The following is a 57,671-nucleotide window of genomic DNA, read 5'->3' on the forward strand; positions in this document are numbered from 1 at the left end:
TAGACTTGCAGTGTCAGAAGCAATTCTAAAATCACAAGCTAAGCTTAATTCAGTACCTCCACCAAGAGCGATTCCATTTATTGCGGCAATAACTGGTTGTGGTAATTGTTCAACCATCTCCATAGTAGAACGAATCATACCCACAGCATGGCGAACTTGTTCTTCATTCATGCTGGCACGCTCTTTTAAATCAGCACCAGCGCAAAACGCTTTTTCGCCAGCCCCTGTTAAAATAACAACGCGCGTATTTGATTCTTCGTTTATTTGAGTTAATATAGTTTGTAATTCTTCTAACAATGCCAAAGATAATGAGTTTGCTTGTCTTTCACGATTTAACGAAATCTTTACAACGTGCGGTGTAACATAGTCAACGGAAATATTTTGTAATTGTAGCATCTTCTCACCTACTTATCGTTTTATGTTGAAGCGCTCTATACACATGACTCGGTAATTGGATATTTAACTTGCTTTGAATAAATTGACTAGCTCTCAATAACTTTTCTTCGTCTATATTTGTTTGGACACCTAACTTATGGAGCATATGTACTAAGTCATCAGTAGCAACATTACCCGATGCTCCTGGTGCATAAGGGCATCCTCCAAGTCCACCACAAGAACTATCAAACGTTGTAATACCATGTTCTAAAGACTTGACTACATTTGCCAGTGCCATTCCATACGTATTATGAAAATGCATCGCAAACTGCGAAGCATCATACTTCTTTAATAAATGTTCTAATACTTGCTCTACTTGTAACGGATTCGCTACACCAATCGTGTCACCAAGAGAGATTTCATAAATGCCGTATGAAAATAGTTGATTACATATTTCGTCAACTGCCAGAGCACTTATATCTCCTTCATAAGGACATCCAAATACAGTAGAAACATAGCCCCTTACCTTTTTTCCTTTGAATGTTGCCTGTTTTGTTATATCTTCAATTACAGCTAATGCTTCTTTAATTGATTTATTAATATTACTTTTATTATGAGATTCACTTGCTGATAAAAAAACATTCACCTCATCTACATTTTGCAAAAAAGCTCGTTCCAAACCATTTTGATTTGGAACAAGCGCTGCATATGTAACATTTGGATCCCTTTTTAGCTCAGAAAATACATCACTTGCATCTGCTAATGCAGGAACCCATTTAGGGTGAACGAATGAGGAAACTTCAACGTACGACAATCCCGCTTCTGTAAGTAGTTGAATCCATTTTACTTTATCTTTTGTGCCAACAATCTTTTTTTCATTCTGTAAGCCATCACGTGGCCCAACTTCTTTAATGACAGCAAAATTAGGTAGTTTCAATTCGCTTCCCCCTATATCTCCCTATTCAATTTCTAGTAATACATCTCCTTCATTTACAAAATCGCCTTCTTGTACGTTAATTTTCATAACAGTTCCGGCTTCTTCTGAAACGATTGGAATTTCCATTTTCATAGATTCCAAAATGACGACATCCTGCTCTTCCTCTACTGTGTCCCCTACTCCTACAACAATCTTCCAAACATTTCCTGCCATCGATGCATATACTTTCGTCATCATTTTTTCCCCCTTAATATTCATAAATCTTATTTTTTAACAAGTTGTTTCGTTACAAAACCTGTTGTATAAATACCACTTTTGAACACATCGTCTTCCAATACTTGTAGTAGCATTGGTGTATTCGTTTTAATACCTTCTACTTTTAACTCTTGCAGCGCAGCCTGTAATTTTGAAATCGCTTCTTCACGAGTTTCACCATGAGCGATTACTTTCGCAATCATTGGATCATAGAAAGGTGTAATCGTTACTTGATTCTCCAAGAAGTGATCAATACGTACATTTGTCGGTAACGTTAAATCTGTAATTTTCCCAGGTGAGGGGAAGAAAGTTTTCGGATCTTCTGCATAAATACGAGCCTCGATGGCATGACCACTACGTTTTACATCATCTTGTGTAAATGATAGCTTCTCACCATATGCGATAAGTAGTTGTTGTTCAACTAGGTCTAACCCAGTAATTTCTTCTGTAACTGGATGTTCTACTTGTAATCTCGTATTCATTTCTAAGAAATAAAAGTTCTTTTGATCATCTACAAGAAACTCAACTGTACCAGCATTTGTATAACCAAGAGCTTTAGCAGCTTGTACAGCGACTTCTCCCATAGCTTTTCGTGTACCTTCATCTAAAAATGGTGACGGCGCTTCTTCAATCACTTTTTGATTTCGGCGCTGCACTGAACATTCGCGTTCCCATAAATACACTGTATTACCATGTGTATCTGCTAAAAGTTGAATTTCAATATGATGTGCATCTGCTATATAGCGCTCTAAATACATTTCTCCGTTACCAAAGAAATTTTGCGCTCTTGTTTTATTACTTTCAAATGCTTTGGTGAGCGTTTGCTCAGTTTCCATCAACTGCATTCCAATGCCTCCGCCGCCCGCGGATGCCTTAAGCATTAATGGATAACCAATTTGTTTTGCAATTTCAATTGCTTCTTCAGCAGTTTCTATATTTGTAGTAATGCCTGGAACTACTGGTACGTCTGCTGCTTGCATTGCTATACGTGATTCAATTTTACTTCCCATCTTAGTAATGATTTCTTCTGAAGGACCGATAAATACGATTCCTTCTTCTTTACAGCGAATCGGAAAAGATGGATTCTCTGATAATAATCCGTACCCTGGATGGATTGCTTCAGCATTTGTCTTCTTAGCTATTTCAATAATTTTTTCAAGGTTTAAATAGCTTTCTTGGACACGTGGACCGCCTACTAAGTAAGCTTCATTTGCCAATTTTACATGAAGGGCATTTTCATCAGCCTCAGAATAAATAGCAACAGTGCGAATGCCAAGTTTTTGACAAGTTTTCATAATACGAACTGCGATTTCCCCGCGATTAGCAATTAATATTTTTTGAAACATAGTGACTCCTCCTTTTTATCTACATCCTAAATGTCTTGCAATTACGAGACGTTGAATTTCAGAAGTTCCTTCACCAATTTCTAAAAGTTTTGCATCACGAATATATCGTTCAACTTCATATTCACGCATATAGCCATATCCACCATGAATTTGTACTGCATGATTCGCAATACGACTAGCTGCTTCAGATGCAAATAATTTTGCCATAGCCGCTTCTTTACCGAAAGGTTTATCGTTATCTTTTAACCAAGCTGCTTTATGTACTAAATTACGAGCTAATTCCACTTCAGTCGCCATATCAGCCAATTTAAATTGAATCGCTTGGAAATTAGAAATCGTTTTTCCAAATTGTTGACGTTCTTTCGCATATTGCAATGCACGTTCAAATGCAGATTGTGCAATACCTACTGCTAATGCTGCGATTGAAATACGTCCTCCATCAAGTGTATATAAGAATTGTTTAAATCCTTTATTTACATCACCAAGAATATTTTCTTTCGGTACACGTACACCATCAAGTACGATTTCACAAGTGTTAGAAGCACGAACACCCATCTTATCGTAAGGGCTTGAAATCGTTAACCCTTCACTAGTAGTCGGTACGATAAATGCAGAAATACGTTTCTTACCATTGTCTTCAAAACCGTTGATAGCGGTTACAATAATTGTATTTGCATACTCTGCATTTGTGATCCAACACTTTTCGCCACTAATTACATATTCATCGCCATCTAAAATAGCTTTCGTTTGTGTGCCCCCTGCATCAGATCCAGCGTTCGGCTCTGTTAATCCGAAGGCACCTAATGTTTTACCTGACGCCATTGGAACTAAATACTTTTGTTTTTGTTCTTCTGTACCGAAATAATAAATTGGAGAAGCACCTAATGAAATTGTTGCAGCATAGCTTAAACCAGTACCACCACAAGCACGACCAATTTCTTCAACTGCTAACGCGTACGATAATGTATCGCCACCTGAACCTCCATACTCTTCTGGGAATGGGATGCCTAATAATCCTAGTTCGCCCATTTTTTGAAATGTTTCATATGGAAACTCTGCAGTTTTGTCATAATACACAGCTTTCGGTGCGATTTCCTTTTCAGCAAAGTCACGTACCATTTCTTTAATCATTTGTTTTTCGCGAGTTAGAGTAAATTCCATTCCGCTACACACCCCTTATCGAATATTGAGTTTCGACAGCGTGCGAGTTTCTACTACAAACATTACTTCTTAAAAGACACGAATATTAGTTAGATAATTGCTATAATTCTGTCATAACTTAATTTTAAAACAGATTCTGTACCAATGCACAAAAAAATTCCTACATTGTTCTACAACAACATAGGAGGTTTTGTGTCGAATTATGTAATTTATTGTTTAATAATCTCTACCTTTTCCCGAATCAGAAATTTCTACTAAAGCTTCAGGGTATGGTTCGAAATATGTTTGTCTTAATAAATACTTTTCATCAAATCTAATGGCCCATGTTTTTAAAATTACAAGTAAACTACTAAGTGGGGTTTTCTTTTCAGAATACTTCTGTAACAGCTCTAAAAAATGAGCTTTTTCTTGTTTTTTTAGCTTTGTTTTAAAATATCCGAAAATGTGCTCACATACATTTACATTCGATGTATAGCGGGGCGTACTCATGAATAATTCATATAAAGTCTTCTCATAATTGTCAAATACAACTTCAATTGTTTCATTTTTTTGATTTGCAATAATACGCCCTAATTCTTTTTGTTTTACCTGATTATATGCCATAAATAAATACTTATAATCTGATTGAAACGCTACGAGTTCTTTTATGTTTTTAGTATGTTTAATCATTTTGTAATGTGCGATTGTAAACAATCTTGTAAAGAAATGCTCTCTAATAATAAAATTCGACAATCTACCTTCTTCTTCAATTGGAAGATGCGAAAATTTTTTTATTACTGCTCCGCCAAATAATCCAGTTCCTTTTCCTTTTACTGGTCCTTTTTCAAAACCAGAATAGATTTTCACATCACGAGTTCCGCAACTTGGCGAACGATTCTTCAAAATAAAACCGTCAACTTCAGGTAATGTTTGTAAAAATGCATTTGAAAATTGCACCATTTTTTCAGTTACATCTTCTCGTATTGACGGTTGTACAAGCCTATTCGCACCATTTTTTTCTACAATACGTATCGTTTCACGAGGAGTCCCTAAACCAATTTCTACTTCAGGACATACAGGTATAAATGTAACAAATGGCTGCAAGTTTCGAATTGTTATATCTGGAACCATCTCTCCATTGTAACGACAGGCATCAAATTCTAAACATTTACTTACAACAATTATCGGTTTAGCAAATTGTCGCATCACATTACCTCCGTGGCGTTAGTCCATACAATATAAATTGAATCGTATTTTCAATTTCCACTTCATCGTCCCATTTCTCTTCTGGCAATAATAAAAACCTCGTTAAGAGTAACCCTAGTACAGCTGATAAAGTAAGACGTAATACGGAAGATGGTGGAAGTTCAATAATTTCCCCTTCTTCTTGAAACTTTGCAATCAGCTTTTTAAAATGTACAAGCAGTTCTGTTTCTATTAATTGTTGTATTTCACTTTTTAGTTCCGGCTGAAATGGTACTTCTTGAATTAATATTTTTATCATTGGAAAGTGCTTTTTAGCAAATTCAAATCTATTTTGAATTATTACTCTTAAAAGCACTTCATACGATTCATACTCTGTTTTAAATATTTCTTTTGCAAAGGCTTGTACGAAAAATGGTGCAGCAAACTTTGTTAAGGTCGGCATCACGACTGCAAACAATAAATCTTTTTTCGTTTTATAGTAGCGGAAGATTGTTCCTTCCGCTACACCAGCTCGCTTTGCAATTTCACTCGTTGAAGTTGAGGCGTACCCTTTTTCTCCAAACATATCAACAGCTGCCTCTAATATACGCATTTGACGTTCATTACGTTTATCAGTATTCGTTGCGGCAACTAATTCTTCCAGCCAATCCTTCTTCATTTATTGTGCTCCTTTTTATCATCATTATATTTTGCGATGTTTCTTTAACGCAAATACATTTCCTACTGCAAATAATAGTGAAAAAAGTAGTAATACAGTAAGATCTAAAGCAATTTCTGCAAACCCTTGATTCCGAATCATTACTTGTCTCATAGCGTCAGCACCATATGTGAGTGGAAATAATTTACCTAACATTTGTAACCATGTATTCATGGATTCCATTGGAAACAACCCAGAAAAGAAAACTTGTGGTACAATAACAAGCGGTATAAACTGAATCATTTGAAATTCATTATTTGCGTATGCCGATAAAAATGTGCCTAATGTTAGTGCAGTTAAAGAAAGCATACATGTTATAAGTAGCGTTAGCCATATTGAGCCAGCTACATATAAATCTAAAATATAAACTGAAAAACTTACAATTATAATAGATTGTATAAATGCAAAGATTCCAAAACCAATAATATATCCTACAACTATTTCCCATCTTCTCACTGGTGTGGACAATAATCTCTCTAATGTACCACTTAAACGTTCTCTTACAAAAGATACTCCGGACAATATAAATACAAAGAAAAATGTAAAGAAACCAATTAATACGGGACCAAGCCCATCAAACATCGTAATGTCTTTAGAGCCATGTAAATAATCCACTTCAGGCTTCATCATTGATACATTATTCTTCTCTGTACTCTTTTGCAATACTTGAAGTACCGCACGGTTTTTTGATGAATCACTGCCTTCTAATAGAAGATTCATTTTTCCATTTTCTAAATGAATTACTGCATCTACCTTTTGCTTTTCTAACTCCGAAATGGCTTTGTCTTTACTATATTCATAAATTGATGCTTCTTGATTTTTCATTGCTTTTACTATAGGAGCAGGCACATCGACTACAGCAATATGCGGTATATAGTCTTTTTGTGTAAATACTAGCGACAATAACCAAAGTAATAACATTGGTGCCCCAAACATCATTGCTAAAGAACGCTTATCTCGAAAAAATTGACGAATGATACGGATAACTACACCATTAACTCTCATGATTCAATCACTCCTTCTAACATAAAGACATCTTCAATTCGTCCGGATGACGTTTGTTTTTTCAATTCCTCTGGTGTGCCAATCGCAACTAAATTTCCTTCTCTAATTAGCCCTAGACGTTCGCAAAACTCAGCTTCATCCATAATGTGCGTTGTTACAATAATAGTAGTGCCTTTCTTTTTAAGATCATAAAACTTCTCCCAAATCGATTTTCGAAGAAGAGGATCTATCCCAACTGTTGGCTCATCTAAAATTAATATTTCCGGTTCATGAAGGAGTGCTATCGCTAATGATAAACGTTTTTTCATTCCACCTGAAAAGTGCTGTACTTGCTTTTTCATATGCTCTGATAATTGTACAAGTTCAAAAACTTCTTCAATTCTCTCTTTCTTACGCTTACCTTTTAACCCATACATCGTTGCAATAAAATCTGCATTTTCATATGCTGATAGTTCTTCGTATAATGCATCAGCCTGAGCCATATAACCAATTCTTTTCATTTCATTTAGATTAGGCATGTTTGTATTAAAAACAATTACATCCCCTGTAGTTGACTCATTAATACCTGCAATCATTTTAATGAGTGTTGTTTTCCCTGACCCGGAAGGTCCAACCAATCCAAAAATTTCTGCTTTTTCTATTTGCAACGAAAGGTTATGCAAAACTTCTTTTTTTCCAAATTTTTTTGATACATCTCGTAAAATAATTGAAGATTGTTGCACTAAAAATCCCCCTTTTCTTTAAAATGAGTGAGTACTCACTTTTATTTTACTCTCGAATTATTATATGTCAAACTTTACAGATAAATATTTTTTCTGTTATTTACTAAAACAATGAAACAGAGTCGACATTAGAATATTTTTTCTTAAAGTCGACTCTGTTTCATTGTAAATTATTCGATTTTTGTTATGTTTTTAAATTTAAATACCTTCTAATTCTAGCAATATCTAAAGAATATTCGATAACTATTTGCTGTATTGGTAATATAACCGTTTCCGGATATAAATGTGCATATTGTAACGTTTCTGCATACTTTTCCAACCGTTGTTCTAAATACTTTACAATTTGCTCAGGATGACTTACTAATAAAGACGTACTATAATAATGAATTTGCTCCTCAATCGCCGTATATTCTTCAATTTCAAATTCTTTATGCATTTGGACACCCCTTTATATTTTTAATATCGCTTAATAATAACTATTTTAACTCGACTAATTTTTAAGTTTTTTGATTATTTACACTATAACAAACTCAATAGGTCAAATTTTGTTACTTTATGTAACGTTGAAAAATTTTAACAAAATTGTAATGGAAACTTGTACTGAAGAAAAACTTCCTTTAAATTATTCCCCTGAACAAAAAAGCCGTACAGATTAATTTAACTGCACGACTACAATCTCAGGTCTATTAAAAACTCTTTGCGGAATGATACTATTGCCTAATCCTCTACTAACTATCATAGACGTATTTTGTTGTTCATATAAACCCGCTGTATATTTAGGCAGTATTCCTTGATTAGGAGCAACTAATCCCCCGATAAAAGGTAACCGAACTTGTCCCCCATGTGCATGACCCGATAAAACTAAATCTACTTGCTCATCAGCATACTCTTCTAGAAATTCAGGCCTATGAGATAATAATACCTTATATCCATCTGGTTGCGCTTTATCCTTTGCTTTTACAGTTTCATCTTTTATAATACTTCCTTCGTCACGGTTTCCATTAGTAAAATCAGGATCATCAATACCTAGTAAGTATATTTCTTGCTCACCTTTTTGAATACTTACATGCTCATTTCTTAAAACAGTAACATGGTATTTCTTCAATTCTTTCTCTAAACTGTTATATTTTCCCGACCACTTTTCATGATTTCCTGTCACAAAATATATAGGATACTCTTTTACAAGTTCTCGTATTACTTGCAGACTAATTTCTGCATCGTACGATTTACTATCTATTAAATCACCAGTAATAACAATGATGTCAGGATTCGAATTTTTCACTTTTTTGATTAATACGTCCTGATTATCACCAAATTTTTTATTATGTAAATCTGAAATTTGTAGTATTTTATATCCTTTAAAAGAAGAGGGAATTTTACTAGAGGTTATTTTAACCTCACTTATACTTATTAAATTGTTTTGTAAATATAAAAAGATACTAATGCCTACTAATATACCAATAATTAATATGATTCTTTTAGTCTTCTTGTTCATATTTCCTCCTAAAATCTTGATCAGTACTACAGTTCACAATAAATATTACGTGCCCTTCGCATTCAGAATAACTGAAATTTTTTAATTGATTTGTAGTATTTATTATAGTTTTATACGCCACTTATAAAATTTTTCAATCGCATGCGTGTATGATGTCATGCTCATTTTTCAGTGATTTTATAGCAGTTCACTGGAATTCCTTCATAATATTAACATTTATCTTACTTAGTTTGATAACTATATCATGATAATTCCTATAGTTTTTGATAAAAATATTGTGTACTTTTCTCGAATTATATACGACATTTGATTACAAATATATTATTACCACTACGATTTTAATTTGTTTAAAACGTACAAAGAGAGAATTGAAACACTAAATTGCCTTATGAAAAGGTATTACTACACCATTTGTTAGAAAATTGAAAAAACATGTGTAGATAGCTATCATTGTAAGTGCATATATAATTAACTTTAATTTTCTGACATAATTTCACATAATTCTTAAACTAGTTTTTTGCGTGCATTATGAAATAAAATATTGCACCATGTCAGTCTTTTAAAAATTATATATCATAACTTTAAGGGAGGAAGAAAACTATGAAGATGAAAAGAAAAATCATGATGACGACAGCACTTGCAGCTACATTAGCTACAGGTGCACTACCGACTACATCGGTGTTTGCTGCAGAAAAAGAGGCTCCTATCCAACAAAAAGAGGCACAAATGAGTATTCAACCATTTGCACAAAATAATTTGGAAACAGCGGTTAAGGCTGCCTTAAATGGTCCAGAAGTTAAAAAAATTAAAGTATTTGAGCATGAATTTAATGTAAAACCAATTGAAGTAGTAAATTTAGGTGGCGGTAAAACATACGTTAAGGGACAAATTTCTCATCATTTAAGTTTTCGTCCAGATGATCAATTTTATTATGAGTTTACAGTGCAAGATGGAAAGGTAATAGATAAGCCTGTATTTAATATTGATAGAGGTGGTTGGACACCTTTTGCCGCTCCACTTTTATCAATTCTTGCTGCGTATAATGGGATTCCAGTTAATCCAAATGATTTAAATGCACTTGGTCAACAGATTGGAAAAGTGATAGATGGAAGCTGGGAACATGCAGCCCAATCTATCGCAACTGTAGTTAGTTTAAGTTTTAATGAGTAGAATTTCTTAATTTTTGTTAGCCTAACAGAGTCCCATTTTTCATAAGTAACCTTGTTATAAAAAATTCTGAAACAGCTATAAATAGATTTTTACCACTCAGTCACATTATCTTGATTTGTTAACCACCTTATCATTCATTATATGTCACAAAATAGAAGTCTTTTTTAAGACTTCTGTTTTGTTTGTATACAGTACAGCGGAAAGTTTGTTTTTTACCTATCTATGCTTCAATTCTTTAAGAATCCGTTTGACTATTAGATACAATTTATTACAACAAACTATTAAAATCTCAAGTAACTTACCACCCCTATTTTATATTTTTTTCAAACACAAATATTCATTACTTTAAGAATAAAAACAATAGATATAGTTAAAAATCACTTTATTTTATTATATCTATCGTTTAAAAGTCAGGAGAGATAAAATGCACAAAATAAAAATGAGAATGTTATTAAAAATTAGTATCTTCACTTGTTTTATACTAGCAAATTTAAGTACACCATCTACTATTTTTGCTGATAGTCATCCCGGTTATTCCTATGAATCCAATATAGGCTATCAAAATCCAGCTTGGATGTCGAAAGTAGCAGATTCAATAAAATTAAGTGAATTATCTATTCCAGGGACTCACGGTACAATGGCTTTACATGGAGCAAGTTTTCTTGATGAAAATTTGACAAGAAATCAAACTATGAGTCTACCCCAACAATTAAATTCTGGAATTCGATATGTAGATATGCGTGTTAAACGTGTAAAAGATTCTTTTGCAATGTACCATGGTATTGCAAATCAAAAAGCAGTGTTTGAAGATGTATTAAAAGAGGCAATTCAATTTTTAAAAGATTATCCGACAGAAACAATTTTAATGCGCTTAAAAGAAGAAACCACTCCTGAAAGTGGATCTCTATCATTTGAGGAGATATTTTTAAAATATAAAAACGTTAATGTTTCATATTTTTGGGATCCTAATTCCGTACCAACTTCAGATAGAAACAACCCTACTTTAGGAGATATCCGGGGTGAAATTGTAATCTTACAAAACTTTACATCCTCTCAATTGTACGGTATTGATTACGAAAGTTTGAATATACAAGATAAATTTGAAATTGGAAGCGGTCCAGACGAAATATATGGAAAATGGAATGCGGTAAAAACCCATCTGCAAAATGCAAATACTAACTTTAATAATGGAAAAATATATCTCAACCATTTTAGCGGTACAGGTGGTGCAGCCGCATTTTTAAATAATGTATATCCTTGGTTTGTTGCAAGTGGAAAAGAGAACAGAAATACTGATAGTAGTCCTAAGTTGATTCAAACGAATTTCACTAATGCGTGGAGTGATTTCCCCCGCGATAGAAATGGACAAGTATATTATGGTGGTATGAATACACTTGGGACCGAACTCTTGCAACAAGGTGGAATTAAACATTCTGGTATCATCGCAGCTGATTTTCCTGGGCCAGGTTTAATTGATAGTATCATTAAATTAAATGGTATACATTCGAATGAAAAAGAAATATTAATTTCGCAGATTTCATCCGAATCTAGTCCTTTATCCGGACAAAAAAACCGATCCAGTCAAAACTTTAAAATTGATAGTTTACCTGTAGGTACTAAGGAATTAAAATGGGTTATTGAACCTTCAGAAAAAGATTATCCTTCTTCTATTTCTTTCAATGTAATGATTGACGTTTCCCTAGGTACAGATTCTACTCTTTGGAAAAATATTTCACATGAATCTAGGACTGAAGCTTACACAAATACTAAATATTATATTGCAAGTCCAATTGGTGCCACTAACAAATTTACAGTGAAAATATACGCTATTACAAATTAAAAAAATAAAGAATCCCAATGGAATTCCTTTTTGATGGAATACCATTGGGGTTCTTTTTTGATTTCATTTCGTAAACATTAAGATGGTGATTAAATTTACTCACATATCATTTAAACCATTAGATAATCCATATTTGGAACGACCCTTAATTTTCAAAAAGAAATCCCAAAATGTTAACTACCTTTTCCAGCTTATCATTTATTCAAAACTGGCTTCCAAAGTGATAGGGCAAAAATCCAATTTGAGTCGCCGTTCCCTTGATAATCTTGAACCGCTTCATACACTTTTCCCTCATGTACTACTCTATCACCTTTAGTATATGCCTTTCTTGCATCCCATTTTTCATATGTGGAATCCCCTGACTTTGTTGTTACATTCAAAACATCACTTCTACTAGATTCTTTTCCAGCTAAATCAACCGCCGTCACTACATACTTATACGATGTATTAGCCTTCAAATCTTTATCCATAAAGGATGTATTATCAGCTGCCCCAATTTTATTCATAACCCCAGCGCTTTCTCTATATACAATATAATGGTCAACACCTACATTATCTTCAGACGGACTCCACATCAAATCAACAGTTGTCGCTGTTGTACCCATACTATGTAATCCTTTTGGTTGAGTCGGAGCCTCTTTATCTGGAATTTCATTTGTTGTCTTAGCCTTTAGTTTTTCACTTTCTTTTGATATGTTTCCAGCAGCGTCTAATGCCTTTATTGTATAGGTATATTCCGTATTTGCTTTTAGTTTTTTATCAGTAAAAGTTGTACCTGGTACCGTACCAATTACTTCTCCACTACGTAACACTTGATATTCTTTTACGCCTATATTATCAGTAGAGGCCTTCCATGTTAGTTCAACACTATTGGCAGAAACTTTAGACGCATTTAATCCCGTTGGTTGACTTGGAGCTACTGTGTCGGGAGTTTCATTATTTACTAAATTTACATCAATTACGTTATAAAACGCATTTGACGTATCTGCTACATCCCATACAGCTAAAATAACATGATAACCATTGCGATCATTTGGTACATTAATTGTATGTGTTAAATTATTTGATGCTGCCGAACCGTCATGGTTCACAGTTCCAATTGGTTCTAATTCAGCACGTGTTAATGGTTTATTAGGATCCCATCCCTTTTTTGTAATGTAATAATGCCATTTACTTGTAGAATGTGCCGCTGTGTATTTCCATGTAAATGTATTTGCTCCCCCCTTTATTGTGTTTTTGAACCAGCGATTTGATGTTTGTTGGTCAAGAATCCCTCCAAACAATCCTCCTGCCGAAGCAATTTTCCCATCAATCGGTCCACTATCTGGGAATCCTTTAGGTGCTTCTAGACTTTGAGGTTCGTACATTACATTTCCACAATTTAAATTTAATGCTCCATAATTCTGACTACATAAAGCAGCACGACTACTCGGCTTTTCAACAAACCCATGTGCATATGCACTTTGAGGAATCATTGTAATTGCCGTCACCCCTGCAGCTAAAACACAAGCACCAATTCCTTTTTTACTTTTTCTTAATCTTTCTAACTTAGATGTTAATTTCAAATTCATACTTGTCCCCCCAATATATTGTTTACGCTAATATAATAGCAATATAGGGATAAACGAACAAATCACCTACTAATATATTAATAGTTCAATAACATAAACACATTTAGTTTATTTATTAACCTGATATGGGGCTAAATTAAGCAAATTAATTCTATTTTGTAACATTATGTAGTAAAGAGTTTATAAAAAACCAATAAAGATTCACAAAAAATCCAAATATCGATTACTTAATTTTTTACAACCACACCCCACACGATAACTACATTATTAAGCAGGTTTCATGATTTATTACATTCTCTCACCACCTGATAAAATCAGATCAAAAACATATCTCTGCATATTATCAATTAGTTTAACCACATCTGGATTTTTATCGTTGCTCAGCGACCAATTGATTGACACCATTGCGTTTGCTGTATACAACTGAGCTACAAAGTCAATCGGCACACTTACTTCAACCTGCTTCTCTTTCAAATAGGAATAGCAGGCATTATATAAAATGGATTCTAATTCTAAACGTAAATCCGCTGAGGGAACACGTACATGGAGTAAAGTTGCAACCTCTTTTTTTCGCGCTGAGATCTTATCGGTTATCATATTAATAGCTTGAGCCACATTTCCATTCTCTATTAATGCGAAACGAAATTCAATTTCTTCCTTGAACCAGCAGACATAATTTTGCACTAATTTTTCCAAAAGATCATATTTATCTGCAAAATGGCTGTAAAATGTGGACTTACTCACCAAAGCATGTATGCAAATATCTTTAGTTGTAATTCGACCAAACTCTTTTTCGTTCAAGAGGGTAATAAGTGTATTAGAAATATTTTTCTTCGTTTTATAAACGCGAACATCCTCTCCCATTATTAATCAATCTCCTTCCCAAAGTTGCTTATCGAACCGTTTATATCCTTATGGTTCGATTTCGTACTTCTTATCCTTTCCTGCTTGTTGTTTCTTTAATATACTTCTCTTATCCTTACCTTGTAGTCAAATATAAGGAGGGATTTTATGTTTAAACAGTATGTAAACAACGAACAGTTCAATTTGCAAATTAATCGTTTTTTCAACGATTTCTATCAAGACGATGAGCGGGCAAATCAGGATTTGCAAGCCATCATCCCAAGACTTACAGACACGGACAGCTGGTATAACACTTGGATAGAATATGCAGCAATGCGGGAGCACCAGAAAGACTTCGATCTGGCTTCGGTTTATTATCAGGCTGCCGAGTTTTATATGGAATCATCCGATCCAAAAAAAGAAAAAGTGTACCAAAAATACCGTGAAACTTTTTATAAGGGCTTTCATGACTTTGAGTATGAAACCTATCAAATTCCTTATGAAGATTCCTATCTTCCTGCAATCAAATTCATGACACCAGGCGCATGTAATACACTACTTTTCTTTGGAGGCTACGATTCCTACATGGAGGAAATGATGAAGATGATGAACTACCTCATAGGAATCAATTATAATATTATAGTTTTTGATGGACCTGGACAAGGAACAGCACTGAAAAACGGCTTGAAATTTATCCACAACTGGGAGAAGCCCGTTTCCACAGTCATTGACTATTTCAAACTTGACCGTGTTAGTATTCTCGGAGCTTCTTGGGGCGGCTACTTGGCAATGCGTGCCGCCGCTTTTGAAAAACGAATCGACAAAGTCATCGCCTTTAATATTTTTTATAGTGGCCTTGATGCACTCAAGATGCGCATGCCGGATAATATCTGGAATAAATTGACCACGCTTCTGGCTACTAATGAAGCTGACAAAATTAATACCCTGTTTAAACAAATGATGGCCACCAGCATCGACCTGAACTGGAAAGTTAAAAAGGGTATGGAAAATACAGGTGAAAAAACGCCATTTAACTTACTTAAAAACTTTGAAAAACATACGATGGCAGGAATCGGTCAGTTTATAAATCAAGAAGTATTGCTACTGGCTGGTGAAGACGATCAGTACGTTCCAATTAGCCGATTACCGCAAATCGAATCGGAGCTATGTAATGCAGCCTCCATCACTTCTGTAGTTTTCACTAAGAAAACTGGTGGTGAACAACATTGTCAGGCTGGTCATCGTCACTTAGCTTTTGATGAAATTAAAAGATTTTTGCGACATAAATTATATTGAGAAATATGAAGCATTTTAGCACTTTCAAAATTTTTCTTTTACTAGCACATTAGAACATGGTGACACTCTTGCCCTTCTTATAGTGTTCATGGTGACCATCGTGTCACTCCTCAAAAAGACTGATATTATTTTCATAAAAGAAATCCCCCACGTATTTGTGGGGGATTATTCTGCGTTTTACTTATAATGAAATGTATGAAGTTTTGTTTATTTACAAACCTAAGATTCCAACAATCTGACTCGCCTTTAGATTAGTAATATAATAGTACATCTCTAAACCCTTTTTTTCAGCCTTTAGCACCTTACCCCTCATTTTCGATAAATGTTGGGAAACAGTGGATTGTGGAATTTTTAAAAGCTTCGTCAATTGTGTAACATTACATTTTTATACTGAATTAACTCGTTTATAATTTGCAATCGAATTGGATGTGCCATTATTTTTAACATATCTACATCCTCTTCAGTTATTACACTCTTTTTCATTTCATTTTTATACATTGTCATAAGAAATTCTCCTTTATTATCCGTGCATTTCCGCACGTCTTTTAATTAGAAGTATATTCTAAAATTATTACGGTTTAATATTCTTATTTTTTGGTATATTGAAGTTTATATTTTTAAAATAATATAATTCCAGAAACGCCTTACACTCATATTGTACAATTCCAATATGCGATTCATATGAACTTAATATACGGTTTAAATGAATCTTATATAATGAATCTCACTTCACTATGGAGACACTGTTGAAACTTTACTTCAATAACTCTGTAGGAAACTTATAAACAACTAAAAAAGGACACACCTATAGCATATGTATGCGTAGGTGTGTCCTTTTCTAAGATAAATTTTAGAGTATTAACTTCTTTTTATCCTATCGTATAAGATAACTATTTAAATTTCAAAATATATAGTATAGAATAGGAACATTCGCTATATTTATGTATGAAAGGATTTTTGGAAATGGACTTGTTGCAAATCAAGAAAATGGAAAATTTAATTTGGACTATTGAACATAGTAGTGACCTCTCAAAAAGGTTTTACATAATAAAATTTTTTGATAGAGAAAATACAATTAAGCCAATTGAAACATTAGAATTTGGAAATAGAAATATCGACAAATTTGAATGGGTGTTTATTAATATATTTCCAAGGGTAGTAACAACTTATGTCCCTTCCACTGGAAGGAAACCTGATGAATCATTAATAGATACAACTAGAGAAAACAGTAAAGAATCACTTATTTTACAAGGAATACGAACCTACACAAAGTTTTGGTCATGTTAACCCCCACCCTTCTACAGCAGCAAATATAATTTTGCATAAAATGTGGGTTTTTGAGTTAAGGTGAATTCTATATGTAAATTCTTCTGAGAGTTTCATTCACATTGTATTGTTCGTTATTTGAAGAACAAGGAGTTTTTTATAATATACGATATATCAATTTTTAAAATGTATGCTTATACTTATTTTTTTAGGCATTTTATTCTCTTAAGAGCATCCACGCAAATACATGCTCTTAAGAAAATAAAAGTAGTACGCATGAGATTGAATGAATATTAAATAAAACACTTTGGATCTGGAACTTACCTTACACTTTGTTTTATATATATAAAAGAAGAGTAGAATATCCTTTTTTATTTTTATATTTTCCTACTAACACTTCAAACAATCTATCAGGACGTTAAGTAGTGAATAGTTCAATTTAAGGGGATTGTTTTAGTCTCTACTAATTTAGCAGAAAATTCAGTTTTATATTTAACCTTTCTAAATTCTAGATGATTAAATCCTTGATTAGCGCCTCATCGGTTGAATCAAAAAGGGTATGCACTTTAATACACCTAGTCCAACAAACGTAAATATTACTCCTACCAAATCTAACAAAAAAATTTGAGTAGCCCCCTATTTATTGCACTAATTATAACTAGAGCTAGCCCTTTCCTTTTCTTTAAATTCCTACTTTAACTAGACCATACGGACGTTAAGTGATATGGTTCCATTTTATAATGGGGGAAATTTTCACCTTTTCTAAACAACTTATTATATTATTTTTATCTAATAAGGCACAGAAACAAATTAAAAAACTTTAGTGCTCCTGAGAAAATCTCTTGAGGAAAAACGTTTTTAGAGTGAAACGTTTTTCAGGGTACTTTTATACTGACTCTTTTCCTTAAAATGTTTCTGTACCTAATATTTAAATTAACTTATGTCAAAATATTTCGCAATACAAGTGCTAAATGCTACATGGATATATAGAACATGACACTTTTTATCACCATACCCCATCAAATACTTATATTAAATATAGAAAAGTCACCTTACTATTATTAAATTTGTTAAATTAAATAATGAAAATGGAGAATACTAACTTTATAATTGTCACAATTTAATATATATATCTACTCTTTTATTACTCGTAAAAATCATTTGATAATTCCTTCAATATTAATTTATGAAATGCAGAGACCATCTAAAGCAACAATTTTCTTACATTAGATTGTTTTTCTATCTAATTTATTTTGTCGAAAAAAGTCGATATTTTCATATTTTTTTCATTTAATTATTGTACATTTGCACATTTAATGTTAGGATTATGCCTATTCAAATTAGATCCTATTGATTCCTCTTTAAGATTTCTTTATTTTATTTGTGAAAATTAGTTACTTTCTAGTAAATTCCCGGCAATAATACAGCAAACTACACTAATAATAATTCTAAAATTATATTTTCACCTCGTAAATTCATAAAAAGGAATTTAAGTCAAACTATATTTTCTATCTGTGTATATTCATTCTTTATTCAAACATGATTAATTATAAGTTCTAACTCGTTAATCAAATTTAAATAACAATTTTGATTCTAAAATAAGTTCAAAATCAAAATAAATATATTGTTATTTCAAAATAATGTTGTAAACTATCTTTAGAATGGAAAGATTTATGTAACAGCATGTTAAGGGGTTACAGGGGGAATAAAAATGAGAAATTTTTTCGATGACAGGTATAAAAATATTGAATTAAAAAGGAGACTATTAAATATAATCAGTGAAATTAGTGAATTAAAAGGAAAATTAGCTGCTTATCAGGAACAAAATCCTGATATATTTACTAGCTTAGAAAAAACCATACCACTTCATTACATAAAAAACTTTACTACTACCTATGAAGATATAAAAGTCCCTAATAAAAGATTAAAAGAACTTATTTTAGATGATATAGTACCTCAAAATATTTCGGAAGATGCTATCTTTTGTTTTTATCAAACACTTACTTTTGTACATAAGAATTCCTGTGATTTATTAATCAATCCAGAGACTATACAGGAATTACATTTTCAATTAATACATTACATTACCTCTGACAGTGCCAAATGGCGCGAAAAACCGTTTACTATTCCAGGTATTCCTGAAAACGGAATGCACTTAAATAGTTACCGCATTCTTCCACATGAGCTTATTCCACAAGTAATGGAACAATTATGTGATCAATATAACTCATTAAATTCTAGTAAGGGCCATCATTCACTTTTATTAATAGCTCGTTTTATATTTAATTTTTATTGCATAGTCCCTTTTAATCAAGGAAACGGCAGATTGGCACTTATGTTAATTCAATTGCTATTAATTAAGAGTGGAAATACATTTGTAAAATATGTATGTCTGGATAAATACATTAAGAAAAACAAATCTGAATATTACAATTCGTTTTATAAATCTTCGGTAAATTGGTACTGCGAGGAACATAATAGTAGCTTTTGGTTAAAAACGTTTTTAACTATTATATTAGAGGCGTACAAAGATCTTCATAATACAGTTCTAGATTCTATATGTAAGCATACTAAAGTGGAGAGAATTCAGGATTTTATACTTAAACAAAAACAACCCTTTACTAAGGAGTGCATTCGTAACACATATCCAGACATAGCAGAGAGTACAATCAGTAAGGCTTTAAATTCCTTGCAATTGTTTGGCCATATTAAGCTAGTGACAAAAGGAAGAAATGCTAGTTGGATTAAAGTTTAACTATATTTGTAAAACACTTACAGTTCAAAAAAGAAAATTATAACTTTATCATTTAAATTCATACCTTTGGACTCTTATTCATTGAATTTCACTTTAATATATTAAGCTATTATTACTAATTTAGTTATTTCTAATTCCTACAAAACATTTTATAGGAATATTTGTCGAAAAAAGTCGCATTTTAATATTTTTTCTTTATTTTCTGGTTGTAAACGTTTTATTTTCATGTTACCATCTTAATCAAACAATAGATGGTAATAAAAATGAAAATATTTCTTTCCCTTAGAAACATATAAACGTACGGTCATATCAAGAAAATAAGGCCAAAGAAATATTTGATACCTATCCAAATTACCAATAGGAATTTTGCCGCATTAACTTTCTGTTATTTCAGAATAAAACTTCACATTTTGTCCCTAAACAAAATTTGTTAGCGTGCAAAATTCAAATACACTAAAACACCCAAATAAATGAAATGTCCTTTTTTATTGAGCATTGAGGTATGAAAAAATAATTCTTCCTACAAAATTCAGCTGAGTAACATAAGGACATCTAAATTACTACCTTTATCGCCATCTATTGTTGATAACATATTTACCAACTATTAAAAAGAACCTATCAAGGGTTCTTTTTTATTATAATCATTCAAATTTCACTTCTATCTTGATACTTAGATTTCTAAACAAATTACATCTACTTTTTTACTCTCAATTATTGAATTTATAATATAGTACTTCAATTTTAGTTATTCTTGATCTCAATCCGTTTAAATTAGTGAATAAAATTCAAACATATAAAAATAATAACTACAACTAATCGTTATATATTAAAGAGGTGTCAATTTTGTCCTTAAATGAAAAGACCCTAGAAACAAAGACAGATAAAACCATTGAAAAAATCCAAACAAGTAACTTAAAAGAACTTAAAAATACATTAGATAACATCTTTGATATTAGTGCAGATTTGATTGAACATCCTTTGCAATTAAAAACAAACACGAATATTTTACTATATTATTTTGAAGGCCTTACAGATGGTGTTGCATTAAAAGGAAATGTTGTTACACCATTATTACAAGAAGTGAATGAAGACAGTCAAATATTTAATTCTAATATTATTGCTACTCATACCAAAATAGTATATACGTGGAATGAAATTAAAGAAGGATTACTTGAGGGACAATGTGTACTGTTTATGGAAGGAGAAAAGAGGTCCCTTCTAATAAATACAAAAGGCTGGGCAGAAAGAGCGATTCAAGAACCCATTTCAGAAGTTACTATTAAAGGCTCACATGATGGGTTTATTGAGAATGCCACAAAAAACATAGGCTTAATTCGTCGATATATTCCTTCTACTGAATTGAAAATTAAAAAATTGACAATTGGAGAACGCGCCACTTCTTTAGTCTATTTAATTTACTTAGGGGATGTAGCAAACGAAGATGTGGTCCAAGAAATAGAAACCAGAATCTGTAAAATTAAAACGGATGCGGTATTGAGCATTGGAGAACTATCTAATTTTACAAAGGATCAAAATTGGACTCCTTTTCCACAGGCTTATTTAAGTGAACGCCCAGATGCCATTTCTAATCATATACTTGATGGAAAAGTAGCAGTGTTAATTGATAGATCTCCTGGTGCGATGATTGTCCCAATGAATTTAATTGGATTTTTTCAGACTCCAGATGATTATAATATTCATTGGCTCATTGCATCATTTTTTCGCTTATTACGATTTGCAGGATTTATTATAGCTATTTTTTTACCCGCAATTTATATTGCTATAGTCTCTTTTCATTTTGAAGTCATTCCTTTAGATTTATACACTTCTATTGCAACGTCAAGAGTCAAAGTCCCTTTCTCCCCCTTACTGGAAGCTTTTATAATGGAAATCACACTGGAAATGCTACGTGAAGCTGGTATTCGCTTACCACAACCAATTGGACAAACAATTGGAATTGTTGGAGGGATTGTAATTGGGCAGGCGGCTGTTCAAGCTGGTCTTGTGAGTAACGTTATGGTTATTATCGTATCTATTACCGCCATTGCATCATTTATTGTTTCTAATTATGACTTATCAAGTTGTATTCGGCTTATTCGTTTTCCAATGATGTTATTGGCCTATTTTTATGGGATTGTAGGTATTGTTAGTGGATTAATGCTCTTATTTGCTCATTTTGTTTCATTAACTTCCTATGGTTCACCATATGGATTGCCAATTGCACCATTTCGTCTCCAAGAGTTAAAAGATTCTTTTGTAAGATTTCCTATTTCCATGATCACCACCCGCTCGAGTACAGGACAGCCGAAACAAAGAAAGAAAAAAGAAGGTGGTTCGCATGGGAAATCTTAAATTCCAAAACATAACTTTATTTGAATTTATTATTTTCATCCATTCACTGCAACTAGCATCAGGAATGTTAATTATGCCAAGCCCTCTTGCCACTACCGCTGGTACAGACGGATGGATTTCTATCATTTCGGGATGGATAATTACTTCTATAATTGGCATATTTATTATATTAATGTTACAAAAAAATCCTAACAAAAGCTTCTCACAGATTTTAAAAACATACTTTGGTAAATGGCTTGGGACAATTTTTCTTCTTTTATATGCCTTTTATCTATTTTTTGCTGGTTTTAATACTTTATTAAAGGCAACTGATATTGTAAAAGTGTGGATATTCCCTTCCACTCCTACTTATCAAATCGCCATATTATTACTATTGCCTTTTATCATTTTAGCCCTGAGTGGGTTAAGGGCTCTTACTAGTTATTCTATGCTTGTTTTCTTCTTCACTACTTGGATGCCACTATTTCTTCTTTTTTCATTAAAAAGTAACTACAATCCTTTACATCTACTACCTATTTTTAAAGATGGCATATACCCTATTGTAAAGGCAACAAAAGAAACCATTACTCCTTATGCAGGCTTAGAAATTGCATATTTTATTTATCCGTTCTTACAAAAAAAACAAAAAGCCATAAAAGGAATACTAATAGCGAATACTGGAACCATGTTTTTCTATATATATGTGACTATTCTTTCTTATATATACTTTAGTCCGGAGGGGATAAAAGACGTAATTTGGCCAGTATTTCATCTGTTAAAAGGGGTTCGTTTTTCTTTCGTAGAACGATTAGAAATTATATATATCGCTTACTATTTGATTGTATTTTCCACTACAATATATCCGTATTTATTTTTCAGTTTCGAATCTGTGACCATTTTATTTCAAAAAACCGTTCACAATTGGGTGCTAGTTGGTTTTATGCTATTAATAGTCGGCTTATTCGTTTTTCTAAATCCCGATGTGGATCAATATTTATTTATATATTCTCTTATGGATATCTTAAATATCATTTTCTTTATTCTATTACCAATCTTCTTTTTCGCTTACAGCATTCTTTTTACTTGGTTTACTAGGAGGAAACAGCTTTGATTCGAAAATGGATATGGATTGTAATCTGTTGTGTATGTTTAATTGGTTGTAGTCAGAGAATTCCTCTTGAGAAGGTTTCATTAATCCTGTTAATCGCCTTAGATAGAACTTCTAATGGAGACGTAAAGGTGGGCACAAGCATACCACTCTTTCATCATAAACAGCAAAAAAGTACTATAGAGCATTGGACGCAGGCATCAACTGTATATAATGGATTCAGTAAGATAGATACGAAGTTAACGGGTTATATGACAGCCTCAAAAGCCGAAATCATTTTAATTGGAAAAAAATTAGCACAAGAAGCAAATTGGATGCAGGAGCTTGATTCTTCTTACCGTGATCCTTACGCTACCATTAATGCTAAAGTAGTACTTGTTGATGGACCTGTAGAAGAAATTTTCACAATTAATAAGCCCGATAAACCATCACTACCATCTTATATAAGTAGTGTAATTGAATCCTCCATTCAAAATAATCAATCCGTTTCTTCCACTATTCAACAATTAATGAGAGAAAAAAATGAAGAAGGAATGACACAAGCTGTTCCAGTTATCAAAAAAACAAAAAATGAAATTGACACGATAGGAATTGCACTTTTAGATCGACAAGGAAAATTTTTAACTCGTATCCCTAAAAAAGATGTTAAATTCTTCAATCTTATAAATAAGCCCAAAAATAAAGGTCGGATGATACTACACCTTGCGCTGCCTCCTAAAAAATCCAATAAAAAACCAAACACTTCTATCTTGGTACAGAATGCGACAAGGAAGGTAGATGTTAATTTTCAAAACGGAAAGTTTGTATTTAATTTCGATATAAACGCTAATGTAGCCTTAGTAGAAAAAACCAATGTGAATTTGCTTAAGGAGCATTATGATAATAAAAAAAACATAAATAATTTAGAAAGCGCTATCCAAAAAGAAATTAATAAGAAATTACAAAACATGTTGGATGAAATACAGCAGAATAAAATTGATCCAATCGGATTATCCCTATATGCTAGAGCTTTTCAATATAAAGAGTGGAAAAAACTAAAAGGAAATTGGTTGCAAGCGTTAGCAGAGGCTAAAATAAATGTAAAGACACACGTCAAAATAAAAGATACTGGGACCATTAGAAATTAGACTAGCCTATTCTTGTATTTGATAGCATTTCTCAGTAAAATTTTCCCTCCTCAATAATTATTATGTAAAAGATGCTAACTCAAAGAAAAATTTTTCAGTTCTTTTAAAAGGGCAACAATTCAACTGCGGTAATCGAGTACATGTTTCTGACTTAAGGAACTGAAGAACTTATAACTCTGGTGCAATTGATATGCCAGATTCCATTCCAATTGCAACTCCATGACATAACATCAAAGCCGAAATTCCACTCATGTTTTTTCATTTATATGGCAAACTATATTTAAGCTGTTTCAACTAGCGGCTTCACTCTTCTGGTAATGGGAAAGCAATTTATTATAATTGATTGCCTAACTCATTCAACCCACTGGCACCGGTAGGCAACAAAAATTGTTGTCTGCCATTTTCATGTATACTTTTTCTGATTTCATTTCAAACCATATAGAATTAGTGTTTTGTACTGATTTTTAAAAGAACAGAAATTTACTTTTTAAAAAATAAAAAGGATAAGGTCCTGTCTACTTTGGTATAGGAGTTTTTCTTTTCACATATACTATTTTTGAACCTGTTTACCAATACGTGCCCTATTGGTGCCTTGAATTCCTCCTAAGCACCTTTGTTATTTGGATTTACACAGATTTGAAGTTAAGAATAATAAGCATGCTTTCTTATTATTCTTAGTTTTTATCCAGAATAAATTCCTCCTAAAAAGGGCGGCAGATACGACTGCATGCCCTTTTTATTTACATCTCTGTTCTTTATCCAATAAAGCAATTGAAAACTAAAAATGCAATATTTCATATTTTTCCAGTCCAGATTATGTTAAAGTTTATTATGTTATTTATTTCATAGTCGAATTACGGTTTCATATCTAATTCAGCTATATGTGAGCTATATACCAAAAGAAAAGACACCCGAAAGGTGTCTTTTCTTCTTTTAATCTAAAAAAACATTTTTCTTTTTCAGAAAGATCCAATATATCCCTCTTATCTAAACCCCTTATTTAAAGGAAATTGGATTACGGTACTCAAGAGTTTTCATCTATATCAACATATTAACATTTAAATTCCAAATCAATTTTCTAGCAATATATTTGTTTTCTTAAAGATCTTTAATCTTGTTCTTAAATTTGTCAAAATCCTCATATAGATATACAAAAAATATATGCTATTATGATTTTAAGAAACTATGCGTTCCCTTAACCCTGTATTCGGCCCTGTATTTTTACAGGGTCTTTGTTTATTTTATTTACTTTTATTTTACTTATAAGAGTTAGTACACACCCAATTTCAATTAAAATCGTTTAAATGTTAGTTAGATTTTGAAATAATATATCTATAAGCTTTTTTAACACATGAAATCTAATATTAGACATATATAACCAACTTGGGGCTATTATTAGATTTCTAAATGTATACTGCACTAAACGCTCATTAACACTATACACATAGCGTTAACTATATTAATTGAATATTAGTAATAGTAAGTATAAATATTATCAATTTACTATATATTATTACATTTATGTAAAAATATATGTATGTTAAGCTTTTTCAAAATCTTTCCCCTAATAAAGATTTGAAGTAGCATTTCATGGTTCTCCTTACTGTTAATATGCCTTGAAAAAGAACCCTATAGGGTTCTTTTTCTTCTCATTACATCCTCAGCAAGTCTTTATTTAACATACAAACAGGACTACCAATTACTTGCAGCCCTGTTTGCACGTTAATATACACTTATATTAAGTCCTTACCACTTTATTTTTCTGGGAATTAATACTAACTAAACATGTCATTATCACTTAGATGTATAACACTTCAAAATTTAGAAGTATACAATAACAAATCTTTCCCAGCTTCCAGCTACATAACGTTTAATTCCCTTTTGATTTATAACAAACAGCTTCAGACTTTAGCGTGTTATTTGTGCTAATTCGTTTTTTGGGAAAGAATCCTACAATTAATAATGCCAACATCCATGCCAGTATGAGCATTATATTTATTCTATTGCTTGCACTTAAACTTAAAGTGCTCCACATGTAGGTGCGACAAAACAAGTACAGAGCAATACTAAAAAGTATAAGTGTTCTAACTCCAACTCTAATGTAAGTTTTTTTCTCGTGTTTCAAAATAAAAATTCTTTTTCCCTTGTTCAATCTAATTACAAATAGCATTAAGTATATCCCAAGCGTTGCTCCAATAACAACGGATATAATTGTGTTGATTTTTCTTTCCTCTTTGAAGGAGAAGTAACTTTCAGGGAACTTCCCAGTTTCGTGTTTTATCCATTCGTGGTAAATATCCTGTCTTAAGTCTTTACCATTTTCACCATTCGTGAGAATGACCAATCCATCCTTTGTATTCGGAATATAGCCATAAAAGGAATGCCATCCCCGATTATCACCCGAATGATACATCATTTTCCATTGATTAGATAACTTACTCTCAAATATCCCTAAACCATTCTCGCCTAATATTGGTTTTTGCATTTCCTCCACACGTTCACCTTTAATGACACCATATCCCTTACCTTTATGATCGTTGTTGTCCATACTTGCAAGTATGAAAGTCATCAAATCCGTAACATTTGTTTTGAGACCTGCGGCAGCCTGTTCGGTATAATGATAATTTGGGATTTCTTGGCCGAAGTATCCGTACGCCTTCGAAAGATTTAAGTTATCCGGGGTTTGTCGGAATGAGCTAGATTTCATTCCTAATGGTTTCATAATTTCTTCCTCCATATAACGTTCGAATGGCATTCCTGTCACCTCTTCAATAACAAGCTGCAAAATCGTATAGCCAATCCCGGAGTATATCGCTTCTGAACCCGGCTTCTTAATTATTTCAACCGAATCACTATTCCACCCTTTCCCAGACAGTGATTCTTCAATAGAATTAAGCGGTTCCCCAGGTACCACTCCTAAATACCCTTTATGTGTGGGTAATCCTGCCGTATGGCTTAATAACCTTCTTATCGTGACTTCATTATTATCAAACTTCGAATTTGGTAATTTCCATTTATTTAGATGCTCTCCAACCGGATCATCTAATGATAGAAGCCCTTCGTCTACAAGATGTAGAATTCCCCAAGCAGTAAGACTTTTGGACACTGAACCCGCCTGAAATACAGTATTATCATTCAATTCTTCCCCCTTCTTTTTATCTGCATAACCATAATTTAGTGTATAAGCAATACGCCCATTGTGTACAACTCCTATTGCAACCCCTGGTACATCATAGTCCTCCTGCCATTTAGGTACTTGCTCATCCATCTTTTTCTTAAAGTTTTCTATGCTCCTATCAGCTAATATTTTCGATTGTGCCCTTACTACTTTCGTGGAAGTCAATTCACTCATAATGAATATGAAAATAAATATGCATACAACATTTTTAAAAAACCTAGATGTTCTTTTACTTTTTTTCATCCATCTCAACCTCTTTTTTTCAGAATATTCTATTCGTTATACAGATTATCTTATTCAAACATCCAATTCTATCGATTTTAATTACATAACCTTACAAGTTTGTAATAAAAATCAACTCCATGCATTTCTCAGGCTATTCACTTTCCAACATCAGTAGATAATAGTATTTATTCTTGTGGGACATTACGACCATAAAAAAGAGCACCCCGTGTCAGTTCGCTTTTTCTAAGAAGATATTCTATCTGTATCCACTCGATAGCTAATTGAAATAAAACATTCAAAAAACCATTAACTATCTCTCAGTAGCTTGAATGAATGGGAAACAGTTAATAATGTGAGTTTTTTACAAGTTACATTAAAAAATATAGCTGTTGATGAAAACAAGAGTATATATAATAGAGAGAGTATTTTCATTTCACTTTTATATAAATAAAAGCCAAATAGCCGTTCATAATGAACGACTATTTAGCATCTTACTAATAATTTGAATGTTCTTCATGTTAATCTATTTTGTTTAATCCCGTAGAAGTAACTTGATAGGTTCTTTTTTTACCTATATATTCTTGTTTATTATTCTCAAGGTTAATAAGTGTAGCGCGTGTCTTTTCCTTTACCGCTTCCCCTTCTATATGGGTAAACTCAATGTAATCTCCCACTTTTACGGGCACAGCTTGGCTTTCAGCAGTTTGTTGTCTATTTCCCACTATTTCCTTATTGTACACAACACTACCGGATGAATTCTGTACTTTAATACTTGCATACGTATTATTAAAATAAGAATGTGGTACACCTGCTTCTAAATTCACCTGCATTTTCTCTGTTGCCCTATTATAATCTACTTTTGCGATTTCTCTATCACTATATCCCTTTAAAGACCAACCAAATTGATTTCCGTCTAAAACCGTTGTTTCTGGCATTTTTTCTACTTTCTTCATGCCTTCTTTTGTAACTTCATACATTGCTTTTTTTCCAAAGATTTCTTGTTTATCGTTGTCTACATTTGTGAAAGTAGCTCTATGCACACCTTCTAAATGTGTTAACTCAATATAATCTCCTACGTTAACTGGAACTTTTTGCAATTCAGCATTTTGTTGTTTGTTTCCATAAATGTCTTTCTTGTATACTACTTTCCCTGATGCATTTTGTACTTTAATACTCGCATATGTTTCATTAAAATAATGATGTGGTACGCCTGTTTTTAAGTCAACTTGCATTTCTTCTGTCGACTTATTGAAATTGATTTTAGCAAACTCGAAATCACTAATTCCTTTTAGTGACCATGCAAATTGATTTCCGTCTAAAATTGTTGCTTCTGGCATTTTTTCTACTTTCTTCAAGCCTTCTTTTGTGACTTCATACATTGCTTTTTTTCCAAAGCTTTCTTGTTTACTGTTGTCTACATTTGTGAAAGTAGCTCTATGCACACCTTCTAGATGTGTTAACTCAATATAATCTCCTACTTTGACTGGAACTTTTTGCGATTCAGCATTTTGTTGCTTGTTTCCATAAATGTCTTTATTGTATACTACTTTTCCTGATGCATTTTGCACTTTAATACTCGCATATGTTTCATTAAAATAATGATGCGGTACGCCTGCTTTTAAGTCAATATGCACTTCTTCTGTCGACTTATTGAAATTGATTTTAGCAAATTCGAAATCACTAATCCCTTTTAATGACCATGCAAACTTGTTTCCTTCTAAAATATTATTTACATTAGGTATATCTGGTTTAATTGGATTAGAATCCGTCCCCTTCCAAATCTCTGCTGTTAAAGTTGGATACCCTAATGCAGCCACTTTTTGAATGGTATCGTTATTTGGACGTAATCCCCACTTCTCAAAGAAAGGTATCAAATTTTGTTTGGCTACTTTTGATGCCGAAATCATAAATAATTGTTTTTTATTTTCATCAGTTTGTGGAAGTTCACTTGAAGACATGTCTCTATACAATTGATGCAATTTAGGATAGAAGTCCTCTCCATATGCTAACTGTAGTTGCCAAAGCATAACAAGCTTAACAAAAACATCACTAACTTCGTCATAATTTTTATTAGGTTGTTCTAAGTATTGAAATGCCTTAGTATAAGCGCCCTCCTGTTGCAATCTAAAAGATTGATTAGATGTAAATGCTTTTTCTACAGAAAGGCTGTAAATATTATTTTGTACTTCTGTCATATTATAAAACTTCCAAGGTGATTGCTGTCTCAAATGCCCTGCCTCATGCCAAGGACCCCAGCCATCTTTTATAAATTTATTAATATCTAACACGTATTGGATTGCATCTCCTACATATGCGGTTCGATAAGAAGTTGCATACATATAATAATCGGGAGAATGATTTTCTTCTACGTAATGAATATAATGTTTATCTACTTGTTCCTCGGATAAACCAGCTACTTTGTCTTGAATTCGAGTAGCTTCATCCATCTTTTTTAAGAGTTGTACAGGATCTGTATTAGAACCTAACAAATATTTCTTAACACGTGCAGGGCTGGCCGTAATTAATACACGTTCTCCTTTTAACTCCACTGCATGTGCATTGGGATATTGGTCCAGCATGTTTATTAAATCTTGTTTCGTATGCTTTCCTAGTTCAAAAAAAGGAGTAGTCGTTCCACCTGTTGTGACTGTTGTTCGAATGGTACCACCTTGTTGTTTATTATAAAAATAAATCATCCCCCCATTTGGAGATTGGATTGTGTTTATACCAGGTTTTAATGTAAATGATTTTATTTTAGAATCTTCTCTCCAAGAAGCATCATACGAATACGTTCCAATGTATGCTTGAATATTTTGATTTCCTTCTACATTAATCGTTATTTGTTCATTTGGCTTTGCATATAAACCAGTGGGTTCATATGGACTAAATGCCATACTTTTTCTTTCCTGTTGTTTCAGTACCTCAACATCCCCTTTTCCTGGGACTGTATATATTCTATTTTCTGATTTAACTGACTTTTACTCTTGCAGTGATGTCGATATTTTTTTTTGCTGCTTTGTTTCCTCTGCAAAGACATCTGATGAAGAAACCATTCCAGTCGTAAGCATAGTTACTGTAGCAGTAGCTGCAAGTATTTTTCTAGTTTTATATTTTGAGTTATTCCCCATATTATCTCCCTCATTTTCCCTTAGTACATTTAAGGATTATTATTTTATTTATCATGTTTTTACATCAAAAACTATTTACGCTATTTATGTTGTATCTAATATTCTATTTTTTTCATAATAATCTCCTTTTCTTTATTTCTAATTGTTTATAAATGTTATTTGATGACACATAAAATAACAACTTTACGATAAACTCATCAATAACAACCTATTATGTTCTGATTTAGCATTCTTAACTTCCATCTAATTGTATAAAAGTATTCAATTAGGAAAATACGAATATAAAGCTCACTAATCATAGATTAGGTTTTGCGGAAAAATTCATAAAAATCATTCACCTTAAAAATTCAAACTTGTATAACTACTTTCTACATATAGGATGGAATTATAAAAATATTTCAATAAAATAAAAGACAGAGGCCTGATTATACCTCCGTCTTTTCAATTTATAAAGAACAAAAAATCATTTTATAACTGTATAAATGCCCTTGCAACAAATACCGTATTCCGCTATTTTTTTGAAGAAACAGGATCCATTTTTAATGTTTTTATCCCTTCTTTTAATGTAAACGCATCCGCTCTCAATGTTTTCCAACTATCTTTCGCTGCATTCAAATTAGGTTTTAGGAATTTGAATTTATTTTGATCCGCTTTTTGGGATGCTTTATCAATATGACTAAGCACTCCCGAATATTGAGAATCTAAATCATGCCATTGTGCAGACATATAGGTAAGTGCATTAATAGCCGATCCAATCGCATTGTGCATTTCATTAATATTATTATACGCAACACCAACTACACGATTTAATGTTACTTTATAATCTATAGTCTGACGTAATTGTGCTAACAACGGCTCTAACGTACCTAAATTATTTCTTGCTACCCCTATCATTACACCACCAGCAATCCACGTAGGAATTGAGGGAATTGATACAGTTATTATTCCATCTGATTCTACTTGTTTAAAATGTCTTACTTGCTCTAAAACTTCATTTAGGCGCTTTTCATCTTCATCAATTCCAGATGCTTGGTTTTTCAGAATCGAATGCAAAATATCTTTATGACCTGCAAATGCTCGGACATCTTCTCCAATACTATCTCTTAACTTAGCTAGTTCTTGTATTAAATTCTGTGTATATGCTTGATTTTGTTTAATCTCACCTTGTAAATCTGTCATGCCTTCTTTTAATGTGTCTGCATCCCCTTCATTAATCGCTTCTACTAATGTGTCATAATAATTGTCGAATTTAGTATCATACTCTACAATCCCCGTCAGTGTATCTAAAAGTTGTTTTTTTATGTGTGAATCCCATTTCGTAGCATGCTCTCTTGCATTCTTTTGATCTTGTAGAATTTGACTAGGTAGATTTGTATATCCTTTAATGTCAATTCCTTCAAAGTTAACATCTGGGTTTTTAATTAACAAATAAGAGTAATCATTCATGGATTTTGCAAATACCCCAGCATCTTGCAAAGCTTTTTTCATCTTTTCGCTGTTTACAGAAAGAGATATATCTTCGGTACTAGTTTGTTCCATTTTACTTTCACTTGCGAAGGCTGCCACTGGAGAAACTACAGTAGTTGTTGTCAGAGTTAAAAACGTCGATACAGCAAGTAGTTTATAAGGAAAGTTTTTATTCATTTTAATTCCTCCTATACATATATATTGATTTTTAATTTGTTTTTTCTTGTTTAAAAGCAATGTCTTTTGAAATGAATTCTGCATCCTTATGAATATCATTCCAACTTTGTTTTGCAGCCTTTAAATCATCAGGTATTAAAGAAAGTTTATGTTCTTGCATTTGGTCGATATTATCATATAGATCTTTATAATTCGCTCCCATCGTATTCCATTGTTGCTGAATATTCGTTAGAGACATGATTGCTTGATCCACTGCCTGATACAAATATGTCAACGTGTCTTTTGTATTAGTAAGTGAAATAACTGCTTGGTTAGCAAGATCGGCTTTCATACTTAATTCTCCGATTTTATTAGAAATTTCGTTATAGGAGTTCATATGATTAGATGCCGCAACACCAGCTGCTGTTCCTAAACCGATACCAGCTGCCCCTAGAGCTGTTAGACCACCAACAACAGCTGGTGTCGCTGTGCCACCAGTCACAACAATTACTACCGCTCCTGCAATCGTTCCAATAACTAAAATAGCTGCTCCTAATCCACCACCAATTGACCAGGCTAATACATTATCAAAATGTGCTTTCTGCGTAGAACGTAAATTCTCAATTTCGGCCTGAAGTTGTGGGACTAGTGCTTGTTTTCCCGCTAATATAGCCGTTAATCCCCCTTGTCCATCTGGACCTCCAACATTATTTTTAAAATCTACAGTATTTGTATACAACTTTGTTTTGAAAGCTTCTAACATCTTAATAACTTCCGTAACTTCATTTGAATTTGTATGAATTGTACCGATTAAATCCCCTATTCCTTCTTTGAGGCCCGCCTTATCTTTCTTTTTTACAGTATCTACTAGTGTGTCGTAATAATTTTGAAATTGTTCATCATAATTTACAATATTACGTGCTGTCTTTTGAATGTTTGGCTTCGCTGTATCTAGCCAGTAATTTGCATTGATTCGTGACAGTTCCTGATTCAGGTGAATGTTTTTGATTAATTCTCCCCCTCCTGAACCTAAATCAATGTTGGATAAATTTACATTCGGTTGCTTAATCATTGTTTTTGCGTACAAATCCATTACAAGAATATGAGAGCCTGTTTCAGCCAACACTTTCTTTAACCCTTCAGGTCCTAACGCATAATTTTCTATTTTCTGTTCTTGTGCTGTCTGTTCTTGTGCAAGTGCGTAAATAGTACTACCATTCGTAGCAGTTATAACCGTTGCTAAAGCGGCCAAAGTTATGACCTTAAATGGAAATTTCATTTTTTTGATTCTCCTCCTTATTTTCAGTTGCGTTATAATTTTTTCATTAAACCTTATTTCTCAATATTAAAATTTATTAACTTGTTCTTCGAGTTGATTTGTTACATTTTTTAGTCGTCTTAATGTATCTTTTTGAGACTGAGTGTTATTAGTATCAACTTCAGTCGATAATTTTGTAATACTATTATTTATTAGATTCAAATCCTCTTTATAACGTTTCATTAGCTCAATTTCTCCATCTACTTGATTAGCAAATGTATGCAAATCATTTTGCATGAAAAGAATCATTGATTTTTGTAAATCTGCTACTGTTAATTTAGTTGTTAAGTCATATAATGTCTGATTTTGTTTCTCTAAATCATTTAAATATGCTCTTTGCTCTGCTGTTAGTTCATTAATTTCGGCAAAGGTACTATATGTTTTTTTAATTTTTTCAGAATCAATCACTTTCATAAGATCATACTCTTTCGTTTTTGTAACTGCAGCTGCAGCAATTTCACCTTTTTTACTTTTCTCTATCGCTTCACGTGCTTCTTTTTTGGCAGCTTCAATTTCTATAGCTGATTTTCCCTTTTCTGTTGCTTCTTGCTCTGCTTTCTTCTCTGCTTCTACAATAGCATTGTTTATTTCTTTTCCTTTGTTATACGCTACTACCGCTGTTTGAGCAGCCGGTTCAATGATATCTTTTGATAGACTATAAATTTCTTGGAATACCTTTAGCCCTTGTTCATTTAAAGCTCCTGGTAATAATGCTATTTGCTGTAAATCATTTTGAATTGATTTTTTTGTATTTAGCATTTCATTTTTTAACTTGTCTATTTTTCCTGTTCCCTCTGAACTAAGTACACTCTGTGCTTTTACCACATCTGTATCAAGATTTTTCAGTTTCTTATCTACCTGTAGTTTAAGATCTGTTAACTCATTAATCTGACGTTGCACGTTTTCTTGGTTTGTTATAGTCATATCTTGAAGAACTTCCAGTCTATCTAAAAACCCTTCTTTATCTTCCTTATTATCTACAAATCCTTTTAATGTTGGATAATAGCTATTAAATTTGGTTGCAAATCCTTTGCTTTTTGAATTTAGTAGAATTAATTTTGGATATAGTTCTGATGACCACTCTTTCATATCTTGTTTAATTAGAAATTGAGTTGTATTTAAAGATGGAACTTCTTCAAGTTGCACATTCGGACTTGCTAAGGCTCCATCTATAAAGGTTTGTGTTAATTTGGAGTGTGCACCTATTTTTCGTAATGCTGAGGAAATATCTATATTATCTTGTTTCGTTTCTGCCTGAACGATTGGCATTGCGAGAGTATTGATAGGAATAGTCGCTCCAGTAACGATTGATGTTATTAAAAATCCTGTCATAATTTTATTCTTCATTCCGTACACCTCTTCACTATTGTTTTTTACAGTTTTAATCGTAAATGTTGTACAACCTAACGTTAGGATTTCATCACACACACTTGAGGATAGAACTTTTTTCGATAGAGTAATCGTATCTCGTTTTTTATTGATTTTTGATAGAATATAAGGACCTTACTTCCCCCTCATTTTAAACACTATGTTTTTCATAAGTAAACCTGAAAATCACATTGATTAAATTTAATTTTTCAGATATTTATTATTCGAATTTAAAAATATTATATTTAAAAAAGTTAAATACAAATTTCATTTCATAAAGTGAAATAATTATACTATGATAATTAAACATAAAAATTCTTTGATTCCCTTAAATCTATATGAATCCCTTATCTAAAAATGATTTCAATATAATTTAATAGTGATTAACACATATGTGTCTTTTATATGGATATGTAAAATTACATATCCATATAGGAGTATCTAGCTTAACTACTCCAAAATATTATTATCGTATACATAATAATCATATTGCTACGAACACCACAGGAGAAAATTTCCCTCATGCACTTTAGAGGATAAATTGTCCATGAAATAATAATTTTCGCTTATATACTTACTATTCATTATAGGAATACAAAAAAGCGATTCTTTTCACATTAAAAAGAATCGCTTTCCAAGTTCATATTTTCAATTACATTAAATAAAGAATTGAGAGATTATCACCTAAGAGCCTTAACTATAACTTCAGCTGCCTCTGCAATTAGTTGATTATCATAGGTAGCCTCTTTCTCATCTTTACTAGATAAAATTGCGATGATAATAGGTGCTCTATTCGGAGGCCAAACGATAGCAATATCATTTCGTGTCCCATAACTTCCAGCTCCTGATTTATCTCCAACTATCCAGTCAGTTGGTACGCCTGCACGAATAAGTTTGTCTCCTGTAGCATTTCCTTTCATCCACTCTGTAAGAATTTTACGTTTATGAGCTGGAAGCGCATTTCCGACCGTGAAGGCTTTAAGATTAGTAGCAATTGCTTTCGCTGTACTAGTGTCACGAATATCTCCTGGAATAGCCTCGTTTAACTCTGTCTCAAAGCGATCAGCCATAGTAATCCGATCACCCATCTGTCTAAGCGCTTTTTCATATCCTTTAGGTCCACCTATTTTATTAAATAAAATGTTCCCTGCAGTATTATCACTGGAACGAACGGCGGCCTCAGCAATTTCTCCTAGTGTCATTCCGGTATCTACATGTTTCTCAGTAACAGGTGAATATTCCACTAAGTCGTCTTTCGTATAAGTGATAACTTCATTTAATTTCTCAATTGAGTTTTGCTGCAGCAATACCCCTGCCGCTAACGCCTTGTAGGTTGATGCAAAGGCAAATCTTTCGTTAGGCCGATAAGCAATTGTTCGATTTGTACCAGTATCAATAGCATACACACCTAATCGAGCATCAAATTTTTTCTCAAGTTGAGAGAATTCTTTATAAGTCGCATGATTTTTATGTTTAACTGGTCCGGTCTTTTCTTTCGCTTCAACTTGCAATGCCCCTCCTGTAAAAGCTTCTAGACTTGTAAGACTTAAACCTAATATACCAACGCATATACCTATTTTTAGCATCCTCTTGTTTTTCAAAATCATCATTCCTTTCAAATTTTCAATACTGAAAACAAGTAGTAAATTCAATACACTGTATCCTATTTGAACACTTGTTTTTATACGTACACATAACAGACAATCAACGAAACAAGTTTGTTCCATAAACTTAAAAAACTTTTTAACTAGTAACAGAGGTATTAACAAAAAGAGAAATAACAACTATGATAGTTGCTATTTCTCTTTTCAAATCTAACTATTTCTTTAACTTAAAAAATCTTTTATATAAACAGGTTCTTTCCTTAAGAAAATCACACAAATTTTACTAATTTTGATTCGAACTATCTGTACTAGCAGCTTCACCTTGTATACGTTGCTTTTTTAAATCAAAGTATACATCTAAAACTTCCCTTCCAATTATAGAATTAATACCATTTTTATCATCATGAAGCCATGGGACTACTACAGAAAATGCTACTTCTGGATTATCATATGGAGCATATCCAACTAATGTTAAGTTGTAACATTCCATACGTTCTCCTTTTGTATTTCTACCAATTGGATCATCTCCACCATATACAGTTTGAGCTGTCCCTGTCTTTCCTGCTGGTTTATATGGCGCATTTTTGAAATACTTCACGCCAGTTCCATCACCTTCTTGAAATACCCATCTAAAGCCTTCTTTTACTCGATCAATATTTTCTTTCTTCATATCAACTCGATTTAATACGACAGGCTCTATAGAGTGTATAACTTTGCCAACTTCCTCTTCTTTTATTGATTGTTCTCCTATTTCCTGTACAATTTGGGGTTGCATTCGATATCCACCGTTAGCAATAGTTGAAATATATTGTGCCAGTTGCAATGGTGTATACGTATCATACTGACCGATAGAAAAATCTAATAAAAACCCAGGTTGACTATCTACTTTTCTCGTTTGTCCAGTTATTTCATTCGGTAAATCAATACCTGTTGGGACACCTAGACCAAATTGTTTAAAATAATAGCGCATCGTATCAAATGCTTCTTGTTTAATATCCAACGAACCATTTGGTACGTAATTAACTCCCGCAATTTTTAAAGCTGTCTGGAACATGTATACATTCGAAGATACTTGTAACGCTCGTAAATCATTAATATTACCAAATCCGGATACATTCCATGATTTCTTGGCTTGTGTACCTTTAAATTTCATCGGTGCATCATAAAATTGATCTCCTGGCTGTATTGCCCCTGTCTCATATCCAGTTAATAACGTTGCGCCTTTTACAGCTGACCCTAGCTCATACGAAGTTGTCATGTTACCTAATGCCAAATCCTCAATCTCTATTTTCCCTTCTTTTTCTACAATCTTTTTGCCTGCCATAGATAAAATCTGTCCGTTATTTGGATTTGTCATGACGACAAACGCTCGGTCCAACAGTGGCTCTGAACTCTTAAAAGCTCTCAAATTTTTCTCTATACTTTCTTCCACTTTCTTTTGTAATTCCATATCAATCGTTAATGTTAAACTATTACCACTTTTTCCTTTAGAGATAATTTCTGTATTTATAATGTTTCCTGATTTGTCAGTAACGTTTTTCACTTCTTCTTTTGTACCGTGTAATGCATCTTCATATCGTTGTTCAATATAACTTTTCCCCACACGATCATTACGATTATATCCACGTACCAAATAGGAATCTAAGTGTTCTTTTGGTAATCCTTCTTCACTACTTGTAATATTACCTAGCACTGAACGAAATAAATTACCATTTACATAATTACGTTCCCAATCAACCGTTGCATCTACTCCTGGAAACTCCGCAAGGTTTTCACTTATCCGCGCATACTCTTGATCTGTTACATCTTTTTTAATAATTTGTGGTGTTAATTGATAACCGGAACTCATTCTACTTTTAATAGCTAACACCTTTAAATCTTGTGCTGTTAGTTCTGCCAATTCCACTTCTGTAACGCGACTTCGTCTTAAGTCTTCAATTTTTTTGTCTAGCTCTTTTCCCTCTATTCCCTTTTCTTTAAACTTTCCTATGTCTTTTTTAGTAATCTTTGATTCCGCACGTTTCGTATTCAATTGCATCCAGAAATCTTTTTTATCGATATCGGTTAACTTATTTATATCTTGCTCAGGCATTTCAAGTACTTTCGCCAAGTCTTTTGCTGTTTTTAAAATAGTTTCACCAGTTATGCCCTTCACCCTTGTATACGTAATCGTACGAAGAGATCGATTATTAACAACCATTTTCCCTTCTCGATCTAAAATTTGTCCACGTGGAACTGGAATACTAGTTGTTGCATTTTGACCACTTTCCACTTGGTTTTTATAAGCCTCTCCCTCAACGATTTGTACTTTTCCTAGTTGAATAATAATTGCTGAAAATAGTAAAAATATGCAAAGGAACATTATATTTAATCGAATAGATATATATGTCTGCTGCTTCTTTCCTTTTTGTTTTTTCATAAATCCTCCATATAATTCTTCCGGAACTCCTCACTAATACTTAGTAAAGAAATATACTAAATACGTTCCCTATATATTAGAAACCACCATTCAGTTATAAATAGGGTCTTATCTTTTTTTCTAAATCCTTGTAAGCACCAATTCCTTTTGGTTTAGCCACGTAATTAATAAATCTCCCTTCCTGTTTTTCTCTCTATTTTTTTGTCACTTGCATTAGAAATGCTAAACTGTATACTGACTCATATTAAACTTACACATAGACTTGCTAGTAACTTTTCATACTGATTGTTCCTTTCTTCATGCTGTAATACTTAATAGACAACCTAAGTAATAAAGTTGTTCCACATTTACAAAAAAAATAATTAACTATAAGATGAAATAGGCTACATAAGGGAGGGTTATATGTTACATACAAAAAGATGGAGATTTTTTGCGGTTCTTTCTATTGTAGGTTTGATTTTAATAATTTTATTAAAAATCAACTTCATTTCAATTACTATCGCAACTTCTTCAGCTGAAAGAGGAGAAATTTTTGATCAAAATGGTATAATACTAGCTACAAATAAGAAAGTTGAGTCTCTATATTGTACTTCTAATGATGAAAAGCTATCGAATCAAGATACATCAAACACATTAGCTTTTTTCAATCAATTTTCAAGCGAGTTTCAACATAACATTTCTGCAGAGGGCATAAAATCGCAATTACAACAATCTTGTAAAAAGCAGACTATGAATGAAATATCCTTATACTCTGATATAAATGAAAATGAAATTTCATTCATAAACAAGAATAAACCTAAAAATGTAGTGATCAAAGACGAATTCATTCGATATTATCCCAAACACGAAATTGGTTCACAGGTAATTGGGTATGTAGAAAATGACCGTAATTCTAAGTATGGACCTGTTGGAAAAAGTGGGATTGAGCTTCAATATGAAAATGATTTAAAAGGAAAACCAGGAAAAACTCTTATTTTTAAAATGAATAATAAAAAGTTCTTATGGAACATTCAAAAAGTACAAAAAGGAAAAGATGTCAGGCTAGCTTTAGACTCTAAGTTGCAGCAAAAAACAGAGGAAGCATTAAAATCTCAAATTAAGAAAGTACCTGATGCTAATGCTGGTTATGCAGTAGTAACCGATGTAAAAACTGGTGCAATTTTAACTATGGCCAACTCGGCAGTTTTTGATCCAAATATATTAAATACACATGTATCATCTAAAAAAGAAAACATTAAATCACTTTCGCAAAATAAAGCAATTCGAAAATTAAAGTTTGATGAATCTTATGTAAATATGGCCTCTACTATAAAGCCACTTACTATTTTAATTGGATTAAACGAAAAGCTTTTTCAACCCGAAGATACTTATTTAGATAAAGGTACTTTTCAGTATGATAATCAAAATAACATTACTAATGCACCTGGAACACCAACAGGTGAAATTACACCGAGTCAGGCTATCATTAATTCATCTAATACATTTATGACAGCAAAAGTAGCTCTTCCCTTATTCAACCAAAATAATGGGAATATAGAAAAAGTGGCAAATATATGGACAGATTATTTAATGCAATTCGGCCTTCGTTCTAAAACTGGGATTGATTTACCCTTTGAAGAAGACGGACAATATGAATTTCATCCATCTAATAAGTTTGAAAATGGTATCTCCGCTTTATTAAATGCCTCTTGGGGAGGCAATGAAGTGCATACTCCTCTTCAACTCGCTCAATATGCAGCAACTTTGGCAAGTAAAGGTGATAAATATAAACCTCAAATCGTAAGTGCTATTATTGGTCAAGACGGTAAAGAAATAAACAAGTTTAAATCAATCTTAGAAAGTTCAAATCGTTATCCTGTGAAATTTTGGAGTGTCGTGCAAGGTGGGATGAGTCAAAATATACAGGAGATTAAAAACTTACCTTTTGATGTCGCAGGTAAAACGGGTATTACTGGTTCTCCGAACGAGCAAGAAAGAATGATAAATCATTCTCTTTTCATTGCATATGCTCCTACCGAAGATCCACAAATCGCCATTTCTGTCGTTATTCCTGGTAGTAATTCAGAAAAAAACATCGCTGCTCTCGTTACATCAGAAATTTTAGAGTCCTGGCATACACTTCAAAAAGAAAATAATAACAAAGAGGAAGGTTCATTAAAGTGAACCTTCCTCTTTTACCATATAGAATCTATATTTATTATTTTCCATTCACCATTATCATTCTTTTCGAACATAAATGAATACTTAATATCAGTTAAAACATACTCTTTTTGTACATATCCAGTATTACCGTTAATTGTCGATATTTTTATATATCCATCCTTTTGCACTTTTTCTGGAATCCAAGCTTTTACCATTTCATTAGATACTTCATATAAAACTTGTGATTCTCGTTTTGGTTCAGCTAAAATTTTTGTTTTATTTCCAGTAACCGTTGCATATATAAAATGCGCTTGCTTTGGTTGGTTACTTTCTGTCAATCCACTTGGTACTTTGTATACTTTTTTTGTATCATTTGCAAATTCTCCCCCCATTGTAAGAGCGACTTGCAACTCATGAAAAATATCTTCATCAAACTTCAATTCATCCTTCTTATAACTCTTCCCTTTAAATAGAACTTCATCATTTAATGCTCTATACAAATCATTTTCATTTTTTGAATTTGTGCTTCGATATAAATCATTCATAAATTGTTTTAATGATGGATCTTGAGCAGACTCATCTTTTGTTTTCGGCTTAATTTGAGTACTACTTTGTACCGGTGATTTATTATCATCAAGCCAAGGTTGTTGAACAATAAAAAATAACATTGTACAAATCAAAACAACTACAATAGGCAATGCTTTTTTACGAAATGGTCTCTTGTATGTTACAGAATCTACTTCACTATTTTGGTATACCGATTGCTTTATTTTATTAATAAATTCTTCTTCATCTTTACGACGCTCCATTGGTCCGTTTTTTAATTTGCTATACCAGTCAGGATTTTTTTTACTGTTCATCACTTCTACCCTCCCCTATTAGTTTTGAAACTTTACTTCTTGCTCTGCTTAACCTAGATTTGACTGTTCCAATGGATACACCTAATGTTTCAGCCATTTCTTCATAAGATAATTCATATTTCGCGTCCAATATTAGTATTTCGCGGTGTTTTTTAGGTAGTTTTAATACAACATCCCACACATCATTCATTTCCTCTTGATTAAAAAATTCTTGTTCTGCCGATGGAGATTGCTTATCGTCACTAAAAAATCCCACTAAAGATATCCTTTTAAAATAAGAGGATTTCAAATAGTTTATTGCCGTATTTCTTGTAATTTTTAATATCCACGTTTTAATAGATGACTCCTTTCGAAACGAATGCCAATTTTTAAAAACCTTTATAAATACATCTTGCGTGATGTCATCTGATAAGTGCGGATCTTTCGTAATAATAAATGAATAATTCCATACATCTTGCCAATAGTCTTTAATAACATAGTCAAGCTCATCATGATTACATTTTTCAATAAACTTCTGTTCCATTTCCACACCTCAAACTTATTTGAATAAACATAAAACTGCCCTCACTTTTAATATGGTTTCAATATATAGACATGATACAAGTTTCATTTGTTCCATTGTTTATCTTTTTTTTGATAGAAGAATCCTCCTGTATAATGTAAAGGTGTGCAATACATTTCATTAGATAATCACCTATACAGTCTTTTTTATGACAGGCTCCAAAAAAACAAGTAATGCATACAATGTTAAAAATTCACTCGTAAAAATCTGATTATGATTTTTTAAATTTCACGCAACACTCGATTTGTATCACCTATTTTTTCTAAGAGCATACTTATTTGTGTGCTCTATTTATTTTTTACTAAATAACTGTTTTGTTAAAGTTTAAAATCACCCTCATTTGTCTATTTCAATTTGCTCTTCTGTTATATTTACTATTAGCAACACCAAGATTTCAGATATGAAAATAAAAATGAACAAATTTTTTATCACCAGCTGTATTAGTACCTGTCCCAATCGGAATTGCACTTCCGACTGAACCCTCTGGTTTTAAATCAGTATTTAGGACAAACTACCAATCAGCCCGTACTTGCAAATAATGAAAATGATGCGATATCAACTTTCTAGAGCCACAATAACATAGAAAAAGCATTCTCAATTAGGGAGAATGCTTTTTCTGAAACTTAATTGTTCTTTGTTTTGCCCAATTTATACCATTGAGTTAAGCATACATATAATAAATTTAGTAAAAGATTTCACCTTATAATTTAGTGTTATTTCTGAAAAACATGTTTTACTTTTTCGCCTGGAACATTACTCCCCCCTCTTCCTTTTACATCTTCAATCATCATGGTAACAATCATGTCTGGCGCATTTGCATCAAAAGCTGCAAACCATCCAAGTTCTTTTCCGTCTGCTTCTTTCGACTCTTTCAGTTCTGCTGTACCAGTTTTACCAGCAAGAGTTACACCATCAACCTTAGCAATTCTCCCCGCTCCATCAGGGTCATTAATGACTTTTATTAATGCACTTTTTAATATCTCTTGATTCTTTTTAGAAACCACATTTTCTTTCCAATTCCCCGCTACTTTTGCTTCTTTTAAAAGATGAGGCGATGGAATATTCCCTTCATTCACAATCGGTGCATATGTTAATGCTAAATGAAGTGGTGTCATTAATACTTGTCCTTGTCCATATCCCGTATCTGCTAGTTGAATATCGTTTTTTATCCCATCTTTTGCAATTGTTGAAATAGGCAATTCGTATTCGATTGGTAGTTTTTCATGAAATCCGTATTTCTTAAATTCATTTACATACTGATCTTTCCCCATTTTCAAAGCTTGTTGAGCAAAATAAATATTATCAGAGTACTTCATTGCCTTATCAAAATCAATTGGACTAGCTTCCTTCACACGTGTTACATAATAATTTCCCCACGATGAATCTTTTGTCCATTTTAATCCTTGAATTTTAAATTCTTCTTTAGGATTTATTGTTTTCGTTTCCAAACCAATTGCACCTGTAATCGTTTTAAATACAGAACCTGGTACAAATGCTTTTGTGAAGCGATTCATCATTGGCATTTTCGAGTCGTTATTCCATGCTTCTCGTTGAGCTTTTGATGCTCCTCTAACTATTGTATTTGGATTATAAGCAGGGCTACTTACAAGTGCGATTGTTTCACCCGTTTTAGGGTTGACCGCTGCACTAGATCCTGCTTCATTTTTCATCTCATTAAAGATTTTTTCTTGAATTGCGGCATCAATTGTTAACGTAACATTTTCCCCTTCTTTTGCTTCTTTTTTTGCTACGTTTTTAATCTCTTTCCCGTTCTCATCTTCCATAAATACGCGTCCACCCTTTTCACCACGCAATTTATTCTCTAATACTTTCTCTAAACCTGTCTTACCCACTAAATCATCTGCTTGATAACCTTTTTTTTGAAGTGATTTTAACTCCTCTGCATTTACCTTTCCTATATATCCCGTTAAGTGTGCCGCTGCTTCTCCTAATGGATACGTACGAATATTTACTGGGCGAGATGAAACTCCTTCTAATTCAATATAATCATTCTGTCTGGTTCCCTCTTTTAAAATACCAATTGGTACAAGGGAATCTGGTTTTATCCATTTCGCTGCGAGCTTCTGATCGACCTCTTCTGTAGACATATCAAGTAGTTTTGCTACTGTTTCTTTCGTTTGCGCTGCCGTTTCACCTAGTTTCTCTGGAATAATTCCAACTTCAGTCGCTTTACCATTCGCTGCAAGCCCTTTTCCATTTCGATCATATATTTCTCCGCGTTTTCCTTGCTCTGTTTGCATACGTACTTTATAATCTTTTTTCATACCTGGGAAAATGAAGTCTGGTGTCCAATCTATTTTCCAAGATTCCTTTTCTTTCACAAGTTTTGCTTCATGTATGAATGAAACTGTTCCTCCATCCGTATCCATTTTAACTTCAAAAAGAAAACGTTCTTTATCTTTAGTATTCTCTCCTTTCGTTTTAATTTTTAAATTCTCAACTCCAATACCTTCATAGATTTTTTCATATTTCTCGGTGAAATCCTTTTTAGAAATCGTTTTTTTTGCATGTTCTGATAAATGATCATACATATTTGCAAATTTTTTATCATTCCATAAATTAATATATTCTTCAAATGCCTGTTTTGGCGGTTCGTTTTTATTACATCCTGCCAACATAACTCCAAAACAAAAGAAAAGCAGCATCCATATTTTTTTCAATTCAATCTACTCCTTTAGTTATAATTGATTGTTCCTTTCTTAAAATATTAAATAAAAATGTTTTAACGCTTAATAGACAGTGTACGTAATGAAATAGTTCCACATTTGCAAAAAAAATTAAATTTATGATTAAATGGCATTCGAAGAGGGAGAATTTTAAGATTCTTACAAAACAAAAGAAGCAAATATATTTAGCAATCGTTATCATTATTAGTGTTGTTTTGACAATTTTATTTCAGTTACTATTACTACTTCTTTAGTTGAAAGAGGTAGTATTTTTGATCATAATGGTAATGGTTCGATCTCATCCAAAGTATTTTCACAGAAAAAAGGGTTCTGGTGCAAACACCCCACAACGTTTGTAAGTAACCTTCTAAACTTGGACATACTGATACTAGTACTCTAAAAAAGGACGTAATCAAGTACATTATCAGCCTGGACTAATCTTATTAACAGTAAGATGGTACCTGCGGTACAATTTAAGCTTTCGAAGAAAATGGGTAAATTGCGATCAATTCAATAATATAAAGGTTTCAAATGTGAACTGATATTTAATAGTTTACATCGAGATTTATTTCATTCATCAAGGTTTGCTTTAGTAAATGAAAAGGATAGTTAGCCCTCATAATGGACTAACTATCCTTTTATTATTTTTTTCTTGACTTAGAGTTCACTCTAACCATTATAATCGACTCATAGTTCATTCACGATAAAATCAATTGGATAAAATTCAGGAGGGATCGGAAAAGCTAAAATCAAAAGTGGCTGACATTAACGCAGACCTGGATGTTGTTATTCGAACTTTCGATTTATCTGTTACTACAATTGTACGTTAAGTTACTATTTAAATAAAAACCACCGATTTCCTGTACGTTAAGAAGTCAGTAATTCTTGTTATTTTTGCCTTATTTTGTTTTCTCTTAATAGTCGTAAATCTTCTATAATATATTTAGTGCATATAAAAGAGACGGAACCATAAAATCAGCAAATTAGAAAATAAAACAGGATGGGAGTCAGTTATTATGGAACAATCAAATAAAGCGTTTAGCGAGGCATTAGTAAAATCGTTAAGAGGAGAACGAGGACATCTTCCCATCAAGAATGCTTTGTCGGATATAGACGTGGCGCTTGCGGGAAAACGCAGAGAGGAACTGCCTTATTCTATTTATCAATTAGTGAAACACATGACCTACTGGCAAGATTTTCTCTTATTATCCGCTCAGGGGAAGAAGCCTGCATTGCCTGCCCATGTAAAAGAGAGCTGGCCTGAAGAAAAATGTCCTGGCAGTGAGGAAGAGTGGCAACAGATTATTCAGTATTTTCTTCAGGGGATTGAACAGGCATGCGCGATTGCCCAAACCGTTCAATTGGACAAAACATTGGAGGAATGGCCTGGTGAAACCCCGGGCGGTGTTCTACGCAATATTGCATCTCACAACTCCTACCATTTAGGAGAAATTGTGCTGATTCGTAGATTATTTAGTGCTTGGCCACCGCCAACAGGCGGATATCCGGTCTAAACAAAGAAAGGGTTCCAACCCATGCCCATTAACTTAAGATTTTGAATTACCCCCAAAACGAAATTTTTATCACTTTACAGTTATTTATGAGAATTAAATTCATTTTTTTCATTACTGGGGAACAAACATTTTTTTAACTTGATGGAGAAAGGGTACAAAAACACAAATTTCATCTCCGAAAAAAATAAAAAAACGATTGCTTGGATCCTAAGAGGCAATCGTTTTTTCTTTTTAAGCTGTTTGTAATGACCAATTACAGGTTTAAAATATTATTTAGTGTTATTTCTGTTTTCCAAAACCTTCTCCATATTATTAGTCGCCCATTCCTTCACTAATAGGATAATTGGACGTAGTGACTCTCCAAGTTTTGTTAATAAAATATCAACCATCTTTCTCATACAATCTGGCATACTACAACTTTCTAATATAACGGATCCAGTTCTTTCACAAAAACAAAAAACTGCTGGAATACCCCAACAGTTTTTTAATCGTTAAAACTAATCTGTCTTGCAGCATAATACATTTTGAAAAAATATGAACTTCCTTAAGGGATTTTCATCAGCTGTTATTCATTTCCTATTATGTAAGTCATAGCACTGATCATAGTTATGGAAACTAAAGTAAGAAAGCAATATTACAATGAAATCGTGACATTCTGTTGAATACTTTTTCGTTTTCAAATAAAATAAACTAATAAAAATTTTTAATTTTCACTTTGTAATTCGATAAATTTCATGTTAATATAGCGAAGGCTATGAAATATCTGTCGCCATCCATACTTATTTTCCAGAATATTCACTCCTTAAAAAGCGTAATTATTCTAAAAATTGCATTATCTGTTACCTATACAAGGGCTACTTTCAATTTGTAATGCACATAACTAAAAATAGCTTTTTTAATAGATAATTTTTCTATCTTCCTCACCGGTTCTAATATACATAGTAAAAGATCACTTTTCAAATACCCTTCCCTTTCTTTTTAAAGATAGAAAATCTAAATTAAATTCATTCATAATACTACATACAAACTAACAGAGAGGCATAAACTATGGGAATTTCTACACTATTATTAAATACCTTTATTATTATTATTTGTATCCTTAGCTATCAAGTATTTTGGCTAGAACATAAAGAAAAAATAGCATGTAATAATATATTAATTTCTGTTCTTTCCTCCATTGCAATTATTTTTTGTATGACTTTTCCTTTTCATTTACATGCTGGGTTTATTTATGATTTACGTTTTATTCCAATAATATTAGTTTTTCTATATGGAAATACAAAGAGCGTTATTTCTATAGGAATTTTATATCTTTCTTATAGATTTTACTTAGGCGGAAGCGGAGTTTTCCCATCATTTATTATCTTTACTATTATTACTGGTATTACAATAATGTTTCGTTACTTGTTACCCATTTATTTCAAGGAAAAAAAGATATTATTAAGCATACTACTTGTTTTGATATGTACAACTTCACTTTCTATCTTTGGTATTATAACTCAAATAAACACAGGTGGTAAAATTGGCTCTACTCTCATTGAATTTTTATTAAATTATATAGTCATTAATATTTTTACAGTATTATTATCCGTTTATTTAATAGAGGGAATGATTGAGAAATTTAAAATGAAAGAAAAAATGCAAAGAGCAGAAAAATTTTATATAGCTAGTGAACTAGCTGCATCTATTGCGCATGAAATTCATAATCCACTGACCACGGTACATGGATTCACTCAATTATTAAATGAAAATGAGAACACTAAGATGTCTCAAGATAAGTACTTAGAAATTATGTTACTTGAAATGCAGCAAATACAATCTACTATAAATAACTATTTATCTTTAACCAAACCACAAAACATTATAAAAGAGAAACTAGATATTAATCACATTTTAAATCAGGTGAAAGATGCTATTTCACCAATCGCTCTATCGTACAATGTTAAATTAAAACTGAATATTACAGACTCCCTTTTTATAAATGCTGATCCTGAAAAATTAAAACTGTGTTTAACTAACATCATACAAAACGGTATCGAGGCTATGATAGATGGTGGAGTATTGCAAATTAATATACAAAAAATTAAAGGGAATGTTGTTATTGATATTATTGATTCAGGAATTGGAATGTCCTCCGAACAACTAAAACGAATTGCCTTACCATTTTATTCAACAACTGAAAAAGGCACTGGACTTGGTACCATGATTGCCTACAGTACTATTAAAGAATTAAACGGAGATATAGACATAGAGAGTAAAGAAGGAAAAGGAACACGCTTTTCTATTAGTATTCCTTGTTAACATAACAAAAGTATATTTCTTTCTCACGTAATTATATCAAGATATGGTGAAAATATATGATGTTACAAAAGGTAGTAAATTTATAATAAATTCACTACCTCTTGTCTCTCTATCCACTTATCGAGTTTAATCTTGGTATGATCATTTAATCGTTTTCTTTTACCACATAACATCCTTGAAAGTGTTGAATATGAAATCTCTATTTCTTTTGCTAACTCACGTATACTTTTATTATTCTTCTCTTTATAGGTGTTCATCTTTTGAATATAAAACTCAATACTATTTAGGATTTCTTGATTTAGTATACTTATTAGCTGCTCTTCAATAACTGGTTGTTTTTCCTCCATCTCAATGACTATGGCTATTAGCAAAACGAAGAAAGAAAAGAAACGGGAAAAAAGAAGAAAATCCATGGATGTATCGGATAAGCATCATTATTATTATGCTCACTGTTTTTCTATTCGTGAGTCAAGTTTGGAAATCATGATACAGAAATTGAGATACACAATTGCATCTTTTATTTAGATATATTGATGTGTAATGAAATTGAACTGTTCAACATTTTTCGTTTAAGTTAGTCTATCAAGCTCTAACTACCTAATGAACTCAAGTAAACGCATCTTAAGTCATTTTAAGAAATACAAAAGGTGCCGATGTAGGCGCTTTTTGTATAAGAAAACACCTTATATTTCAGCTTTTAGAATTCTTCTATTTCAACTGTAAAATGTGGCTTGAATTTCACTTCGATTCTTTTCTTTGCTTCTGCCCCTTGAATGTATAGCGAGTCATTACGCGTATAAATTTGTTTCACCGACTCCATCTTGGTTTCAATGATACGTTTGTCTTCATAAAGCATTTTTAATTCAACAGTTGCATCATAATAGAACATAATCATTACCAATTCGAATCCAAGTTTATCGATTTTGCTATATCTATACGCACCCGCACCTGGAATATAATTATCTTCTGGTTCATTCTCGAATATTTCTAATAACTCGTATTTATCATATTTTATATCCAATATTCCTCAACCTTTTTTGTACTAGAATGTTTTAACTATGCTATTCATTTGTAACTAATCTCTGAAACTTGGACATACTGATACTAGTACTCTAAAAAAGGACGTGATCAGTATGGAAAAGCAAAACCTATTCAAGTGTTTGGGCTAACAGCATAAAATACAATTCCGCTCGAAATATATGCGCTATATTCTCTATTATTTTATCTTTGCACCAGAACCTTAATTCTTAACTAACTATTTGGCCAAACAGTTAAACGGGACATTTTATGGATGATAAATCTAGGTTAGGGCCCGTTTTTATATGCCATTTAGATCTTCTCTTTTAACATCAATTAGTGAGATTCTTCTTTCCCACCTTTGTACAAAGTTCAAATTTGCTCTAACTTCACTCCCGTGCTCCCAAATATTTGGCGCCTTAATCATTTTTACACCTTCAGGGATTTCATGTTCTCTTCTAGAAATATGTTTCAAATCAGAAGGTATTAACCGTAATTTAGGCATAGGATGGATGACCTCTTTTTTTACAATCCTTAATTAATGTGCTCAATTTTATAATATAGATTCTAGACAACTACCAAAAAAAGGTGGGAATACAAGAGTTTACTGAAATCAAAAAATCATGTTATGACATATAAAACCGACAGCTCTCAATCCGTATAAATTGGCAAAGACGTAGCAATGATGCTTAAGATTCAGAAGTCTACTTTGGATTAAAACAAAATATAGATTTGAATCATATTTCTCAATGAACAATATTACTTAACGTGATAAAATAATATTGGATGGGAGCCCAATATTATTAAAATTAAGATGGTTCAAGTCAGAGGAAGGCACCCTAGGGTGTCTTTTCTTGTTTATTATAAAAAACCTCAAGCATGAATTATATACTTGAGGTTTTTTTCGATTTCTTGTCTAAAAGATACCAATATAGAACTTGATGGAATTCCTTAAAAAACATCTCTTAATACAAATTATATCATATTTGTTAAATCGTGAACTATTATTCTGACTTCTGTACAGGCAAACTACTAAAAATCAATTCAGCAACTTTTACATATCCTTTTGAGTTCGGATGAATTAAATCCGTAGACCATAGCGTATTGTCATTAACTAAATCATGATTCCAAAAGTCAACATGATGAAGCTTATACTCTCTACTCAGTGAAAGTATAACTTCATTTGCCTCTAATAATTGTTCTTTTAATGCTTGTTTTTTTTCAGAAGGAAATGGAAGCCTAACAGTAAAATCTGGAAGGTTTGCTATAATAATATCAGCACCTGCTTTACTTAATGTATCTATCATAAATTCCATATCGTTCTTATATGCATGATGATTCCAACGTCCTTTTAAAACATCGTTTGCACCTGCAATTAGACTAACCAAATCTGGATTAAAAGTTAATGCCTTTTCCAATTGCTGTGAGCGAATTTCTTTAGTTACTAACCCACGTTTTGCAAAATTAGCATATTTTAAATCATTTACACACAGTTGAACAAAATGATCTACCCAGCTTTTTAATGCTATTCCCTCAACTTCATCCCCTATCCCCTCTGTAAAACTATCACCAATCGCTACAAATCGCTTCCACATATCTAGTCCCCCTTTTTTGTTATTCATATCTACACTATACAATAGCCCACAGCGTAATTGTTCTTCTTAAATGTTTTTCAATTTCAATTAAATTCCATAGGAGATTTTTCAAATGAGCAAGACAACTCGATTAAACTATTTCACATGAACAAAAACATGAAAATCTACGTTATCTTCTCGCAGAAATAGGTTGAGACCAACTATCTTTCCCATTATCATTTAAGCGTACTTGAAAAACATATATAGGTTGAGAAAAGCCTTTTGTATCAGCGTAGTAATCTATATTATAATCTGTAATGACTAATGTATCACCTGCTTTGAAAGATATTATAGGATCAAAGTCTCCTTGTTTTAGTTTTTGAAATACTTCTTTGGGAGACAGAATTTCGACATCTCGAATATGTGATTTTTTTGTAACTGGCTCATTGTCATTAGGCATTTTTGTAATTTCCTCTTTGTAAACAGGCATTTTTTTACCTTCGTCTTTTAACTCTATTGATGTTTTGATAGTGACATCAGTCATGTCTGTTTTTGTAATGGGATCTAAAGGCGTATTCCCAAATTCCTTCATTTGATACGAAATCATTATTCCAAGTGCAACAAAACTTACTGTAATCGGAAGAAATAAATATTTGGTCATTTGTGTATCCGTTTCTTTTTTCTTCAACAATATAAGAACTATATTTAACATAGAATATCCTAGCATCATTCCTAAAGTATTATGAAGTAAATCGGCTAGTTCCATACTTCCACGTTGCATTGTAAATTCAAGGATTTCAATCCATAAACTTGCTATAATTGAGATGATTAACATCCATTTTGTTTTTTGAAAAACATTACTAAATAAAGGTAATAAAATTCCTAACGGAAAAAGCATACCTATATTCACAATGATATGGAAAAAAGAAGAAAATGAAAAGGTATTCCATGCTTTTTTATAAACACTAAGTACATCAAAGTCAATTGTTCTTGCAAAAGTTATGTCATCTGGACGACCAAATGAAGTAGCTGATAATGCAAGGGAATAATATCCTATTATTAACATAAACAATATAATTTGTTGTACGGTGAATTTTTTTCCTCCTTTACATACCTTTTTGTATACTACAAAGTAGCTAAAAACAAAAATGAGTAGTAACAAGAATGTGAGTTGTATTGTAGGAATTGCAACGGGAACAAGTAGTTCGGAAATAAAATTCATTTTACACCTCTGTTTTTACGAATAAAATATTCAATAGTTTTATATAACATTCTAGATATAGATAGCAATGTGTTGTTACCCCTAATAATTATTAATACAGAATTAAACCTGTATACATTGAGCATTTCTTCCTCTTGAAACCAGTTTTATTTGACCAAGCGGCTACAAGGAAACTAGCGTTTTACTAATTGTATTTTCGGCTATGTTTGGATAAACGTTACGAAGATTCTCTTTAGTAAGAGGATTTTTGGAGTTAAGTATAAAATTAAAAATTTATTCAATTTTAGTATGTTTATATAGAATCCGTAATTGACCGGTTCCTAATATACTTAGGAACCGGTAATATACGTATATTTACTAAAGAAATAAAATCCCTTCAAGCATTACACTTTTTTCCGAAAATTTATTGTTCTTTGTTTTGCCCAGTTGATACATTTCTTTTCAATTAAATGATACGAAACTATAGAAAAAAGTATTGTCATTGAAATACACAAAGCAAGAAGGAAAAAGATAGGTATCTTTGTATACAAAAGTTTAAATAGTACCATCATGATTGGAAAATGACACAAATAGATACTGTATGAAATTTCTCCTAAGTATACAAATACACTCTTATTTAAAAATGCTTTCACTTTTAGGTTACTCATGGCCATTATTATAAATATACTAACACCGATTACGACACCCCAATCTTTTAATAAGAAAGTAGTATCATTACGGGAAAAACCATAAATTAAAATGGAATATAAATATAGAATAACCCCTAATGCAATAAGAAATCCTTTATTAAATTTTTTCATATTCCTATATAAGTAGATAAGCTTTTCCTGATGCTTAAAAATTAACATTCCAACCATAAACATCGATGTGAAATGCAGTGTATCAGCATAACCATTATAAAATCCCTCTGCTTTCCCTATATGCAACATATTAAGGAAAACACTAATTAAAGAAAAGCTCAAAGCAAATAGTATCGTTTTCTTCCAACTCAGTTTATAAAAAAGAAGGAATAACAAAGGAAACACAATAGATATACGCATTTCTTGAGCCAATGACCAGATAACTGGATTATAATTTTCCGTAAAAAAGTTATTAAGAAGCACAATGTGATTTATAATATCTATTTTTGTTATAGACCCTTGCCACCTATCATAGAACCAATCCCGTAGTCCAGCCACTTCATACGGCGAGAACAAAATAAATAAAGCAAAGGTAATGATTATCCAAAAATAATAAGGGATATAGATTCGTACAAATCGCTTAATTAAATATCCCCAATAATTTGTTTTTGAATGATAAAGTGCCATAGATAACACAAAACCACTTAGTACATAAAAAACGATTACAGCTTCTCCACCCGCCCATAAAAACCTAAGCGGGGAAAATTTAATAGAATTAGGCAACGATGGTAGCATTAAACAAAAATGTCCAAATACCACTGTAAGTGCTGCTAATCCTCGTATGGAATCTAATTCTTTTATTCTCTTACTCATAAAATGTTCTCCTTGTAAATTGTAGATTTTGCTGTTAATAAAGGCCACTATACTAGTGTAGTGGGAGAATTATACATATTGTTTCTTTAAATTCCTAATATAAGCAGTACAAAGTCAATCTATGTGTCTGTATAAGGGAACTTTCTTATTTAGGCATAAGTTATATAATAATAGAAAGAAAAAAGAAATTTCATTCTATAAAATCGTATTGTCGTTTAGAAAACATTTTAAAACTTTTTTCTAACCCCTCGTTATAGTCTGTCTGTTTATCTGTCCATTGAACACCCTTATTTCCAGGCCACCCTGAGGTATTAGCAACATGTTTTAATAGCTCTGGCCCTTTTAAATTTTGCTGTAAACCACAGTTATATGCATTTGTCATATTAGATATTGCAATTCGAGTATTCGTTTCTATATTTTTCAAATCTTCGTTCGTTAAATCTTTAGGTGCTAGTCCACCTCGATGGAGCTGAAACAGTCCAAATGATGTGCCCTGATCTCCGACTGCATTTTGATCAAACTTACTTTCATGGAATGCAATAGATAAAGGAATCCATGGCGGTATACCATGCTCTATTGATATTTGTTGAATCGTGTCTCTTACTTTAACTCGGTTAGTATGATGGTCATATGCGTATTTTGTAAGATATAGCCCTCCTGTTAAAACTAAAATAAATACTCCACTTTTTATTAATGTCCCTCTCATCGACGTCACCTCACTTGTCAGTATCAAAGATTGTCACTAGTAATCCTATCTTTTTGGGATATTAACTCGTAATCATGTATCATTTTGTTATTCTTTGTTTCATTAATTACCGATTTTCAGGTGAAATTATTAGGGGGTTCCCTCCATATAACATTCGCTTTTATCACTTTCGGTACATTTACTTTTGTATGGGAGAGCGTTTTCTCTGTATGGTACCGTAGTACCATCCATTAAAACCGTACTTTTTTCTCGAATACCTTGCTTTTTTATTCGATTGAAATTAAAGAATAACTATATACATAGGGATACACGCTATAAAGAGATACTTAAATTTCTTTAAAAAATTCATTTTCTGGCCTCCATTTCTTTATATAATTAATTTAAAACAAAATATTTAATAGAAAGAAAAGATTTTATTAAATTTTTATAAAAGTTAATAACAGAAATAAGTACCAGGTATCAATTTTTATTGTCACTTGATGGAATAATGAATGTTTTTTCATCATGTAACTTTATTAAACTAACCTTGCACCAGAACCCTTTGAATCGAACAATTCATAATAAACGCCATCCTTTCTGTATATTTCTACAAAAAGAATAGCATTTTTTGATTATATGGATACAAATTTATCTTAGCTTGATTGCAATACCGAAAGTTCCGAAGAACCAAATTTGAGAATTAATGCAATCTTCAATTCCAAGCCATCCACATAAGAATCTATAATACTTTGAAACCTTTTATTTCAGGCTAATATTTAGTTTTATCCTACAAAGTTAGCCTTTTACTATATCAACCGCACTATTCCACATACCTCTAAAGAAAAATCCTATTTCGCGCATTAAACGTGTAAACCAATTAGCTTGTTCTACTTCAGATCTTGTTACAAGGTCTACTTGTAATGATTTACCTGATAAAAATCCAGGATCTGTACTATCTTTAGGCGATATAATCATTTGACTAATTGTTACGCCTTTTTTAATAGGCGCTTCTTGTTCTTTATTCGATACTTTAAATTCTTTTTTATAAACGTCATTGTTGCCCTTTGGCATTGGAAGTGAAACAGCTTGCTTCGTTTGAACAACTACATCTTTGTCTTTTGCATTTGCTACTTGCACTGTTTCATGCCCTTTTACTACTAAATCTTTTCCATAGACCTTCTTCACTTCAAAATTCGCAAATCCATAATCATACAATTTCTTTGTTTCATCAAAACGTGCTGTATGAGAGTTTGCTTTTATCACTACAGAGATTAGACGCATACCGTTTCTTTCTACTGTACCAGTAAAACAATCTCCGGCTTCTGGAGTAGTTCCTGTTTTTAACCCATCTACACCTTCGTATTGCTTAATTAAACCTTTTAACATCCAGTTAAAGTTCGTCATATCAATCGGATACTTGCCACCCTTTTGGAATGTTTTTTTAGGGATTTTTGCTGTATCTAATATTTTCGGGAAATCTTGAATAAGACGTTGTGCTAAAATTGCACAATCTCTTGCAGACATTTTATTTTTCTCGTCTAGAGTTGTCCCTTCTGGGTGATGTCCTTTTAAATCTTGGTTTGTTAAACCTGTAGAGTTTACAAATTTATAATTTTTCATTCCAAACTCTTTTGACTTATCATTCATCATTTTTACGAAATCGACTTCTTTTCCAGCAATTGCTTCTACTAAAGCAATTGTTGCACCGTTTGCAGAGTAAATTGCCATTGCCTCATATAACTCTTTGACCGTATAAGAGCCACCATTTTCTAATGGAACGTTTGATAATGAGCGATCTTGCGAAATCTTATATGCATATTCAGAAATTTTAACTTTTTGATCCCATTTAAGTTTCCCCTTATCCACCGCTTCATGAACTAAGTATTCACTCATCATTTTTGTCATACTAGCAATTGCTAATAATTCATCTGCATTTTTTTGATATAAAATTTTCCCGGAATTTGCTTCTACTAAAATTGCTGATCCTGCTTCTACGTCTATAGCAGGGACTGTTTCCGCTGATGCACTCCCAGATGTAACAACCATGCTACAAAATAGTGTAAGCACTGTTACTATTGCAATGAATCTCTTGCAAAACATACCTTTCACTTCTGTTACCTCCAATATCTTTGTACTCAAAAAAACGTTTTTCTAACATGATCCCCAAAAAATAGACAGTGTTATCAAATTCTATATACATATAAGACATTAGGATCGCTTTCATATCGACCATCTCATCCCTATTTTTAATACACTTGTATTTTTC

General features: G+C 32.3%; 40 protein-coding genes and 6 pseudogenes (1 of these 46 running past the window's edge). 13 read left to right on the plus strand and 33 right to left on the minus strand.

Going from position 1 to position 57,671, the window contains the following annotated elements:
• The 11 genes from MKX77_RS11780 to MKX77_RS11830 all read right to left on the minus strand — a co-directional run.
• On the minus strand, nucleotides 1-396 hold the 5' portion of the coding sequence (locus tag MKX77_RS11780; protein ID WP_341306726.1) for an enoyl-CoA hydratase. It extends 393 nt beyond the left edge of the window; 396 of the gene's 789 nt are visible here — the first part of the coding sequence; its start codon is at nucleotides 394-396; its stop codon lies beyond the left edge, outside the window.
• A 4-nt stretch (nucleotides 397-400) separates the two neighbouring features.
• Nucleotides 401-1,312 (minus strand): hydroxymethylglutaryl-CoA lyase, encoded by a 912-nt coding sequence (mvaB, locus tag MKX77_RS11785; protein WP_341306727.1) that lies wholly within the window; start codon nucleotides 1,310-1,312, stop codon nucleotides 401-403.
• Nucleotides 1,313-1,333: 21 nt separating this feature from the next.
• Complete coding sequence (locus MKX77_RS11790) at nucleotides 1,334-1,549, minus strand: acetyl-CoA carboxylase biotin carboxyl carrier protein subunit (protein WP_001985297.1); 216 nt, start codon at nucleotides 1,547-1,549, stop codon at nucleotides 1,334-1,336.
• Between the two features lie 26 nt (nucleotides 1,550-1,575).
• Nucleotides 1,576-2,913 (minus strand): acetyl-CoA carboxylase biotin carboxylase subunit, encoded by a 1,338-nt coding sequence (locus tag MKX77_RS11795; RefSeq protein ID WP_341306728.1) that lies wholly within the window; start codon nucleotides 2,911-2,913, stop codon nucleotides 1,576-1,578.
• 15 nt (nucleotides 2,914-2,928) lie between these two features.
• Nucleotides 2,929-4,074 (minus strand): acyl-CoA dehydrogenase, encoded by a 1,146-nt coding sequence (locus MKX77_RS11800; RefSeq protein WP_105587023.1) that lies wholly within the window; start codon nucleotides 4,072-4,074, stop codon nucleotides 2,929-2,931.
• A 216-nt stretch (nucleotides 4,075-4,290) separates the two neighbouring features.
• Nucleotides 4,291-5,259, minus strand: coding sequence for a YbgA family protein (locus MKX77_RS11805; RefSeq protein ID WP_341306729.1), 969 nt, complete (start codon nucleotides 5,257-5,259; stop codon nucleotides 4,291-4,293).
• Nucleotides 5,260-5,263: 4 nt separating this feature from the next.
• The gene (locus tag MKX77_RS11810; RefSeq protein ID WP_002065518.1) at nucleotides 5,264-5,917 is read right to left on the minus strand and encodes a TetR/AcrR family transcriptional regulator; all 654 of its coding nucleotides are present in this window, start codon (nucleotides 5,915-5,917) and stop codon (nucleotides 5,264-5,266) included.
• Nucleotides 5,918-5,941: 24 nt separating this feature from the next.
• Nucleotides 5,942-6,961 (minus strand): ABC transporter permease, encoded by a 1,020-nt coding sequence (locus tag MKX77_RS11815; protein WP_215556394.1) that lies wholly within the window; start codon nucleotides 6,959-6,961, stop codon nucleotides 5,942-5,944.
• Nucleotides 6,958-7,683, minus strand: coding sequence for an ABC transporter ATP-binding protein (locus tag MKX77_RS11820; RefSeq protein ID WP_002065516.1), 726 nt, complete (start codon nucleotides 7,681-7,683; stop codon nucleotides 6,958-6,960). Before MKX77_RS11820 ends, MKX77_RS11815 begins: the two co-directional genes overlap by 4 nt.
• A 184-nt stretch (nucleotides 7,684-7,867) precedes the next feature.
• Nucleotides 7,868-8,119, minus strand: coding sequence for a hypothetical protein (locus tag MKX77_RS11825; protein ID WP_215556393.1), 252 nt, complete (start codon nucleotides 8,117-8,119; stop codon nucleotides 7,868-7,870).
• A gap of 216 nt (nucleotides 8,120-8,335) precedes the next feature.
• Entirely contained in the window at nucleotides 8,336-9,178 is an 843-nt protein-coding gene (locus MKX77_RS11830; RefSeq protein ID WP_341306730.1) for a metallophosphoesterase, read from the minus strand.
• Between the two features lie 600 nt (nucleotides 9,179-9,778).
• On the opposite strand from MKX77_RS11830, the gene MKX77_RS11835 reads away from it, so the two are divergent.
• Together MKX77_RS11835 and MKX77_RS11840 are read left to right on the plus strand one after the other, a co-directional pair.
• On the plus strand, nucleotides 9,779-10,348 hold the full coding sequence (locus MKX77_RS11835) for a hypothetical protein (RefSeq protein WP_002065511.1): 570 nt from the start codon (nucleotides 9,779-9,781) through the stop codon (nucleotides 10,346-10,348).
• 424 nt (nucleotides 10,349-10,772) lie between these two features.
• Complete coding sequence (locus MKX77_RS11840; RefSeq protein WP_341306731.1) at nucleotides 10,773-12,188, plus strand: phosphatidylinositol-specific phospholipase C; 1,416 nt, start codon at nucleotides 10,773-10,775, stop codon at nucleotides 12,186-12,188.
• Nucleotides 12,189-12,382: 194 nt separating this feature from the next.
• On the opposite strand, the gene MKX77_RS11845 is transcribed toward MKX77_RS11840, so the two are convergent.
• Both MKX77_RS11845 and MKX77_RS11850 read right to left on the minus strand, forming a co-directional pair.
• Nucleotides 12,383-13,759 carry a lytic polysaccharide monooxygenase gene (locus tag MKX77_RS11845; RefSeq protein ID WP_341306732.1) on the minus strand — a complete coding sequence of 459 codons (1,377 nt, stop codon included), beginning with the start codon at nucleotides 13,757-13,759 and terminating at the stop codon, nucleotides 12,383-12,385.
• Between the two features lie 288 nt (nucleotides 13,760-14,047).
• On the minus strand, nucleotides 14,048-14,623 hold the full coding sequence (locus MKX77_RS11850; RefSeq protein WP_341306733.1) for a TetR/AcrR family transcriptional regulator: 576 nt from the start codon (nucleotides 14,621-14,623) through the stop codon (nucleotides 14,048-14,050).
• 147 nt (nucleotides 14,624-14,770) lie between these two features.
• Between MKX77_RS11850 and MKX77_RS11855 the strand changes: the two genes are divergently transcribed.
• Nucleotides 14,771-15,898 carry an alpha/beta fold hydrolase gene (locus MKX77_RS11855; protein ID WP_341306734.1) on the plus strand — a complete coding sequence of 376 codons (1,128 nt, stop codon included), beginning with the start codon at nucleotides 14,771-14,773 and terminating at the stop codon, nucleotides 15,896-15,898.
• A 211-nt stretch (nucleotides 15,899-16,109) separates the two neighbouring features.
• Here MKX77_RS11855 and MKX77_RS11860 read toward each other — a convergent pair.
• Nucleotides 16,110-16,402, minus strand: a pseudogene (locus tag MKX77_RS11860) (ArsR/SmtB family transcription factor).
• Between the two features lie 459 nt (nucleotides 16,403-16,861).
• Between MKX77_RS11860 and MKX77_RS11865 the strand changes: the two are divergent.
• The 5 genes from MKX77_RS11865 to MKX77_RS11885 all read left to right on the plus strand — a co-directional run bounded on the left by MKX77_RS11865 (nucleotide 16,862) and on the right by MKX77_RS11885 (nucleotide 24,485).
• Entirely contained in the window at nucleotides 16,862-17,185 is a 324-nt protein-coding gene (locus MKX77_RS11865; RefSeq protein WP_002127477.1) for a hypothetical protein, read from the plus strand.
• Nucleotides 17,186-18,875: 1,690 nt separating this feature from the next.
• Nucleotides 18,876-19,919 carry a Fic family protein gene (locus tag MKX77_RS11870; RefSeq protein WP_341306735.1) on the plus strand — a complete coding sequence of 348 codons (1,044 nt, stop codon included), beginning with the start codon at nucleotides 18,876-18,878 and terminating at the stop codon, nucleotides 19,917-19,919.
• Nucleotides 19,920-20,762: 843 nt separating this feature from the next.
• Nucleotides 20,763-22,271, plus strand: coding sequence for a spore germination protein (locus MKX77_RS11875; protein ID WP_341306736.1), 1,509 nt, complete (start codon nucleotides 20,763-20,765; stop codon nucleotides 22,269-22,271).
• Nucleotides 22,258-23,361 (plus strand): GerAB/ArcD/ProY family transporter, encoded by a 1,104-nt coding sequence (locus tag MKX77_RS11880; RefSeq protein WP_341306737.1) that lies wholly within the window; start codon nucleotides 22,258-22,260, stop codon nucleotides 23,359-23,361. Before MKX77_RS11875 ends, MKX77_RS11880 begins: the two co-directional genes overlap by 14 nt.
• Nucleotides 23,358-24,485 (plus strand): Ger(x)C family spore germination protein, encoded by a 1,128-nt coding sequence (locus MKX77_RS11885; RefSeq protein WP_341306738.1) that lies wholly within the window; start codon nucleotides 23,358-23,360, stop codon nucleotides 24,483-24,485. Before MKX77_RS11880 ends, MKX77_RS11885 begins: the two co-directional genes overlap by 4 nt.
• A gap of 1,870 nt (nucleotides 24,486-26,355) precedes the next feature.
• On the opposite strand, the gene MKX77_RS11890 is transcribed toward MKX77_RS11885, so the two are convergent.
• The 5 genes and pseudogenes from MKX77_RS11890 to hblC form a co-directional block, all read right to left on the minus strand.
• On the minus strand, nucleotides 26,356-27,906 hold the full coding sequence (locus tag MKX77_RS11890) for a serine hydrolase domain-containing protein (protein WP_341306739.1): 1,551 nt from the start codon (nucleotides 27,904-27,906) through the stop codon (nucleotides 26,356-26,358).
• Nucleotides 27,907-28,406: 500 nt separating this feature from the next.
• A pseudogene (locus tag MKX77_RS11895) lies at nucleotides 28,407-31,016 on the minus strand (putative mucin/carbohydrate-binding domain-containing protein).
• Between the two features lie 510 nt (nucleotides 31,017-31,526).
• Nucleotides 31,527-32,660: a hemolysin BL binding component B gene (gene hblA, locus MKX77_RS11900; RefSeq protein ID WP_002016983.1), complete on the minus strand. Its 1,134-nt coding sequence runs from the start codon at nucleotides 32,658-32,660 to the stop codon at nucleotides 31,527-31,529.
• A gap of 31 nt (nucleotides 32,661-32,691) precedes the next feature.
• Nucleotides 32,692-33,918 carry a hemolysin BL lytic component L1 gene (gene hblD / locus MKX77_RS11905; RefSeq protein ID WP_341306740.1) on the minus strand — a complete coding sequence of 409 codons (1,227 nt, stop codon included), beginning with the start codon at nucleotides 33,916-33,918 and terminating at the stop codon, nucleotides 32,692-32,694.
• 66 nt (nucleotides 33,919-33,984) lie between these two features.
• Entirely contained in the window at nucleotides 33,985-35,304 is a 1,320-nt protein-coding gene (gene hblC, locus MKX77_RS11910; RefSeq protein ID WP_341306741.1) for a hemolysin BL lytic component L2, read from the minus strand.
• Nucleotides 35,305-35,911: 607 nt separating this feature from the next.
• On the opposite strand from hblC, the pseudogene MKX77_RS30670 reads away from it, so the two are divergent.
• Nucleotides 35,912-35,986: pseudogene (locus tag MKX77_RS30670) on the plus strand (undecaprenyl-diphosphatase); the annotation flags it as partial.
• Nucleotides 35,987-36,005: 19 nt separating this feature from the next.
• Here MKX77_RS30670 and bla read toward each other — a convergent pair.
• Together bla and MKX77_RS11920 are read right to left on the minus strand one after the other, a co-directional pair.
• Nucleotides 36,006-36,932: a class A beta-lactamase Bla1 gene (gene bla, locus MKX77_RS11915; RefSeq protein ID WP_445819113.1), complete on the minus strand. Its 927-nt coding sequence runs from the start codon at nucleotides 36,930-36,932 to the stop codon at nucleotides 36,006-36,008.
• 280 nt (nucleotides 36,933-37,212) lie between these two features.
• Entirely contained in the window at nucleotides 37,213-39,348 is a 2,136-nt protein-coding gene (locus tag MKX77_RS11920) for a peptidoglycan D,D-transpeptidase FtsI family protein (protein ID WP_341306742.1), read from the minus strand.
• A 402-nt stretch (nucleotides 39,349-39,750) separates the two neighbouring features.
• On the opposite strand from MKX77_RS11920, the gene MKX77_RS11925 reads away from it, so the two are divergent.
• Entirely contained in the window at nucleotides 39,751-41,511 is a 1,761-nt protein-coding gene (locus tag MKX77_RS11925; RefSeq protein WP_341306743.1) for a peptidoglycan D,D-transpeptidase FtsI family protein, read from the plus strand.
• Nucleotides 41,512-41,522: 11 nt separating this feature from the next.
• Here the strand turns inward: MKX77_RS11925 and MKX77_RS11930 are convergent, their stop codons facing one another.
• The 3 genes from MKX77_RS11930 to MKX77_RS11940 all read right to left on the minus strand — a co-directional run bounded on the left by MKX77_RS11930 (nucleotide 41,523) and on the right by MKX77_RS11940 (nucleotide 45,593).
• Nucleotides 41,523-42,350, minus strand: coding sequence for an SH3 domain-containing protein (locus tag MKX77_RS11930; protein WP_341306744.1), 828 nt, complete (start codon nucleotides 42,348-42,350; stop codon nucleotides 41,523-41,525).
• Entirely contained in the window at nucleotides 42,340-42,873 is a 534-nt protein-coding gene (locus MKX77_RS11935) for an RNA polymerase sigma factor (RefSeq protein ID WP_341306745.1), read from the minus strand. Before MKX77_RS11935 ends, MKX77_RS11930 begins: the two co-directional genes overlap by 11 nt.
• Nucleotides 42,874-43,625: 752 nt before the next feature.
• Nucleotides 43,626-45,593 (minus strand): penicillin-binding transpeptidase domain-containing protein, encoded by a 1,968-nt coding sequence (locus MKX77_RS11940; RefSeq protein ID WP_341306746.1) that lies wholly within the window; start codon nucleotides 45,591-45,593, stop codon nucleotides 43,626-43,628.
• Between the two features lie 734 nt (nucleotides 45,594-46,327).
• On the opposite strand from MKX77_RS11940, the pseudogene MKX77_RS11945 reads away from it, so the two are divergent.
• The 3 genes and pseudogenes from MKX77_RS11945 to MKX77_RS11955 form a co-directional block, all read left to right on the plus strand.
• Nucleotides 46,328-46,423 (plus strand): annotated as a pseudogene (locus MKX77_RS11945) (SDR family NAD(P)-dependent oxidoreductase); the annotation flags it as partial.
• Nucleotides 46,424-46,615: 192 nt separating this feature from the next.
• On the plus strand, nucleotides 46,616-47,113 hold the full coding sequence (locus MKX77_RS11950) for a DinB family protein (RefSeq protein WP_002109976.1): 498 nt from the start codon (nucleotides 46,616-46,618) through the stop codon (nucleotides 47,111-47,113).
• A 1,047-nt stretch (nucleotides 47,114-48,160) separates the two neighbouring features.
• A complete protein-coding gene (locus MKX77_RS11955; protein WP_341306747.1) occupies nucleotides 48,161-49,414 on the plus strand; it encodes an ATP-binding protein in 1,254 nt (417 codons plus the stop codon).
• A gap of 80 nt (nucleotides 49,415-49,494) precedes the next feature.
• Here MKX77_RS11955 and MKX77_RS11960 read toward each other — a convergent pair.
• The 9 genes and pseudogenes from MKX77_RS11960 to MKX77_RS11995 all read right to left on the minus strand — a co-directional run.
• Nucleotides 49,495-49,773: pseudogene (locus tag MKX77_RS11960) on the minus strand (hypothetical protein); the annotation flags it as partial.
• A gap of 338 nt (nucleotides 49,774-50,111) precedes the next feature.
• Entirely contained in the window at nucleotides 50,112-50,435 is a 324-nt protein-coding gene (locus MKX77_RS11965) for a hypothetical protein (RefSeq protein WP_341306748.1), read from the minus strand.
• A 297-nt stretch (nucleotides 50,436-50,732) separates the two neighbouring features.
• Nucleotides 50,733-50,936, minus strand: coding sequence for a hypothetical protein (locus MKX77_RS11970; RefSeq protein ID WP_002109970.1), 204 nt, complete (start codon nucleotides 50,934-50,936; stop codon nucleotides 50,733-50,735).
• A gap of 499 nt (nucleotides 50,937-51,435) precedes the next feature.
• Nucleotides 51,436-52,053 carry an SGNH/GDSL hydrolase family protein gene (locus MKX77_RS11975; RefSeq protein ID WP_341306749.1) on the minus strand — a complete coding sequence of 206 codons (618 nt, stop codon included), beginning with the start codon at nucleotides 52,051-52,053 and terminating at the stop codon, nucleotides 51,436-51,438.
• A gap of 142 nt (nucleotides 52,054-52,195) precedes the next feature.
• Nucleotides 52,196-53,227 (minus strand): VanZ family protein, encoded by a 1,032-nt coding sequence (locus tag MKX77_RS11980; protein ID WP_341306750.1) that lies wholly within the window; start codon nucleotides 53,225-53,227, stop codon nucleotides 52,196-52,198.
• Between the two features lie 162 nt (nucleotides 53,228-53,389).
• Nucleotides 53,390-53,521 (minus strand): annotated as a pseudogene (locus MKX77_RS30675) (Fic family protein); the annotation flags it as partial.
• A gap of 89 nt (nucleotides 53,522-53,610) precedes the next feature.
• Nucleotides 53,611-54,768, minus strand: coding sequence for an acyltransferase family protein (locus MKX77_RS11985; protein ID WP_445819102.1), 1,158 nt, complete (start codon nucleotides 54,766-54,768; stop codon nucleotides 53,611-53,613).
• A gap of 142 nt (nucleotides 54,769-54,910) precedes the next feature.
• Nucleotides 54,911-55,426 (minus strand): transglycosylase SLT domain-containing protein, encoded by a 516-nt coding sequence (locus MKX77_RS11990; protein WP_341306752.1) that lies wholly within the window; start codon nucleotides 55,424-55,426, stop codon nucleotides 54,911-54,913.
• A gap of 774 nt (nucleotides 55,427-56,200) precedes the next feature.
• Nucleotides 56,201-57,514, minus strand: a complete 1,314-nt coding sequence (locus tag MKX77_RS11995) for a D-alanyl-D-alanine carboxypeptidase family protein (protein WP_341306753.1) — start codon at nucleotides 57,512-57,514, stop codon at nucleotides 56,201-56,203.
• Nucleotides 57,515-57,671: the final 157 nt, after the last annotated feature.

This window comes from Bacillus sp. FSL R9-9410 (assembly GCF_038050385.1).
Taxonomy (GTDB): Bacteria; Bacillota; Bacilli; order Bacillales; family Bacillaceae_G; genus Bacillus_A; species Bacillus_A cereus_U.

Excerpts from the sequence above, each read along its gene's own strand:
- MKX77_RS11790 (WP_001985297.1), bottom strand. The coding sequence starts at position 1,549 with ATGATGACGAAAGTATATGCATCGATGGCAGGAAATGTTTGGAAGATT.
- MKX77_RS11795 (WP_341306728.1), bottom strand. The coding sequence starts at position 2,913 with ATGTTTCAAAAAATATTAATTGCTAATCGCGGGGAAATCGCAGTTCGT.
- MKX77_RS11800 (WP_105587023.1), bottom strand. The coding sequence starts at position 4,074 with ATGGAATTTACTCTAACTCGCGAAAAACAAATGATTAAAGAAATGGTA.
- MKX77_RS11805 (WP_341306729.1), bottom strand. The coding sequence starts at position 5,259 with ATGCGACAATTTGCTAAACCGATAATTGTTGTAAGTAAATGTTTAGAA.
- MKX77_RS11810 (WP_002065518.1), bottom strand. The coding sequence starts at position 5,917 with ATGAAGAAGGATTGGCTGGAAGAATTAGTTGCCGCAACGAATACTGAT.
- MKX77_RS11815 (WP_215556394.1), bottom strand. The coding sequence starts at position 6,961 with ATGAGAGTTAATGGTGTAGTTATCCGTATCATTCGTCAATTTTTTCGA.
- MKX77_RS11825 (WP_215556393.1), bottom strand. The coding sequence starts at position 8,119 with ATGCATAAAGAATTTGAAATTGAAGAATATACGGCGATTGAGGAGCAA.
- MKX77_RS11830 (WP_341306730.1), bottom strand. The coding sequence starts at position 9,178 with ATGAACAAGAAGACTAAAAGAATCATATTAATTATTGGTATATTAGTA.
- MKX77_RS11835 (WP_002065511.1), top strand. The coding sequence starts at position 9,779 with ATGAAGATGAAAAGAAAAATCATGATGACGACAGCACTTGCAGCTACA.
- MKX77_RS11840 (WP_341306731.1), top strand. The coding sequence starts at position 10,773 with ATGCACAAAATAAAAATGAGAATGTTATTAAAAATTAGTATCTTCACT.
- MKX77_RS11845 (WP_341306732.1), bottom strand. The coding sequence starts at position 13,759 with ATGAATTTGAAATTAACATCTAAGTTAGAAAGATTAAGAAAAAGTAAA.
- MKX77_RS11850 (WP_341306733.1), bottom strand. The coding sequence starts at position 14,623 with ATGGGAGAGGATGTTCGCGTTTATAAAACGAAGAAAAATATTTCTAAT.
- MKX77_RS11855 (WP_341306734.1), top strand. The coding sequence starts at position 14,771 with ATGTTTAAACAGTATGTAAACAACGAACAGTTCAATTTGCAAATTAAT.
- MKX77_RS11865 (WP_002127477.1), top strand. The coding sequence starts at position 16,862 with ATGGACTTGTTGCAAATCAAGAAAATGGAAAATTTAATTTGGACTATT.
- MKX77_RS11870 (WP_341306735.1), top strand. The coding sequence starts at position 18,876 with ATGAGAAATTTTTTCGATGACAGGTATAAAAATATTGAATTAAAAAGG.
- MKX77_RS11880 (WP_341306737.1), top strand. The coding sequence starts at position 22,258 with ATGGGAAATCTTAAATTCCAAAACATAACTTTATTTGAATTTATTATT.
- MKX77_RS11890 (WP_341306739.1), bottom strand. The coding sequence starts at position 27,906 with ATGAAAAAAAGTAAAAGAACATCTAGGTTTTTTAAAAATGTTGTATGC.
- hblA (WP_002016983.1), bottom strand. The coding sequence starts at position 32,660 with ATGAATAAAAACTTTCCTTATAAACTACTTGCTGTATCGACGTTTTTA.
- hblD (WP_341306740.1), bottom strand. The coding sequence starts at position 33,918 with ATGAAATTTCCATTTAAGGTCATAACTTTGGCCGCTTTAGCAACGGTT.
- hblC (WP_341306741.1), bottom strand. The coding sequence starts at position 35,304 with ATGAAGAATAAAATTATGACAGGATTTTTAATAACATCAATCGTTACT.
- bla (WP_445819113.1), bottom strand. The coding sequence starts at position 36,932 with ATGATTTTGAAAAACAAGAGGATGCTAAAAATAGGTATATGCGTTGGT.
- MKX77_RS11920 (WP_341306742.1), bottom strand. The coding sequence starts at position 39,348 with ATGAAAAAACAAAAAGGAAAGAAGCAGCAGACATATATATCTATTCGA.
- MKX77_RS11925 (WP_341306743.1), top strand. The coding sequence starts at position 39,751 with ATGTTACATACAAAAAGATGGAGATTTTTTGCGGTTCTTTCTATTGTA.
- MKX77_RS11930 (WP_341306744.1), bottom strand. The coding sequence starts at position 42,350 with ATGAACAGTAAAAAAAATCCTGACTGGTATAGCAAATTAAAAAACGGA.
- MKX77_RS11935 (WP_341306745.1), bottom strand. The coding sequence starts at position 42,873 with ATGGAACAGAAGTTTATTGAAAAATGTAATCATGATGAGCTTGACTAT.
- MKX77_RS11950 (WP_002109976.1), top strand. The coding sequence starts at position 46,616 with ATGGAACAATCAAATAAAGCGTTTAGCGAGGCATTAGTAAAATCGTTA.
- MKX77_RS11955 (WP_341306747.1), top strand. The coding sequence starts at position 48,161 with ATGGGAATTTCTACACTATTATTAAATACCTTTATTATTATTATTTGT.
- MKX77_RS11970 (WP_002109970.1), bottom strand. The coding sequence starts at position 50,936 with ATGCCTAAATTACGGTTAATACCTTCTGATTTGAAACATATTTCTAGA.
- MKX77_RS11975 (WP_341306749.1), bottom strand. The coding sequence starts at position 52,053 with ATGAATAACAAAAAAGGGGGACTAGATATGTGGAAGCGATTTGTAGCG.
- MKX77_RS11980 (WP_341306750.1), bottom strand. The coding sequence starts at position 53,227 with ATGAATTTTATTTCCGAACTACTTGTTCCCGTTGCAATTCCTACAATA.
- MKX77_RS11990 (WP_341306752.1), bottom strand. The coding sequence starts at position 55,426 with ATGAGAGGGACATTAATAAAAAGTGGAGTATTTATTTTAGTTTTAACA.